At 40.8% G+C, this 57,671-nt stretch carries 54 protein-coding genes (1 of these 54 running past the window's edge); 38 read left to right on the top strand and 16 right to left on the bottom strand.

The features are described 5' to 3' along the window. Positions 1–1,268, bottom strand: the 5' portion of a protein-coding gene (locus tag Aso01_RS13270; RefSeq protein WP_039909935.1) for an aspartate ammonia-lyase. It extends 151 nt beyond the left edge of the window; 1,268 of the gene's 1,419 nt are visible here — the first part of the coding sequence; its start codon is at positions 1,266–1,268; its stop codon lies beyond the left edge, outside the window. 135 nt (positions 1,269–1,403) lie between these two features. On the opposite strand from Aso01_RS13270, the gene Aso01_RS13265 reads away from it, so the two are divergent. The 18 genes from Aso01_RS13265 (at position 1,404) to Aso01_RS13180 (ending at position 19,910) form a co-directional block, all read left to right on the top strand. Beyond that, positions 1,404–2,303, top strand: a complete 900-nt coding sequence (locus tag Aso01_RS13265) for a LysR substrate-binding domain-containing protein (RefSeq protein WP_004937705.1) — start codon at positions 1,404–1,406, stop codon at positions 2,301–2,303. A 350-nt stretch (positions 2,304–2,653) separates the two neighbouring features. After that, positions 2,654–3,790, top strand: a complete 1,137-nt coding sequence (locus Aso01_RS13260) for an amidase (protein WP_004937703.1) — start codon at positions 2,654–2,656, stop codon at positions 3,788–3,790. A gap of 2 nt (positions 3,791–3,792) precedes the next feature. Continuing rightward, the gene (locus tag Aso01_RS13255) at positions 3,793–4,962 is read left to right on the top strand and encodes an acyl-CoA dehydrogenase family protein (RefSeq protein ID WP_004937701.1); all 1,170 of its coding nucleotides are present in this window, start codon (positions 3,793–3,795) and stop codon (positions 4,960–4,962) included. A 19-nt stretch (positions 4,963–4,981) separates the two neighbouring features. Beyond that, a complete protein-coding gene (locus tag Aso01_RS13250) occupies positions 4,982–5,341 on the top strand; it encodes a hypothetical protein (protein ID WP_004937699.1) in 360 nt (119 codons plus the stop codon). A 14-nt stretch (positions 5,342–5,355) separates the two neighbouring features. After that, on the top strand, positions 5,356–5,898 hold the full coding sequence (locus tag Aso01_RS13245; protein WP_004937697.1) for a nuclear transport factor 2 family protein: 543 nt from the start codon (positions 5,356–5,358) through the stop codon (positions 5,896–5,898). 2 nt (positions 5,899–5,900) lie between these two features. After that, positions 5,901–7,178, top strand: a complete 1,278-nt coding sequence (locus Aso01_RS13240; RefSeq protein WP_004937695.1) for an aromatic ring-hydroxylating oxygenase subunit alpha — start codon at positions 5,901–5,903, stop codon at positions 7,176–7,178. 11 nt (positions 7,179–7,189) lie between these two features. Beyond that, positions 7,190–7,675, top strand: coding sequence for an aromatic-ring-hydroxylating dioxygenase subunit beta (locus Aso01_RS13235; RefSeq protein WP_004937693.1), 486 nt, complete (start codon positions 7,190–7,192; stop codon positions 7,673–7,675). A gap of 11 nt (positions 7,676–7,686) precedes the next feature. Then, positions 7,687–8,424, top strand: a complete 738-nt coding sequence (locus Aso01_RS13230) for an SDR family NAD(P)-dependent oxidoreductase (RefSeq protein WP_004937691.1) — start codon at positions 7,687–7,689, stop codon at positions 8,422–8,424. Positions 8,425–8,460: 36 nt separating this feature from the next. Further along, positions 8,461–9,417: a PDR/VanB family oxidoreductase gene (locus Aso01_RS13225; RefSeq protein WP_004937689.1), complete on the top strand. Its 957-nt coding sequence runs from the start codon at positions 8,461–8,463 to the stop codon at positions 9,415–9,417. A 44-nt stretch (positions 9,418–9,461) separates the two neighbouring features. Continuing rightward, entirely contained in the window at positions 9,462–10,418 is a 957-nt protein-coding gene (locus tag Aso01_RS13220) for a p-hydroxyphenylacetate 3-hydroxylase reductase component (protein ID WP_004937688.1), read from the top strand. Positions 10,419–10,932: 514 nt separating this feature from the next. After that, positions 10,933–12,156: an OprD family outer membrane porin gene (locus tag Aso01_RS13215; protein ID WP_004937685.1), complete on the top strand. Its 1,224-nt coding sequence runs from the start codon at positions 10,933–10,935 to the stop codon at positions 12,154–12,156. A gap of 445 nt (positions 12,157–12,601) precedes the next feature. Continuing rightward, on the top strand, positions 12,602–13,747 hold the full coding sequence (locus tag Aso01_RS13210) for an ABC transporter substrate-binding protein (protein ID WP_004937684.1): 1,146 nt from the start codon (positions 12,602–12,604) through the stop codon (positions 13,745–13,747). A 97-nt stretch (positions 13,748–13,844) separates the two neighbouring features. Then, positions 13,845–14,882 carry a branched-chain amino acid ABC transporter permease gene (locus Aso01_RS13205; protein WP_004937682.1) on the top strand — a complete coding sequence of 346 codons (1,038 nt, stop codon included), beginning with the start codon at positions 13,845–13,847 and terminating at the stop codon, positions 14,880–14,882. Then, positions 14,879–16,681: a branched-chain amino acid ABC transporter ATP-binding protein/permease gene (locus Aso01_RS13200; RefSeq protein ID WP_004937680.1), complete on the top strand. Its 1,803-nt coding sequence runs from the start codon at positions 14,879–14,881 to the stop codon at positions 16,679–16,681. Before Aso01_RS13205 ends, Aso01_RS13200 begins: the two co-directional genes overlap by 4 nt. Further along, positions 16,678–17,451, top strand: coding sequence for an ABC transporter ATP-binding protein (locus tag Aso01_RS13195; protein WP_004937677.1), 774 nt, complete (start codon positions 16,678–16,680; stop codon positions 17,449–17,451). Before Aso01_RS13200 ends, Aso01_RS13195 begins: the two co-directional genes overlap by 4 nt. A gap of 13 nt (positions 17,452–17,464) precedes the next feature. Beyond that, a complete protein-coding gene (locus Aso01_RS13190) occupies positions 17,465–18,457 on the top strand; it encodes a ketopantoate reductase family protein (RefSeq protein ID WP_004937675.1) in 993 nt (330 codons plus the stop codon). 14 nt (positions 18,458–18,471) lie between these two features. Then, on the top strand, positions 18,472–19,221 hold the full coding sequence (locus Aso01_RS13185; protein ID WP_004937673.1) for a class II aldolase/adducin family protein: 750 nt from the start codon (positions 18,472–18,474) through the stop codon (positions 19,219–19,221). Between the two features lie 227 nt (positions 19,222–19,448). Next, positions 19,449–19,910 carry a MarR family winged helix-turn-helix transcriptional regulator gene (locus Aso01_RS13180; RefSeq protein WP_004937671.1) on the top strand — a complete coding sequence of 154 codons (462 nt, stop codon included), beginning with the start codon at positions 19,449–19,451 and terminating at the stop codon, positions 19,908–19,910. A 46-nt stretch (positions 19,911–19,956) separates the two neighbouring features. Here Aso01_RS13180 and Aso01_RS13175 read toward each other — a convergent pair whose 3' ends face one another. The 4 genes from Aso01_RS13175 to Aso01_RS13160 all read right to left on the bottom strand — a co-directional run bounded on the left by Aso01_RS13175 (position 19,957) and on the right by Aso01_RS13160 (position 23,381). Beyond that, a complete protein-coding gene (locus Aso01_RS13175; RefSeq protein ID WP_119690511.1) occupies positions 19,957–20,175 on the bottom strand; it encodes a helix-turn-helix domain-containing protein in 219 nt (72 codons plus the stop codon). 177 nt (positions 20,176–20,352) lie between these two features. After that, positions 20,353–21,357: a cytochrome d ubiquinol oxidase subunit II gene (gene cydB / locus Aso01_RS13170; protein WP_004937666.1), complete on the bottom strand. Its 1,005-nt coding sequence runs from the start codon at positions 21,355–21,357 to the stop codon at positions 20,353–20,355. Further along, positions 21,354–22,787 (bottom strand): cytochrome ubiquinol oxidase subunit I, encoded by a 1,434-nt coding sequence (locus Aso01_RS13165; RefSeq protein WP_004937663.1) that lies wholly within the window; start codon positions 22,785–22,787, stop codon positions 21,354–21,356. Before Aso01_RS13165 ends, cydB begins: the two co-directional genes overlap by 4 nt. 141 nt (positions 22,788–22,928) lie before the next feature. Continuing rightward, positions 22,929–23,381, bottom strand: a complete 453-nt coding sequence (locus Aso01_RS13160) for a DUF2946 domain-containing protein (protein ID WP_004937661.1) — start codon at positions 23,379–23,381, stop codon at positions 22,929–22,931. A 201-nt stretch (positions 23,382–23,582) separates the two neighbouring features. Between Aso01_RS13160 and Aso01_RS13155 the strand changes: the two genes are divergently transcribed. The 3 genes from Aso01_RS13155 to Aso01_RS13145 all read left to right on the top strand — a co-directional run bounded on the left by Aso01_RS13155 (position 23,583) and on the right by Aso01_RS13145 (position 26,832). Then, a complete protein-coding gene (locus Aso01_RS13155; RefSeq protein WP_228127979.1) occupies positions 23,583–23,990 on the top strand; it encodes a DUF2946 domain-containing protein in 408 nt (135 codons plus the stop codon). A 73-nt stretch (positions 23,991–24,063) separates the two neighbouring features. After that, positions 24,064–26,331 carry a TonB-dependent receptor gene (locus Aso01_RS13150; RefSeq protein ID WP_004937658.1) on the top strand — a complete coding sequence of 756 codons (2,268 nt, stop codon included), beginning with the start codon at positions 24,064–24,066 and terminating at the stop codon, positions 26,329–26,331. A gap of 54 nt (positions 26,332–26,385) precedes the next feature. After that, positions 26,386–26,832, top strand: coding sequence for a copper resistance protein NlpE N-terminal domain-containing protein (locus Aso01_RS13145; protein WP_004937656.1), 447 nt, complete (start codon positions 26,386–26,388; stop codon positions 26,830–26,832). A gap of 49 nt (positions 26,833–26,881) precedes the next feature. Here Aso01_RS13145 and Aso01_RS13140 read toward each other — a convergent pair whose 3' ends face one another. The 3 genes from Aso01_RS13140 to Aso01_RS13130 form a co-directional block, all read right to left on the bottom strand. Next, a complete protein-coding gene (locus tag Aso01_RS13140; RefSeq protein WP_004937653.1) occupies positions 26,882–27,787 on the bottom strand; it encodes a DMT family transporter in 906 nt (301 codons plus the stop codon). A 127-nt stretch (positions 27,788–27,914) separates the two neighbouring features. Further along, on the bottom strand, positions 27,915–29,462 hold the full coding sequence (gene garD / locus Aso01_RS13135; protein WP_004937651.1) for a galactarate dehydratase: 1,548 nt from the start codon (positions 29,460–29,462) through the stop codon (positions 27,915–27,917). Between the two features lie 68 nt (positions 29,463–29,530). Next, positions 29,531–30,895, bottom strand: a complete 1,365-nt coding sequence (locus tag Aso01_RS13130) for an MFS transporter (protein ID WP_004937647.1) — start codon at positions 30,893–30,895, stop codon at positions 29,531–29,533. A gap of 271 nt (positions 30,896–31,166) precedes the next feature. Between Aso01_RS13130 and gudD the strand changes: the two genes are divergently transcribed. From gudD to Aso01_RS13110, 4 genes are all read left to right on the top strand, one after another. Then, a complete protein-coding gene (gene gudD / locus Aso01_RS13125; protein ID WP_004937644.1) occupies positions 31,167–32,504 on the top strand; it encodes a glucarate dehydratase in 1,338 nt (445 codons plus the stop codon). A gap of 151 nt (positions 32,505–32,655) precedes the next feature. After that, positions 32,656–33,567, top strand: coding sequence for a 5-dehydro-4-deoxyglucarate dehydratase (gene kdgD, locus Aso01_RS13120; protein WP_004937641.1), 912 nt, complete (start codon positions 32,656–32,658; stop codon positions 33,565–33,567). Between the two features lie 26 nt (positions 33,568–33,593). Beyond that, positions 33,594–35,180, top strand: a complete 1,587-nt coding sequence (locus Aso01_RS13115; protein ID WP_039910057.1) for an aldehyde dehydrogenase (NADP(+)) — start codon at positions 33,594–33,596, stop codon at positions 35,178–35,180. A gap of 165 nt (positions 35,181–35,345) precedes the next feature. Next, entirely contained in the window at positions 35,346–36,059 is a 714-nt protein-coding gene (locus tag Aso01_RS13110; RefSeq protein WP_004937633.1) for a FadR/GntR family transcriptional regulator, read from the top strand. A 47-nt stretch (positions 36,060–36,106) separates the two neighbouring features. Here Aso01_RS13110 and Aso01_RS13105 read toward each other — a convergent pair whose 3' ends face one another. Beyond that, a complete protein-coding gene (locus Aso01_RS13105; protein ID WP_004937629.1) occupies positions 36,107–37,063 on the bottom strand; it encodes an NAD(P)-dependent oxidoreductase in 957 nt (318 codons plus the stop codon). Positions 37,064–37,421: 358 nt separating this feature from the next. Here Aso01_RS13105 and Aso01_RS13100 point away from each other — a divergent pair, with 358 nt between their 5' ends. Next, a complete protein-coding gene (locus Aso01_RS13100) occupies positions 37,422–37,712 on the top strand; it encodes a hypothetical protein (protein ID WP_228127978.1) in 291 nt (96 codons plus the stop codon). A 91-nt stretch (positions 37,713–37,803) separates the two neighbouring features. Here the strand turns inward: Aso01_RS13100 and epsC are convergent, their stop codons facing one another. Then, positions 37,804–38,712, bottom strand: coding sequence for a serine O-acetyltransferase EpsC (epsC, locus tag Aso01_RS13095; RefSeq protein ID WP_004937623.1), 909 nt, complete (start codon positions 38,710–38,712; stop codon positions 37,804–37,806). A gap of 219 nt (positions 38,713–38,931) precedes the next feature. Between epsC and Aso01_RS13090 the strand changes: the two genes are divergently transcribed. From Aso01_RS13090 to Aso01_RS13045, 10 genes are all read left to right on the top strand, one after another. Continuing rightward, on the top strand, positions 38,932–41,106 hold the full coding sequence (locus Aso01_RS13090; protein WP_004937618.1) for a TonB-dependent siderophore receptor: 2,175 nt from the start codon (positions 38,932–38,934) through the stop codon (positions 41,104–41,106). Positions 41,107–41,536: 430 nt separating this feature from the next. Further along, the gene (gene urtA, locus Aso01_RS13085; protein WP_004937615.1) at positions 41,537–42,826 is read left to right on the top strand and encodes an urea ABC transporter substrate-binding protein; all 1,290 of its coding nucleotides are present in this window, start codon (positions 41,537–41,539) and stop codon (positions 42,824–42,826) included. Between the two features lie 81 nt (positions 42,827–42,907). Next, positions 42,908–44,551: an urea ABC transporter permease subunit UrtB gene (urtB, locus tag Aso01_RS13080; protein WP_004937611.1), complete on the top strand. Its 1,644-nt coding sequence runs from the start codon at positions 42,908–42,910 to the stop codon at positions 44,549–44,551. A 7-nt stretch (positions 44,552–44,558) separates the two neighbouring features. Continuing rightward, entirely contained in the window at positions 44,559–45,629 is a 1,071-nt protein-coding gene (gene urtC, locus Aso01_RS13075) for an urea ABC transporter permease subunit UrtC (RefSeq protein WP_004937608.1), read from the top strand. Then, positions 45,630–46,457 carry an urea ABC transporter ATP-binding protein UrtD gene (urtD, locus tag Aso01_RS13070; RefSeq protein WP_004937605.1) on the top strand — a complete coding sequence of 276 codons (828 nt, stop codon included), beginning with the start codon at positions 45,630–45,632 and terminating at the stop codon, positions 46,455–46,457. 9 nt (positions 46,458–46,466) lie between these two features. After that, positions 46,467–47,165, top strand: a complete 699-nt coding sequence (gene urtE / locus Aso01_RS13065) for an urea ABC transporter ATP-binding subunit UrtE (protein ID WP_004937603.1) — start codon at positions 46,467–46,469, stop codon at positions 47,163–47,165. A 225-nt stretch (positions 47,166–47,390) separates the two neighbouring features. Next, positions 47,391–47,612: a hypothetical protein gene (locus Aso01_RS13060; RefSeq protein WP_004937601.1), complete on the top strand. Its 222-nt coding sequence runs from the start codon at positions 47,391–47,393 to the stop codon at positions 47,610–47,612. Positions 47,613–47,721: 109 nt separating this feature from the next. Continuing rightward, complete coding sequence (locus tag Aso01_RS13055; protein ID WP_004937599.1) at positions 47,722–47,925, top strand: hypothetical protein; 204 nt, start codon at positions 47,722–47,724, stop codon at positions 47,923–47,925. 64 nt (positions 47,926–47,989) lie between these two features. After that, on the top strand, positions 47,990–48,196 hold the full coding sequence (locus Aso01_RS13050) for a hypothetical protein (RefSeq protein ID WP_004937598.1): 207 nt from the start codon (positions 47,990–47,992) through the stop codon (positions 48,194–48,196). A 564-nt stretch (positions 48,197–48,760) separates the two neighbouring features. Next, the gene (locus Aso01_RS13045; RefSeq protein ID WP_004937595.1) at positions 48,761–49,921 is read left to right on the top strand and encodes an MFS transporter; all 1,161 of its coding nucleotides are present in this window, start codon (positions 48,761–48,763) and stop codon (positions 49,919–49,921) included. A 19-nt stretch (positions 49,922–49,940) separates the two neighbouring features. Here Aso01_RS13045 and Aso01_RS13040 read toward each other — a convergent pair whose 3' ends face one another. From Aso01_RS13040 to Aso01_RS13015, 6 genes are all read right to left on the bottom strand, one after another. Continuing rightward, complete coding sequence (locus Aso01_RS13040) at positions 49,941–51,191, bottom strand: mechanosensitive ion channel family protein (protein ID WP_025094608.1); 1,251 nt, start codon at positions 51,189–51,191, stop codon at positions 49,941–49,943. A gap of 138 nt (positions 51,192–51,329) precedes the next feature. Continuing rightward, positions 51,330–51,866: a DUF2058 domain-containing protein gene (locus tag Aso01_RS13035; protein ID WP_004937591.1), complete on the bottom strand. Its 537-nt coding sequence runs from the start codon at positions 51,864–51,866 to the stop codon at positions 51,330–51,332. Between the two features lie 16 nt (positions 51,867–51,882). Further along, positions 51,883–52,557: a YoaK family protein gene (locus Aso01_RS13030; RefSeq protein WP_039909931.1), complete on the bottom strand. Its 675-nt coding sequence runs from the start codon at positions 52,555–52,557 to the stop codon at positions 51,883–51,885. Between the two features lie 36 nt (positions 52,558–52,593). Further along, complete coding sequence (gene sstT, locus Aso01_RS13025) at positions 52,594–53,793, bottom strand: serine/threonine transporter SstT (RefSeq protein ID WP_004937588.1); 1,200 nt, start codon at positions 53,791–53,793, stop codon at positions 52,594–52,596. Positions 53,794–53,939: 146 nt separating this feature from the next. Further along, positions 53,940–54,248, bottom strand: coding sequence for an ArsR/SmtB family transcription factor (locus Aso01_RS13020; protein ID WP_004937585.1), 309 nt, complete (start codon positions 54,246–54,248; stop codon positions 53,940–53,942). 333 nt (positions 54,249–54,581) lie between these two features. Next, positions 54,582–55,148 (bottom strand): TetR/AcrR family transcriptional regulator, encoded by a 567-nt coding sequence (locus tag Aso01_RS13015; protein WP_004937582.1) that lies wholly within the window; start codon positions 55,146–55,148, stop codon positions 54,582–54,584. Between the two features lie 335 nt (positions 55,149–55,483). Here Aso01_RS13015 and Aso01_RS13010 point away from each other — a divergent pair, with 335 nt between their 5' ends. Both Aso01_RS13010 and Aso01_RS13005 read left to right on the top strand, forming a co-directional pair. Continuing rightward, entirely contained in the window at positions 55,484–56,317 is an 834-nt protein-coding gene (locus tag Aso01_RS13010) for a hypothetical protein (RefSeq protein WP_004937576.1), read from the top strand. 127 nt (positions 56,318–56,444) lie between these two features. Then, positions 56,445–57,671, top strand: a 1,227-nt coding sequence (locus tag Aso01_RS13005; protein WP_042065511.1) for a phage late control D family protein, incomplete at its 3' end; no start/stop codon positions are given.

Below are 57,671 nucleotides of genomic sequence, written 5' to 3'. Positions count from 1 at the left end.
TAACCCAAGTACGGGTTCAATGCAGTCACAATCCCGATAGAGTTATCTACCAAAGCTTTACAGTGTTCTTGATTCGCTGTTACGGTATCTACACATTTGGTTTGGAACATCACCAACGCATTTGATAGCAACTCAATTGATTCAAATAACTTGTATGCAATCAATGGTTCAAAAGCATTTAATTGCAATTGACCTGCTTCTGCAGCCAAAGTTACAGCCAAGTCGTTTGCGATTACTTGGAAGCATACAAGGTTAAGTGCTTCAGGAATCACTGGGTTTACTTTACCTGGCATAATTGAACTGCCTGGCTGGCGTGGTTCAAGATTGATTTCGTTGATACCAGTGCGTGGGCCACTTGAAAGTAAACGTAAGTCGTTTGCAATCTTAGACAATTTAGTCGCAGTACGTTTAAGCAAACCAGAAAGTAAAACGAAGTCGCCCATATCGGAGGTTGCTTCAATTAAATCTGGAGCAGATTTAATGTTTTTCTGGCTAATCCGAGCAAGTGCTTCAATTGCTAGCTCTGTATATTTTTGCTCAGTATTGATACCTGTACCAATCGCGGTACCACCTAAATTCATGTAATTTAAAGTGCTAGGTGCAATTTCTTTGAGCTTAACCAAATCTTTTTCAAGCGTTGTCGCAAATCCGTTAAACTCTTGACCAAGCGTCATTGGCACAGCGTCTTGTAATTGAGTACGGCCCATTTTCAAGATATGTGAAAATTCGTCGCCTTTTTGACGCAAGCTTGCAATCAGGTTTGCAAACGGGGTGTACATTTCATCTAAACTGAACAATAGACCTAAGCGAATTGCAGTTGGATAAACATCGTTGGTCGATTGCGACATATTGACGTCGTTATTTGGGTGCAGGTGTTTATATTCACCTTTTTTGTAACCCAAATGCTCAAGACCAATGTTTGCAATCACTTCGTTGGCGTTCATGTTGGTTGAAGTACCTGCACCACCTTGAATAAGGTCGATAGGGAACTGTTCATGGTAAGCACCATGAATCAACTGATCGCAGCTGTATTTGATGGCGTTTAGTTTTTGATCGCTCAATTTGCCCAATGTGTGGTTTGCTTCGGCACAGGCATGCTTGACCATAGCCAAAGATTTGATCAAATTCGGGTATTGGTTAATTTTATTTGAGCTTAAATTGAAGTTTTCAATTGCTCGTAGTGTCTGGATTCCGAAATAAAACTGGTTTGGTACTTCACGCAGACCAAGTAAATCCTTTTCTGTACGAGTTTGAATTTCAGCGTTCATTCTAGTATCGCTATCTAAACAAGATAATTCATCATAGATTTGGGTATGCATAATTTCTAATGCATAGATTAATTTTAGTATGCAATTTTTGCATAGCATGATTATAATGCGCCAAACATCATATGACATGAAGCAATGAGTCTTGAAATTCGCTGGATTGAAGATCTACTCACACTGGAACAAGAACGTTCATTTTCAAAAGCAGCAGAACGTCGGTTTGTCAGTCAGTCTGCATTTACCCGACGTATCCAACAACTCGAACAAGCATTAGGTTATGCAATTCTTGAGCGCAATTCGAGATACATGGAATTTACAGATGCTGGACAGATTTTGCTGGCAACGGCCAAAAGCATCGAACAGCAACTTAATGCAACCTTGGCTTTGCTCAATAACTTAAATCGAAGCAATGAAGTGACGATTAAGTTTGCGGTGGTGCATTCATTAAGTTCTACTTTCTTTTCAAAGTTTTTAAGATTATTTCCAGATTATATTAAAGATTTTAAAATTGAATTGGTGGCTGCAAATGTGGGGGAAGGATTTAAACTATTAAAAGAAGGTGCTTGTGATTTTTTAATTTGCTATTCAGATGAAACTAAGCTTAAAGCTATTAATAGTGATGTACTTACCCATTTAAAACTTGGTGATACAGAAATTGTTCCTGTGACATTGATTGATGAAGATGGTAATGCAAAATATGATATAAATCATAGATTTCCGCTTCTTTCGTATAGTAAAAACGCATATTTAAGAAATCTGGTTGATCAGGTAATTTCAAACAAACTTGAATATCGAATTTTATATGAAACCGATCATGCAAATAATTTAAAGGATTTTGTTTTACAGGGCGCAGGAATTGCATGGTTACCTAAAATTACCATTGAAGAAGATTTACTTAAGAAGAAATTGAAAATTATTAATGCACGTGAATATATTATCAAACAGCAAATTTTTATTTTTAAAAATAAAATTAGAAAAGATGATTATTTAAAAATCTTCTGGGATTCACTCCGAAATATCGAGTTCAATGCTGACTGATTTCGCTTTTGACCCTGATCAAAAAGCCCAAGGATGCTTGATTGCAAACTTGGGCTTTTTTTTGGTCTCAATTACAAGCATCTTTGAACAAAAATAGTGCAATCTAAAATAAATAAAAAATTTAATTGAAATAAATAGCTTTTTTTATGATTGTTTAAAAAGTGTTTGGGATTATATTTTTTGTTTAAATATTTGTTTTTATTTATTTTAAACAGATATGTATCAAATTAGTGCAACGAGAAAAACAAAATAAAGCACTAAAATATATTTAAAAAATTAGTTGACATTTCAATTAAAATGATCAAATTTAATAAGCATAACTGTATAGCATGTGACCAGTTGAGGGCGACATGGATCATATTTTTTCAAAAAAAATAAGCGTAGGAAATGGCATTCACACTGTAGCCATAAAAGACACCATTCATATTCAAGGATTTCAAACTTGTGCGGGAAGTGCAGCATTGTCGAACACACAAGAAGAACAGCATCATGCTGATATCATTGAGTATTTGGTTAAAAATAATTGTAGCGTTGTAGGCAAGACCAATCTTCATGAACTGGCTTTTGGTATTACAGGGATTAATCATTTTACCGGTACTTCCATTAATCCAAAGTATCCAACGCTGATTCCTGGCGGATCGTCAAGTGGTTCAGCCGCCGCTGTAGCAGCAGGTTTGGTTGATTTTTCAATTGGTACCGATACGGGTGGGTCAATTCGTATGCCAGCAACTTGCTGTGGTGTCTTTGGTCTGAAACCAACTTATGGGCGTGTGAGTCGAAATGGAGTTCTACCAGAGTATAGCTCGCTAGATTGTGTCGGGCCGTTTGCAGCTACGATTGATCTTTTAACACATGCCATGACGTGCATCGATCCAAGCTTTGTAGCTGCGGATGTACCAAAAGCGTCGCCTAAGTTTGCACTGTTGGACGTTCAGGCGGATGAACTGATCTGGAACAGTATTCATTCATATTTAAAAGTATGTGGCCTAGAAAATTTACCGAAGTTATCAGTTGCACATTTTGATGAAGCATACGATGCAGGAATGCAAATCATTAATTATGAAAACTATCAGGCATTTCATCATTTGATCGATACAGATCTGTTAGGGACAGATGTTGCATCTCGATTAAAAAATGCAGCAAAAACAAACTCAACAGATGTCATGCAGGCCAATCAAATTCGTGAACAATTTAGGCATGCACTCGATGTCATTTTAGAGCAATACGATGCCGTATTATTGCCTACTTTACCTCAGTTACCTCCAAAACTTGAAGATGCTGAAAACACAGCGGCATTTTTAAATCTTACTGCATTGGTACGTCCTTTTAACTTATCCGGCCACCCAGCTGTGTCTATTCCACTTGAAACGACCGCCGGGCAGCCAGTTGGATTGCAAATGATGACGCGTCATTTCAATGACCCACATTTATGTGCTTATGCCGCGTATCTGGTTCAAGCATATGCCTCTAATTCAAAGGAGATGTAGCAATGAATGGATTATCTCGAATGAGTTTAACCCACCAGATCAATCATGATGTTCAGCTCGATGATTTTTGCATCGAGATCAGGGAGCGTGCCTGTACTGGTGAATTCGATGAACAAGGCTATGTGTCGCTTGACGTAATTGAGAAGCTCAAGGCATTAGGAGTGTACCGTGCTTTGGTACCCAAACGTTTCGGTGGAGACGAGTGTTCGCCGCGAGAATTTTGTGAACTCATTGAGCGTATTGCTATGGCTGATGGCTCGGTGGGATGGGTAGCGAGTTTCGGAATGAGTCCTGCCTATTTGGCGGGATTGCCAGAGGCAACGCTACACGAAATTTACAAAGATGGGCCTGATGTTGTGTTTGCCGGCGGTATTTTCCCACCCCAAGCCGCTCAAATGACACAAGAGGGTATACGGGTGACTGGACGCTGGAAATTTTCAAGTGGATGCATGGGAGCCGATATAGTCGGTGTGGGTATTTCTCCACGCAGCAATGAGGGTGTGGCACAGTTGCCACGGATGGCGGTGATTCCGGCGAACCAAGTACAAATTGATATGACATGGGACACCGTAGGGCTTAAAGGTACCGGCAGTCATGACTTGATTGTAAATGATGTACTGGTGAAAGAAGACTGGACCTTTATTCGCGGTGCTGCTTCTACATTGCCTGAGCCTTTTTTTAAATATCCATCACTTTCTTTTGCCACACAGGTGCTTTCGGTGGTGGGAATTGGTATCGCAGCGGCAGCGCTAGACGAATTTAAACAATTAGCTCCCGGCAAAGCATCAATTACTGGGGGTGCCGAAATCGCACAGCGTCCCGTAACACAATATGAATTTGCTAAGGCCGATGCCGAATTTCAATCTGCGAAAGCATGGTTTTACCAAACAATGGATCGGGTCTGGAGTGAGATCATTACAGGGCAAACACCCACTCCAGAACATATTCGCGATATGCGTTTGGCTTGTACGCATGCCGTCCGTATTTCTGCAGAGGTGACACGCACTATGCAAATGTTGGCAGGTATGACTGCAATTTATACCCACAATCCGTTTAGCCGTTTTGTCAATGATGCCAACGTGGTCACTCAGCATGCCTTTATGGGAGATGCATCCTTACTCAATGCGGGTGCAATGAGTTTTGGTTTAGATCCAACCCCGGGTTATTTGTAATTTTTAGGAGCTTAAAACAATGGAAAAAAAATCATCGCTACGTGTTTTGTTTTGCATGGGGATCAACCAGAACTTCTTCGATGCAGAACCATCAGAAGCTAAAGCGGTATGGGCTGCATTTGGTGAAATGTGGCATGGAATTCATACGCTCTCAGGGGTAACGGTGTTGGGTAATCTTGATGATGACCAAAGTATGGTTGGGCCAAGTTCAGGTTGGCCATGGACAACCTATCTGCTGGCAGATGTACCAGATATTGAAACCGTTCATGCCGCATGTAATCTGTTTCGAACCACCATGGTGGGAGACGGCCCGTACAAACTGTGGAAATACTGCAAAGTTGAAGCGCGTGTAGGGCGTGAATTGATTATTCAGCACTGATCAGAGAGCACATCATGATTGAACATCACATTCTTGAGCGTCTTGATCAGCTAGAAGCCATCAATACAGTGCGCCATATCTTGCATCGTTATATGGAGCTTTGCGATGGTTTAGATGCAGATACAGATCTTCAATTATTAATGGCATTGTTTGATCAAGATGCGATCTGGGAAGGTATTGGTCAGCGTTATCAAAATACCTTTGGTCAGTATCGAGGAAGCGAAGCAATTGCAAATATGTTTGCAAAATACACTCAACACAACTCACATTTTTTGATGAATGCTCATTTTGTGAACTCGGAACAAATTGAGGTCGATCAAGATTGCGCCACAGGGCGCTGGATGATGTTACAAACATCGACTTTTCGAGATGGAAAAGCACATTTAAATGCCGCAAAGCTGACCGTTCAATTTAAACGTGACCCTGTGGGGTGCTGGAAAATCAGCCATTTTCAAACGCAAAATATTTTTAGCCGGCCAGTTGCGTATTGGGATAGTGAAGATCAACTACCTGTACCCGAAACGGCAAGCCAAACAATAGAGAGTTTAAAGGAATAAGTATGAACAGTTTAATTCCAATGCGACCGGATGAAACCGATTACGCCCATCTGGTTCAGACAGACCGCGCACATACCTCGTTATACACAGACGCAAAAATTTTTGACGATGAAATGCAAAAAATCTACTACAGCACATGGGTATGGGTGGCGCATGCCAGTGAAATTCCGGAAAGCGGGAGTTACAAAACCATTAATATCGGTCAACAACCCGTGGTGGTGGTACGCGATCGCAAAAAGAATGTTCATGTGTTGCTAAACCGTTGTCGTCATCGCGCAGCGACCGTATGTGAGCACAAAAAAGGCAAAACCAACAGTTTTGTTTGTCCTTATCACGGCTGGAGTTATGCACTCGATGGTTCGTTGCGTGGCGTACCATCACCTGAAAGCTACGGAGAGTGTCTGGATAAAAGTGAGCTGCCATTATTTCGTCTTCGGGTGGAAGAGTACAACGGCATGATTTTTGCCACCTTTAAAGATGATATTGAACCATTAAGTGACTTTTTAGGGCCTGCAAAAAAATGGATTGACCTGTTCATGAAACAAGGTGCAGGTTATCCAATTAAAGTGCTGGGTGAGCATCGCTTTCGTTTTCCAGGAAACTGGAAAATCCAGCTAGAAAACACCACAGATGCCTACCATTTTCCTTTGGTACACAAATCTTTCTTAAGTTCGGTCGATCAGCAAACCGAAGCGCTCTTTAATTTTGAAGATCAGCCGGGTTATGTCGAAGATCTAGGCAATGGCCATAGCGTAATGGTGATGATTCCAGAGCTGGTTGATCTGGATGAAGAACTGATGGAGCGACCAATTCAGGAGCGTTTTAAAGATTTAGCTCAGGCACTTCGCGATGAAGGCCATGCAGAGCTTGAAGTACGCCGTATTGTAAGAGCGGTAGGTGGTTCTGGGTTCAATTTAAATCTTTTTCCAAATATCGCTTGCTCCATGGCATTTTTCCGTGTCATGCAACCGATTTCTGTAGATGAAACCGAAATTCATCACGCCGTCATTACTATGGACGGTGGTCCGCAAATTGCCAATCAGTACCGTTTGCGCTTGCATGAACATTTTCAGGGGCCATTTGGCTTTGGTACACCAGACGACTCTGAGGCGTGGGAACGAGTTCAGCATGGCGCTAAAGCTGGTCAGGATCTATGGATTATGCTCAATCGTGGTTTACCAGAAGAAGTAGCCACTGAAGATGGTTTAAAAAGTGATGTCAGTGCAGAAACCGGCATGCGTGCTGCGTATCAGCAATGGAAAAAGATGATGACGGCGTAAAGGAGAGCAGCATGAATATAAATTTAAATGTACTGAATGAAGTGACCGCTTTTATCTGGGCAGAAGCCGATATGCTCGATCACGCCGAATACCGTGACTGGTTATCGCTTTGGGAAGAAAAAGGAACCTATATTATTCCTATCGATCCGAAACTCACCGACTACGAAAATCATCTGAACTATGCTTATGACGATCATCATATGCGTAAGCTCCGGGTTGAACGGCTTGAAAATGGCGAAGCGATTTCGACGTCTCCGAAAGCCAATACCGTGCGCAGTATTTCACGGGTGCGAGTGATTGAAGATAAAGACAATCAAATTGTATTACGCTGCGCACAAAACCTGCGTGAATTTCGTAAAGAAGCTTTAAAGCACTACACCGCCGATATTACCTATCACTTGGTACGCCAAAACGAAGGCCATCTTAAAATTCAGCGAAAGATCGTCAATCTGGTCAACTCAACCGATACGCTCTCAGGTATTAGTTACATCTTGTAGGAGATCTGGGTATGCAGCAAGTTGTATTGGTGACCGGAGCATCCTCAGGGCTTGGTTATGTAATTGCAGAGCATTTTGCGCAGTTGGGGCATCAGGTCATTTTATCTGCCAGTACGTTGAAAAAAGCACAGCAGGCCGTAAGTTTAAGCGCTTATGCTCAAAATCTGTATCCGCTCAAGCTAGATATTTCAAAAGAGCAAGATTTTAAAGCGGCTATTACATGGATTGATCAACAATTTAATGGCTTAGATGTACTGATCAACAATGCCACCATGACCAAGGCAACGCCTGTGCTTGAAATCACCGCAGATGATTTTGATCAGATTACACAAGTCAATCAACGAGGAACCTTTCAGGCATGTCAGTTGATTGGCAAGTATATGGCCAATAAAGGCTTTGGTCGAATCGTTAATATTGCGTCTCTTGCAGGTCAAAATGGAGGAACCGCAACAGGTGCTCACTATGCCGCATCTAAAGGCGCAATTGTGACTTTAAGCAAGATTTTTGCCAAAGAGTTTGCAGCCTCGGGTGTGACGGTAAACGCGATTGCACCCGGCCCGTTAGAGTCCCCAATGGTTCATAGCGTGGTTCCAACAGCGAAAATAAATCAATTTATCGACAATATTCCAGTCAAGGCTTTAGGCAATATGGAGTTTATTGCTCAAACATGCGCGCTTTTGGCCAGTCCAAATGCTGGTTTTGTAACGGGTGCCACATGGGACATTAATGGTGGCTTGTTCATGCGCTAAACCGCATAAAACATCAACATAATCAGTGAGGCAGCAATGACTGAACTTTATGATGTAATTGTAAAAAATCGTCAGATTCAAGGTGAAAATGTAGTCGTGCTTGAACTTGAATCAGGACGAAAGGGTATTTGCTTACCTTGTGTAGAGGCGGGTGCGCATGTCGATTTACATCTGCCAAATGGTCTGATTCGTCAGTATTCTTTATGTCAAAACCCACAGCAAGAAGGGATTTTTCGAATAGGTATATTAAATGATCCCGACTCACGTGGTGGATCGCGTTCAGCATATCATGAGATTCAAACTGGCATGCAGTTAAAGGTCAGTCAACCTAAAAATTTATTTCCATTGCACAAAGCACGCCACAGCATCTTGGTTGGGGGTGGAATCGGTATTACGCCGTTAATTGCGATGGCGTATGCGTTACACCAAGAAAATGCATCATTTGAGCTGCATTACTGTGCTAAAAGTGAACACAGTAGCGCATTTGTGGATGAGCTTAAACACGGACCACTGGCCAGCTACACCACCTTTCATTTTAAAGATCAGGGTGCAAATCACCGGGAATTTTTTGAACAATTTATGCAGCATCTTCTGGAAGATACACATATTTATACCTGTGGCCCAAATGGATTCATGGACTGGGTAATTAATTTAGCCAAAGCTCATAAGCTTCCAGATCAGCAGGTTCACAAAGAATATTTTCAGGTTGAAGCTGATCTGAGCGGCGATGCTTTTGATGTGGTCGCCAAGCGCTCCGGTAAAACCATTCGCGTGCATGCAGAAGAAACCATTTTGTCTGCCTTGGCGCGTGAAGGAATTTGTATTGAAATGTCTTGTGAACAAGGTGTATGCGGAACGTGTATGTGTGATGTGCTTGAGGGTGAGCCAGATCATCGGGATGTATATTTTACCGATGAAGAAAAAGCCGATAACGAGCAGATTCTGGTGTGTTGCTCGCGCGCCAAATCGGCCCGACTGGTCTTGGATATCTAGATCAGATGAGATTTAAAAAATAAAAAACAATCAAGGAGTGCTTGATGAACACACATCATACATTAAAAGAGATTCAGATCGATCCGTTACAATTCAGACGTGCGCTTGGCAACTTTGCAACAGGCGTGACCATTATGACGGCGCAAAATGAGCAAGGTGAGAAAGTAGGGGTCACTGCAAACAGTTTTAATTCGGTATCCTTGGATCCACCGCTCATTTTATGGAGTATCGATAAAAAGTCATCAAGCTTTACTGTATTTGAGCAGTCCTCTCATTTTGCCGTGAATATTCTGTCTGGCTCGCAAATTGAACTTTCAAATAAGTTTTCGCGTCGTAATATCGATAAATTTGCGGAAACAAACTATAAACTCGGTCAGGGTTTAGCACCTATTTTGGAACAGTGCTCAGCCGTTTTTGAGTGTGAGCGCCATGCAATTATTGAAGGTGGTGATCACTGGATTATTGTTGGAAAAGTTGTCAACTTTCAAGATGAAGGGCGCAGTCCATTGCTTTATCATCAAGGTGCATACTCTAGTGTGATACCACATCCGAGTTTGCAACTTAAAGAGAGTATCTCGACAACCGATCTAAATGCTGCCCAGCAAGGACAACTCTATAGTAATGCCTGTTATTTGATGAGTCGTGCTTTTAAAAGTTATCAAGCCGATTATCTACCAAAACAACTAGCATCTGGTTATAGAACCAGTGAAGCCCGTTTATTGTTGGTTTTGGCAAGTGGCACTGCTGCTAGTAAGCATGATTTACCCCGCGATATTGCAATGCCTATGCAGGAAGTTGAACAAGCTATCGCTATTTTAGCGGCTGATGGATTAATTAAAAATAATTCTGATTTTTTAGAGTTAACTGAAAAAGGTAAACAAACAGCACACTATTTGTTTAAAATTGCCGATACCCATCAAGAAGAAATTTTTAAAAAATATAGCCAGCAAGATCGTGAGATATTTATGAATATATTGCGAGATTTAGCAGGAATTCACTGAAGTATCATTTTTGGCATTCTTATTTAAATATTGAATGCCAAACTTTAAAATTTTATTAAAGCAACTATATAGATTGATTGAATCAATTCTATATTTTTTTTGTCTGTAATCTTTTAAAAATTTATAAAATCTAACTTTTTTATAATGTAATTTAAATTAATAAGATTAAAAATTAAAATTATTTAAAAAATCAATTATCAAAATAGTGCATTACTAATAAATTAATAACTTGTTTGAAACAAGAAATGTCTAAAACATGATTTATTAGTCGTAAATTAGTTGAAAATTCAGTTTTTTTACAGGTTTTAAATGATCATTTCTTTTTTGGTCGCTGAAAGTGAATCAAGATGGTGAAAATGTTGAATTTAAAAAAATTTAAGTTAAATTTTGGACTTTAATGGTGCATCTCAAAAATTGACTTTTCAATCAATAAAAAGGATATTTTTTATACAAAAATAGTTCCTTTTTATTGGGGTGTTAAGTGAATCAGTATTTTAATTTTAGATGTGTGAGCATGTTTTTTATAAGTACATGCTCTTTAAGTGTTGCCTATGCAGATTTTTTTAAAGATCAAAAACTTTCAGTTGATCTGCGTAACTTTTATATAGAGCGTGAGTTTAAGGATGTCGAAACTGAAAATATTGGTAGTTGGTCACAAGCATTTATGGGGCGTTATGAGTCTGGTTATACAAATACACCAATTCAATTGGGCGTCGATGCAAGTGCACAATACGCACTACGTTTGAATAACCATAATGTATCACGTGCCGATACAATCATTCCTTATGATCTGGATACAGGTCGACAAAATCGAGATTATGCAAAGTTTGGCGCAACGCTTAAACTGAAATACAATAAAACTGAACTAAAAATAGGCGAATTACTTCTAAAGAACCCTATTGTGTATATCGATGATTCAAGACAGCTCTTAACTACATATTCAGGTGCAATGCTCGAAAGTTCAGAACTTGAAAAGCTTAAAATTACAGCTGGCCGTGTTACTCGAATTAATGCCAGAAATGATGATCATTTTCGCAAGTTGAGCTTGTTTAGACCGAATGCACCGCGTTACGAGAGTGATGGATTAAATCTTATTGGTTTAGATTATATGTTCAATACACATTGGACTGCATCGTATTGGTGGGGACAACTTGAAGATATCTACCGTCAACAATATCTAAACTTTGCCTATTCTACTCACGTTGGTTCAACCAAGATTAAGGTGGATGCTCGTTACTTTCATAACACTGAAGATGGTCAAGCCCTATATGGAACAATAGATAATCAGGCTTATGGAGTAATGACAACGCTTCAGGATGGAAATCATACGCTAATGAGCGGCGTCCGTAAAAATGACGGTGCTTCAACATTTCCAACGCTAGCAGGCTATGTACCTCAGCCATATCTACACGCATGGTCAAATCTAGGCTTTGTCAAACCCAATGAACTCACGTGGCATGTCTTATATCGTTATGACTTTGCAGGGCTTGGCATGCCGGGTTTAAAAAGTACATTGCGCTATTTACACGGTAGCGGTATTACTCGAGAAGGTTTCAAAGATAACAAGGAGACAGAAAAAAGTATTTCACTAAAATATATTGTACCCACTGGGCAATTTAAGGGGATTGGGCTGGAGGTGATGCATATTCGCACAGATTTAAAATACGGTACGGCATACTCAAGAGGTACCGACTATAACGAAACACGCTTCATCGCAACTTATAGTTATCAATTTTAAATCAGCAACTACATGTCAGGTTACATTTAAGCAGCAACGCAAATGACGAATTTATCATTTGCGTTTTTTTATGATGATAAATTAATCATTATTGGTTGATTCTTTCAAACAAATGAATACTTAATCAGAAGAGGAGATTTTAATTTTTCTTGCTAAAGAACAACAAGATGATGCGGTTTTTTGATGAAAAAATAGTCATTAAAATGGTGCTTTTTACAATAAAAGTGTAATAATTTAGTGCATAAAAATAGTTGAAAAATATACTTTATTGGTATGCTGTTTTTGAAAATTTATGATATTTTAAGTATATGATAAATATTAAATAATAAATTTAATTTTTTGGTTAAAAGTGGCATGAAAGCTGCTTAATTAATAAATGTAATATCTTAGATATTTCAATTAATTTTTAATATCTAGGGTCAAACTGATGAGGAGAAGGTTTGAAATGAAGTTAACCAAAATTATGAGCTTCACGGCAGTCATAAGTGCAGCTATACCAATGGTACATGCCGACATAACCGTAGGTGTTGTGACATCATCAAGTGGGCCCGTTGCCATGGTGGGTATTCCACAGCGTAATACGATTGCACTGTTACCCAAAAAAATTGGTACGGAAAATGTTCGCTATATCTCACTCGATGATGGCAGTGATCCCACAGCGACTGTCAAGGCAATGAATAAACTGATTAAGGAGAATAATGTCGATGCCATTATTGGGCCGTCAGGTTCTCCAAATGCAATGGCAGCTTTGGGAATTATTGCCAAAGCAGGGGTTCCACTTTTGGCACCTGTGGGTACATCAGGTGTTGTGGTTCCAATGGATGCACAGCGTAAATGGGTGTTTAAAACCACGCAAAATGATGATTTGATTGCACAAGCTTTGGTGCAAGATATGGTCAAACGAAAAATTAAAACCCTTGGATTTATTGGCACAGCCGACCCATACGGTGAAAACTGGAGCCGTGTGATAAGTACATTGGCAGCCAAAAATGGCATTAGTGTGACAGTAAAAGAATCTTTTCAGCGTCAGGATACATCACTCACCGGACAAGCACTTAAACTTGTTGCGAAAAAGCCTCAAGCCATTTTAATCGCTGCGCCAGGAAGTTCGGCAGTTACGCCACAAGTGGCGTTATATGATCGAGGGTACCGCGGGCAAGTGTATCAGACACATGGTGCAGCTTTAGATCAGTTTTTAAAGCTTGGGGGCAAGAAGGTAGAAAATACCATTCTAGCAGCAAGTCTGATGCTGGTGATTAATGAAGTACCAAATAATCATCCATCTAAACAAATTGCACAGAAATATATTAACGATTACAAAGCATTATATGGCGTAGTTCCAGCCACCTTTGGTGCAAATGTTTATGATGCTGGACTATTACTCAATAAAGCCGTACCGATTGCACTTAAGCAAGCGAAGCCAGGAACAGCACAATTTCGTCAAGCCTTAAGAACTGCATTGGAACAAACCAAGGAATTGCCTGCCACGCAAGGGGTCTACACTATGACAGCTATGGATCATAGTGGTTTTGATCAACGCGGACGCGTAATGATTACGGTGAAAAACGGTCAATGGAAACTACTTAAATAGTAATCCTATTCAGAAAAAATCAAAAAATTGCTATGTCAGGAAAGTCATCAATTTTCCTGTGAGGTGATCACGACCTACATAGTAAGGATAGACCATTATGGATATGAATATTGCTTTGATTTTAGGGCAAGATGGCATTACCAGTGGGGCAATTTATGCCTTATTGGCGTTATGTATTCTGCTTGTATTTACCGTGACACGCATCTTGCTCATTCCTTTGGGCGAATTCACTGTCTATGGTGCGCTGACCTTAGCTGCCATTCAGGCAGGAACACCCAGTGTGGTGGTCTGGTTACTGGTGGCTTTTTACTTCACCAATATTATTTTAGACCTGTACGCATATTTTAAACATCAAACCAAATTTAACATTCAGGCAGCGATTGTGTGGGCGATCTATATCGCAGCATTGGTTATTGCGATGTATACCTTACCGCTGATGAATATGCCGCTCGGCTTACAAATAATTTTTGCATTAGCCGTGATCACACCGCTAGGTCCGCAAATGTATCGAACTTTTTTTCAGCCATTGGTAGCAGCAAAGCCCTTGGTGCTATTGATTGTTTCAATTGCGGTACATGTGGCAATGGTCGGTGTTGGGTTACTTATTTTTGGGCCAGATGGCGCACAAACCAAACCCTTTAGTGAAGCAATTTTTGAAGTGGGTGCTTTAGCAGTAAATAGTCAGACCCTGTTTATTGTAGCAGCTTTCCTCATCATGATTGTTGCACTGTGGTATTTCTTCGAAAAAACATTATATGGCAAAGCTTTACATGCAACTGCTGTCAACCGAATGGGGGCACAATTAATGGGAATTTCTCCTGTTTTTGCGGGAAAACTGACCTTTAGTCTGGCTGCATTTATTGGTGCACTTTCGGGTATTTTGATTGCACCCATCACGACCTTATATTACGACTCTGGTTTCGTAATCAGCTTAAAAGGCTTTGTAGGCGCAATTATTGGTGGTTTGGTGAGCTTTCCAGTGGCCGCACTTGGTGCAGTCGCAGTGGGGATTATTGAAGCTTTTGCTATGTTTTGGGCCAGTGACTATAAGGAAATTATTGTCTTTACCCTGATTATTCCATTTTTGTTATGGAAATCATTAACTTCTCGTCAAATAGAGGAGGAAAGCGAATGAAATCAAATGCTATCTTGGCGGTTGTAGTGTTGCTGGTTGCACTAAGTCCACTGCTGTTACCCACTTATCAAGTGACGCTACTTAACTATATTGGTATGAATGCTTTGGTGGTGCTGGGGTTGGTTTTACTCACAGGTGTGGGCGGAATGACCAGCTTTGGGCAGGCTGCATTGGTCGGAATCGGGGCTTATACCACAGCTTATCTGAGCGTAACCGAACAATTGCCAACATTTCTGGCATGGACAGGCGGTGGGCCATGGGTGGGATTATTCCTTGGATTGATCATCACCATCTTTTCTGCACTATTAGTTGGCGGGCTCACGCTTAAACTTTCGGGTCATTATTTGCCACTGGGTACAATTGCTTGGGGTATTTCGCTGTACTACTTCTTTTCAACTATTCCAACATTGGGCGGGCATTCAGGCATTGCCAATATTCCTAGTATTGAAATTGCTGGATATGCCTTAGATACCAACAACAAGATGTTTTATCTGATCTGGCTCATCTTATTGATTGCCATGATTCTGACTCGAAATTTGCTTAACTCCCGAGAAGGTCGTGCGATCCGTGCGTTAAAAGGTGGACAAATCATGGCGGAGTCGATGGGAGTCAATACTTTTCGCTCGAAAATGATCGTATTTGTAACGTCATCGGTATTTGCATCGATCGCAGGCTGGCTTTACGCGCACAACCAATCCTTTATTAATCCGACGCCATTTGGTCTTCAGATGGGGATTGATTACCTCTTTATGGCGTTACTTGGTGGGGTAGGCAGTATTTGGGGCGCAGTGGTGGGTGCGGGTATTTTCACTATGATGCGTCAATGGTTGCAGGATGTGTTACCCATGATATTTGGTGGTGAAGGTAATTATGAAACCATTGTGTTTGGCCTCATGATTGTGGTGCTAATGCAAAAATCACCGGCGGGATTGTGGTCACTACTTCTGAAACTTTTACCTACCCGTTATCAGTTAAAAGGTTCACATTTGTCGTTAACTCCAACATCTCATACCTTGGCAAAACCGACACTGCCTGCGCATGGTACCGAAATCTTGCAGGCTTTAGATGTCACAAAGGCATTTGGTGGATTGATTGCCAATAACCAAATGAATCTGAATATTCGTGCGGGAGAGATTTTGGCCTTGATTGGACCAAATGGTGCTGGAAAAAGCACTATGTTTAATCAGTTGTCAGGTGTCGATACGCCGACCAGTGGCGATGTAATATTTCTTGGACAGCGTATCAATGGAATTCCATCTCGTGAAATTGCCAAATTAGGTTTAAGCCGAACTTTTCAGCACGTAAAGATTTTGCCAGAAATGACAGTGCTCGAAAATGTAGTGATTGGTGCGCATTTACGTGGGCAACGAGGTGTTTTTGCTTCCATGTTTCGTCTAGATCGTGAAGAAGAAAATATTTTGTTAAATGAAGCTAAGCAACAGCTTGAGCGAGTAGGTTTGGGAGAATACCTATATACCGAAGCGGGTGCATTGGCTTTGGGGCAACAACGTATTTTAGAAATTGCACGTGCCTTGTGCGCTCATCCGTGTTTATTGCTTCTCGATGAGCCAGCAGCAGGCTTACGTTTGAAAGAAAAACAGGCATTAGCCGAGCTTCTCATTAAGCTTAAATCGGAAGGTATGGCGATTTTACTGGTTGAGCATGATATGGATTTTGTGATGAATCTGGTCGATCGAGTGGTGGTGATGGAGTTTGGACAGAAAATTGCCGAGGGCTTACCTCACGATATTCAAAATGATCAAGCGGTGCTTGAGGCTTATTTGGGAGGTGCTGCATGAAAGACATCCACAACAATACATCCGGCAACGCTTTACTGGAAGTGAAAAATTTAAGTGTCGCTTATGGTAAGGTCGATGCACTGACCAATTTTAATATGCGGGTGAATCAGGGGCAGATTGTTTCAGTGGTTGGCCCAAACGGCGCCGGAAAAACTACGTTGCTATCTGCGATTATGGGGGTTCTGGGCTCGAAAGGAGATATTGAGTTCGATGGTGAAATAGGACAATGCCCTGAAATTGAACGCATGGTGGTGCGTGGGTTAGGGTTGGTACCTGAAAAACGTGAGTTATTTGCGTCGATGTCGATTGAAGATAATTTAATGCTTGGTGGTTTCCAGCGTTATAAACACGGAGACCGGACACTCAAACAGACTTTAGATGAAGTCTATGGGTTATTTCCACGCTTACATGAGCGCCGTAAACAAGAGGCTGGTACGCTTTCTGGTGGAGAGCGCCAAATGCTGGCAGTGGGCCGAGCACTCATGGCAAAACCTAAACTATTGATGCTAGATGAACCAAGTTTAGGGCTAGCACCGCTGATTACCCGTGAAATTTTTAAGATCATTGATCAACTCCGGACTCAAGGGGTTTCGATTTTACTGGTTGAACAAAATGCACGCGCAGCACTTAAGCTCGCCGACTACGCCTATGTGCTTGAAATGGGCGAGTTAGCTATAGAAGGTCGGGGTTCAGATCTGGTCGAAGATCCTAGAATTATAGAAAGTTATCTTGGAATCAACAGTAAACACCAAGATGTATTGGCTATTTAAAAAGAGGGCACGTATGAATCAGTCAGCTAAAATTACCATTCTGGGTGCTGGTGCAATCGGATGTACCATGGCAGCCAGATTAAAACTTGCAGGATGCACATCGGTTTCGATAATTGCACGAGGAGAAAATTATCAGGTACTGTCTGAGCAGGGAATTTATCTGCAAGATCTCACTGGTGAACACCACATTATTCCTGATCGTGTGGTGAGTCATGCATCTGCGCTTGAACCACAAGACGTGATTTTTATTGCCACCAAATCCGATGCCTTAATTCATGTGTATGAAGATATTCAGTCTATTTTGCATGAACAAACTTTGGTGATTCCGCTCATCAATGGAATTCCATTTTGGTATTTCTATCAAAACACGACACAAGACCAAATCAAGCCAATTAAATGCCTCGATGCCGATCAACGCCTAATACAGCATTTTCCATTATCTCATTTGATCGGTGCTGTAGTATTTATTACAGCCACCTTAAAAAGTCATGGTCGGGTTGAATCAAAAAATCCGTATCTGCTTATTTTGGGTGAGCCTTCTCATCAAGTCACACCTCGTATTACCGCGTTGCAGAATATTTTTACAGACAGTGGCATTGAGGTGCGTATTTCAGAAACCATTCGCGATCAAATCTGGACCAAAGTCATCGCCAACTTAAGTTCAAATCCAATGTCTGTGATTACCGGTGCAACGCTTAAAGATATTTACTCACATCCTTACCTACAGAGCATCACCCGAGAAATCACGCGTGAAGTCCGTCAGGTGGCAGCAAGCTATGGCGCACGCGTCTCGATCGACCCAGATACCTTTTTAAAGCTGGGCTCTGAAATGGGCGATACCCGTACATCCATGTGGTATGACTATCAAAAAAAACAGCCACTCGAACTAAAAGGCATAGCAGATGCCGTGATTGAGTTAGCAGAACACTACGATTGTCCAATGCCAATGACCCGACATATTTGCGATCTGACCCAATATCTCAGTGAACAGTCTCGAAAAATTTAAAACAGGATATCAGAATGAACAGTGCAATTGCCCCACCACAGTGCTCACAAGAAGAATGGGCGCTTCGAACCAAACTGACACAGTGCTACCATTTGGTTGATCATTTTGGCTGGACAGAAACGATTTTCAACCACATTTCTGCGCGATTACCTGGCAAGGAACACCACTATTTGGTGAATCCGTTTGGTTTAAATTACACTGAAATCACGCCTGAAAACCTACTTAAAGTAGATTTGGATGGAAACAAAGTTGAACCATCTGAGTATGATGCCAATCCGGCTGGTTTTGCGTTACACAGTGCAGTGCATGGTGCAAGAGATGATATCCGCTGTGTCATTCATACTCATACCACACCCATCAGCGCCGTGGTGCAAAAAAAGCACGGCTTCAAACATGATAGTTTCTATGGCGCACAGCTCTATGGTCGAGTTGGATATCATACTTTTGAGGGAATCACGCTGTTTGAAGATGAAAAATCACGCATGATTGAAAGCTTGGCAGACCATCATATTTTAGTTCTGCGTAATCACGGCATTGCTGTGGGCGAGAGCAGTATCGAAAAAGCCTTCTTTTTACTTTGGACCGTACAGCGTGCTGCCGAAGTACAGTGTCAGGCAGATGCGATGGCAGGAGAAGACATGCCTTTAAATCATGATGTTAAACAAAAATGTACAGATCTGACGGCCATGCTGATTCGGGAAAGTGGATTTGCCAACAAATTTTTTGATGCGATGGTTCGAAAAATGAATGCAAGTCGTCATTAGGCTAGAACATTGAAACAGGACTGCTCATCTAGAGTGGTCCATTTACAAAAACTTTATACATTTTGATTTAAAAAAATTATGACACTTATTAACTATATCGGATTGCTTTTATATAATTAAAAACATGATTTTAATAAAAAATTTACTTTAAAAATAAAATAATTTGAATGCTTAAGCTAAAATATATGCTAATTTAAATCCATTCACTTTTAAGAAGCTTGACTTATATGACCAATAAATATGCCAAATATTTTCCTGTTCATGATGAATTTGATTTAGAAGAGTTTCCGTACTATCTTATTTCACAAGTTCACGCGCTTTATATCAATAAGATCGACAATTCATTAAAAAAATATGGTTTAGACAATTCACGCCGTAGAATCTTGCTTGCTGCTTCAACGCGTCCCGATGCCAGTATTTCGGAACTGGCGGATATGGCACTTATCAAAATTCCAACGGCAACCAAAATTATTTATCGTTTAAAAGATGAAGGCTATGTAGAAACGTCTTTATGCAAACTTGATAATCGGGTTACCCGAGTGACGTTGACCGAGTCGGGGCATGAAATGGTGATTAAAATAAATGAAATTACCTCATTGCTCTTTAATGACAGTTTTTCAGGATTAAAACCTTCAGACATTAAGCGGCTGAACGAGTCTTTAAGAGCGATCAAAAAAAATTTGATCTAGACGAAGTAACGAGGCCATGTCATCAACATGACCTAGATTAAATAGGTTAGGCCAAATTTTTAAGCACAAAATGTGGAGATTTAATCAGCAAGCGAATTAATGCTTTGGCTGAACTAGAGGGATGTCTTACCCCGCGTTCCCAGCTTTCAAGCGTTCTGACTGAAATACCCAGCATCGTGGCCAGTTGGGTCTGAGAAATATTCATTTTCTTACGAACCTGAATAATTTCCTGCCCCAAAAAGTGGTTATCCATGTGCAGCAACATCGACTGTGTCTGTTGCGATCCATATTGCATAGTATTCACGTTAAGCATCCTTTCTTATTAATAGGCGAGCTGTAATAAGAGTCGAAAGGCCATTGCAATCAGCAATAACCCAAAGAATCCGCCCAGCCATAAAACCACGAACCATTGAAATTTCGATAATTTCATACTTATTCGCTCCTAGTGATACCCTTCATCACCTACGCGTACTTTGTCTCGAAAAACCCAGTACGCCATGATGGTGTAGGTGATAATGATCGGAATCAAAATCAGTGCACCAATTAAGGCAAACAATTGACTATTTGCCGGAGCAGCAGCGTCCCAAATGGTCACTGATGGTGGAATTATATACGGAAAAATACTGATTAAAAATCCGCTATAGGCCAAGAACAGCAGAGCCAGAATATATAAAAAGGGAGCCGATTCCTGTTTCTTGGCACATGCACGAAGTGCAAGCACACTACATATCAAGACCAAAATAGGAACAGGACTAAAATACAAGAGTTGAGGTAAGCTAAACCATCGCGCTGCGATTTGTGGCTGAGACAAAGGTGTATACAAACTCACACACGCAAAAATAAACAGCAATCCGAGTATGAGCTTTGGCATAATCTTAAACATATCTTCTTGTAAACGATGATCAGTTTTCATGATCAACCAGCCACACCCAAGCGCGGCGTAAAGGACAACCACGCCCACACCTGTGAAAAGAGAAAAAGGTGTTAACCAGTCCAGACCGCCACCTGCAAAACGACCATCTACAACATGTATGCCTTGGATATAAGCGCCCAGCAATACGCCTTGTAAAAAGCTCGAAAGAACAGAGCCACCAATAAATGCTTTGTCCCACAGATGTTTGGTACGATTGGCCTTGAAGCGAAACTCGAATGCTACGCCACGAAAGATCAGCGCAACCACCATCAGCAAAATAGGTAAGTAAAGCGCAGATAAAACAGCAGAATAAACAATTGGAAACGCTGCAAACAAGCCTGCACCGCCAAGCACCATCCAGGTTTCATTACCATCCCAAACAGGTGCCACGGTATTCATCATCACGTCGCGTTCTTGCTGATCTTGAATAAATGGAAATAAAATTCCGATTCCCAAGTCGAACCCGTCTAGCACCACATAGATAAACACGCCAACAGCAATAATCACGACCCAGATTAAAGATAAATCAATCATGATGTTGCTCCTTTGTCTTGATCATCCAGCTCTTCATCAGCCGCACTTAACGGTCGCATTGGGGTTTTGAACCGACCAACGCCGCCTGCTTCTTGTGGCGTGCTATGAATAAATTGTGGCCCTTTATTAATCAGTTTCAGCATGTAATAAATACCGATTCCAAAGACAACAAAGTACACCAGTACAAAAATGATCAAGGTGAGACCGACTTGTTCGGCAGAGACAGGAGAGATTGCATCTTTAGTGCGCATCACGCCATAGACGACCCAAGGCTGACGACCAACTTCGGTGGTAAACCAGCCTGCAAGCAAGGCAATAAATCCAGATGGCCCCATCACCAAAGCAAAACGCTGAAACCATTTGTTTTCATAAAGCCGGTCTGAACGTCTGAGCCATAGACCTGCCAACGCCAACAGTATCATCAACATGCCAAGCCCGACCATAATTCGAAAGCTCCAAAACACGATGGTGGAGTTTGGGCGATCTTCCGGAGCAAAGTCTTTAAGGCCTTTAACTGTTCCGTCCATCGAGTGCGTTAAAATTAAACTACCCAAATGCGGAATCGCGATCGCATATTTGGTTCGCTCTTCTTGCATATCTGGAATCCCGAACAGATACAACGGCATGGCATGGTCGTGATTGGTTTCCCAATGACCTTCCATTGCAGCGAGTTTTGCAGGTTGATGCTCTAAAGTATTGAGACCATGTGCATCACCTACAAATACTTGTAATGGTGCCAAAACCAAAATGAGCCAGAGTGCCATGGAAAATGACTTTTTGACCAATGCATCACGACGCCCCTTGAGCAAATGCCATGCTGCGGTTGCTGCCACCAAAAGTGATGACACCATAAATGCGGCAATCGCCATGTGAGCCAGTCGGTAAGGGAAAGATGGATTGAAGATAATCGCAACCCAATCTTGTGGCACGATAATGCCATTTTCAATGCTATAGCCTTGTGGTGTTTGCATCCAGCTGTTGGACGATAAAATCCAGAACATGGAAATACAGGTGCCAATCGCCACCATTAAGGTTGCGAAGAAGTGTGCATTTTTGCCCACACGGCCCCAGCCAAACAGCATAATCCCTAAAAAGCCGGCTTCAAGGAAAAATGCACTTAATACTTCATAGCTAAGTAATGGGCCTGTGACACCTCCGGCAAAGCGAGAAAACTCGCTCCAGTTGGTTCCAAACTGATAGCTCATCACAACGCCAGAGACGACACCCATACCAAAAGCGACAGCAAAAATCTTAACCCAAAACTTAAATAAGTCTTGATAAACCGGGTTTTGAGTACGCAACCAGCGCCATTCAAGCACAGCAAGAAAACTTGCTAAACCAATTGAAATTGCTGGAAATATAATGTGAAAAGATACTGTGAACGCAAATTGAATCCGCGCTAATTCTAATGCGGTTAATCCTAATGTCATGAGAGCACCTCATACAACGGATGATGTTGCTCGTGCAATTTTGCAGGCGAGTTTATATCTAACCAGTATAGGCTATTTTTTAAGCAAAACATAATGATTCGTCTCTACAACTCATTCAATTTAAAAATTAAGATAAAAAATTTAAATGGCGAGAGAGAGCGGTGGAGCGCGTCCTTGAGGAATAAGAAAGAGCTGCTGAAGTACAAAGAAAACGTGAAAAAAAGTACGTTTAAAGGCGAGATATCGAACCTGAATACGAACCAAGACTTCACTTAAATCTACATCAAGAAGAGGCACAACATGACCATAGACCACGCAATACTGACATTGATGATTCATGTCGTGATGATGATGTGATGTATCAGTTTTTATTTTCTGTTCAGCTAAATGATGCGCTGTAGCATGATGCGAATGCATGTGATTGGACATTTCAGAGTGTGCAACTGATGTGGTCGCAAAATCACCAATCTGTAGTGCTTGGGCAACAGTTTCACAGACCGGAGAAACTTGGTATTTCTCTGGTAATAGTGGCTGTAAAAACACAGCGATTTGTAAGAAGACTGCAAAAAAACCGAGCAGCCGACCATAACTCATCAACACCCAAGTGATCTCTTTTGGAAATCATTAATTCTAGAATAACAAAAAGTATCGAACTTTCAAAGTTTTAACACTCAAAATTAAATCAACAATTTAATTTTAAAATAAAAATGCAAAAAATTGAATGAATTGTAGAGATTGTGTTAATGTTGCGATGCGCTAAATCGTGTGTAGATTAGTTTATTGAGATTTTTTATTTTGGCCGCGTTTGCTGCTATGTTGATGCAAATTTCGGTTTTCTTGCAGCCCTTGCTTCCTGAAAAATATCAAGTTTCTCGGGTATGTATGACGCTTTCAATATTGAAAAGCGAACATGATACGTCTCATAAAATGATCGGTCATTCGGATCATCAAGCGCCTTTTATTACTCGTTTAATTAACAAACAACATAGTCCTGTTCATGATTCACACATGCTAGATCACAGTTGTGTGTTTTGTACAGTGCATGGTTTTCTTGTTGTACATCTTGATGCTGATATCAAAGAAGTCTTTGAGCGTGTTCGGCTTCAATTATTGCAATACCAAGCTGCCTTTAAGCATGTTTATTTTCAACTTAAACGTCTCTTTTTAAGTCCTCAGGGGCGAGCTCCTCCAGTTTTTTCGTAGTCCATTCGATAAAAGTGAACAAAGCTTTTTACAAAAGTTTTGTTGGGAATAGTTATGCTTAAAAGGAATAGCCATGGGGCAGTTCAATCAATATCCTTGTATAAAAGGACGAACAATTACATCTTTTGAAACTCAGCGTTGCTTTGGATCTTTGACATTTCAGATTCAACCAATTGTAATCGGACTTGCGCTTGGTACAGCCGGTATTCAGTACACCAAAGCTGAAGACCAATACCCAAATGCAATACTTCCCAAAATTACAACCACGGCACAAGATACACAAGAAAGTGATCCGCTTTTGTTGAATCAAGTCAACTCAACTGCAAGCCGATTAAAACTTTCGGCCAGAGAAACCCCGGCATCTGTGCAAACCATCACTCAAAAGCAATTACAAGAAAATGGTGTGCGTACCGTTAAAGAAGCTTTTGGTTCAATTACAGGCGCAACCGTTGGGAATGTACCAGGCAATCCTGCTGTTTTAACGCTGCGTGGTTTTTCTGGCAATACTAATACCGTGTTACAAGATGGCGTGCGTTTAGGTGCATCTACATTTACTACTCGTGATTTAGATGTATGGAAATATGAAAAAGTCGAAGTATTAAAAGGGCCAGCTTCGGTACTCTATGGTGAAGGTGCTCTTGGCGGTACAGTAAATTTGGTTACACGTAAGCCAACATTAGAACGCACTTCGGTTGAGGGTCTGTTGAGTTCTGGCAGTTTTAGTACAGCACGAGCAGCGTTAGATGCAAACGCTCCAATCAGTGCAGATGTGGCGATACGAGGCGGCGTTAGTTATTTGACCTCAGGGAGTCTCAACGATATAGATCGTAATCAGAGCCGTAAAATAGGACTTTATAGCGGCCTGTTGTATCAGCCTAATGATACGCTATCGATGCTGATTGCCATCAATTATGATGATGATAAAGACAATTCAAGCTATCAAGGATCACCTGTACTTTCTACATCTGCTGCTAGGCAACCCAGCCAGATTTTAGATAATCCATACGGTGTTGTGATTGATAAGGCTACTCGCTATAAAAACTACAACCCCGAAGGTGCGCATTTAAGTGCAGGAACTACCAATATTTCGTGGCAGACGGATTATGTGCTCAATCCTGAATGGTCAATCAGTAATATTGCAACTTTTTATCATGCTGATCGTGAGTTTTTTTTGGCACCAGAGCAAACCTACACACGCTCAGGACTTTTCAATCGCACAGTACAGCGTTGGGATCACGATCATACAGTGTGGAGTAATCGGTTAAGTGCAAGTTATGATTCGTTGGTTGCGAATCGATTTCGTCAAAGATTTAGTTTGGGTACAGAATATAGTCATACTCATTTTGAAAGTGCACGACCTAGTGGAAATTTGTCTGCTGTTGATCCTTTTGATCCGGTTGTGGGATCGATGCCCGGAGCTGATTGGTCGGGTTGGACCAGCAACTTTGACTTTACGACAAGAATCAATAATTGGGCTTTATTTGCAGAGAATGCCATTAATCTTAATCCAAAGTGGTTAGTCGTTGGCGGTGTGCGTTATGAAACACTCGATGTAGATAGAGAAAGTAAAAATCAGATTACATCAACATCGCAATTCTTCTCACCTTCGTTTCGACCATTTTCGTGGCGTTTAGGTAGTGTATATGACATCAATGATCATGTGCAGGTGTATGGCCAATACAGTACCGCTGTTACACCTGTTTCGTCTTTATTGGTTATTTCTACAGCCAATGGAGAGTTCAATCTATCTAAAGGGAAGTCGGCAGAAATCGGGTTTAAAAGCAGCAGTTTTGACCAAAAGCTCGCACTGATTGGTTCGATATATCATATTGAACTCGATGATATTCTCACTCGAGATCCTAATAATGTGAATCTGACAGTTCAAGGCGGAAAGCAAAAATCTAAAGGCGCCGAAATCACAGCCTCTTACGCGATTACTCCTCAACTTCGAAGCAACTTGGGTGCATCGTGGGTGGATGCTCAATACAAAAAACTGATCGAGTCTGGTGGTGCAGATCGTTCTGGAAATCGTCCAATCAATGTGCCAGATCGAGTCATCAATGCTTCTATGCTCTATACCTTCAAAAGCCAGCCCATTACGCTAGGTGGATTTGTGAAGCATGCCAGTGGCTTTTATACCGATACAGCGAATACCTATTTCGTAAAAGGACATACGACTTATGACGCATCATTATCTTATGCACTTAAAAATATCACTTTGACCTTATGGGGACGCAATCTGACTAACGAGTTTTATGGTGAATATTCAGGATACTCCTCAACACAGATTTATATTGGTGCACCTCGCAGTGTCGAGCTAGCAATGACATTTAAATATTGATCAATTGACAAGCTCGGGCGGCATTTGCCGTCTGTGAAGATGAGATAATTTTATATGAAAAACATAATATTGGTTTCGGTCATTTTTGCGAGTATTGGTCTGGGGTGTGCTCAGTCAAAATCGGATGTTACTTCGGCACACGAAAAGCAACAAGTGGATACCAATTTACAGAAATGGGTGGGTAAGTATCAAGGTTCACTGCCATGTGCTGCTTGTGTATCGCGATGTGAAGGATGTGAAGGTGTAGGTTATGATTTAGAATTATTTCAAGATCAGTCCTTTACCTTGTTGTATCGATCTAATCAGGATAATAGTGTCTTAGAAAGCCACCGTGGTCGTTTTGAGTTTTTAGATGATGGAAAACTTCAAATTGAGCTCCATCCTCTGAAAGCCAGAAATATTTTGGTCTACACTGATGATGGTATTGAAATTTTGGATAGCGTTACAATGCAGCCTTATATTGATCATGAAGACTTTATGCTGCAAAAGATGAGCTCCTAAATCTGGAGCTCATCTTGATGTGTTGATAAAATATTCTAGATTCATACATTCAACGATTGACTCTGAATAACCGCATCACTTTTTGTTGTGCAAATGGGTTGCACATCAAGATTGCAATCAAAATAATGGCAATCCCGATCAGTGTAAACAGGTCGGGAAGCTCTCGCCAAAAAACATAGCCCCATACACCTGCAAACACAATCGCGATATAGTTCATCGGGCCGATTTTACCAGCCGGTGCTAAGCTGTAGGCATAAGACATAAATAATTGACTAATATTAGCCAGTAGCCCAGCTGTAATAAGTAAAGCCAGTTCGTGTAGGGTGAACATTCGCCAGTGCCAAAACATCGGGATTGATGAAATCAGCGTACCAAACATACAGAAATAAAATACGATGCGTTCTGGAGATTCGGTGCTGGTCAGCGCACGGACAGTCACAAAAGCCATCGCAGATAAAAAGCAGGCCCCAAGGCCGATAAAAGAAATCAGATTAAATAAGCCCTGATCAGGTTTAGCAACAAACATGACACCCACTAAACCCAATACGGCAGCAAAAATCATAGATTTGGTGATTTGTTCTTTGAGAAATAACCACGCAATCAGTGGAATGAAAATAGGTGAAGAGTAACTAAACACCATCGCATTGGAGAGCTTTAGATTGGCAATCGCATAAAAGAAACCATACATCGCGGCCAATCCCACCACACTTCGCCACGTATGCATCCATAATTTTTGCGTTCGAATGAGTCCAAATCCATTTTTAATTAACATGGGAATAAAAATGAATAGACCCACCGCGTTTCGAAAAAATACGATCGTTGCGTTGTCGACACTTTGTGATGCAAATCGGATACACACTCCCATAATCGAAAAAAGTAAGGCGGATGTCATTAGACACAGCAGCGCCTTTCCGATATTGTCAGACGACGAAGCAGGAGTGGAGAGATTTTGCATAAGATCAAAGTGGCAACAAGTTTCAGTGTTTAGTTTAGCAGCGATCTAGAAAATGAGTGAAATGTATCGCAATCAAATATTGAAATAAAAAAGATGAATACACAGAATTCATCTTTTTTTATATGCCTTAGGTAACTGGTGCAGGATTAAACACGGCCAGCGAATTGTGAATTCCCCATTTATCCGACCATGTTTGCTGTTCGCCACTCGCGACTTTCAAAATCAGTTCAAATAGTTCCCAACCCACTTCTTCAATGGTTTTTTTACCAATCGCAATATCGCCCGCACTAATATCGATGAGATCATACCAGCGATTGGCAATGGTATTGCGGCTGGCCATCTTGATGACAGGCACCGCTGCCAATCCATAAGGTGTCCCGCGGCCTGTAGTAAACACTTGTACTGTAATACCCGAAGCCATTTGTTGTGTGCCGCAAATAAAGTCACTCGATGGTGTAGCGGCAAAGATCAGCCCTTTTTTAGTGGGTTTTTGACCCGGTGACAACACCTCAACAATCGCAGAGCGGCCTGACTTGGCAATTGATCCCATGGCTTTTTCAACAATATTATTTAAACCGCCTTTCTTGTTGCCGGGTGTGGTATTGGCACTTCGATCAACTTTGCCTGCGGCCAAATAATCATCGTACCACTGCATTTCACGAATTAAATCTTTCGCGACTTGTTCGTTTTCTGCGCGTGGAGTAAGTAAATGGATACCATCACGAACTTCGGTCACTTCTGAAAACATGACTGTACCGCCGCAGCGGATAATCAAATCTGAAGCAAAACCAACAGCCGGATTAGAGGTCACGCCAGAAAAGGCATCGCTACCACCGCACTGCATACCGACAACTAAATGTGATGCCGAAACAACTTCACGCTGGCGCTGGTTGAGCTTTTCTAAATGAATCTTTGCAACCGCCAAAATATGATCGACCATACTTTGAAAGCCGTGATGCTGTTCATCTTGAAGCTGGATGATGTCTTCATTTTCAAGCGGAATACGTTTATTTTCTGTTGGGAGTGAAAGTAAGCGTTCGGGTTGCATTTTTTCACAGCCTAAACTCACGACCATGACTTCTCCACCAAAATTAGGATTCAATGCCAGATTATGAATAGTACGGATTGGTACAATCGCGGCAGGTGCATCAATAGCAACACCACAGCCATACAAATGATTTAAACCAACTACGCCGTCTACATTTGGATATTCTGCCAATAGCTCACGTTCTATAATTTTCACCACATGATCGACAATTCCTTCTACGCAATTCACGCTGGTGGTAATTGCCAAAAGGTTTTTTGTACCGACTGAACCATCTTTATTTATGTAACCTTTAAAGGTATAGCCAGTCAAAGGTTCCATTTGAGGTGCCGGACGGGTGGCTAACTCAAGCTCACTTAAATCAGGGGGCGTTGGCATGCGCGTGACCGCTTCATTCACCCATGCTCCCGCGTTTAAATCGCAATTAACATAACCAATGACTTCACCATAGCGAATGATGGATGCGCCGTTTTTTAAGTCTTCAAGCAGTACTTTATGGCCTTGTGGAATATATTCGATCAAACATAGATCATATGCCTCAATCACAGTTCCTTGTGCAAGGCCGCCATCGTTGACCACAATGGCAACATTGTCCAGCGGATTAATTTTGATCAGTAATGGCTTTTGCATGAGTCTTCCTTGTTAATTTAATTAAGGCCGTATGCCAAATATATTTGGCATCGGCTAATCGAGATTACTTATATGGATGTTTTCAGTTGAAAGCGTTGAATCTTCCCAACCACAAATAAATAGCAGAACATGGCAATCACAGCGTGAACGCCAACAAAAATCAGAGCACCATTAAAAGAACCTGTCGCTGCTAAGATGTAGCCGATTGCAATCGGAATGATGATGCCAGCAGTATTTCCAAAAGTATTGAATAAGCCACCTGATAATCCAATCATCTCTTTAGGTGCAACATCCGACATGACAGCCCAGCCAAGTGCGCCAAAGCCTTTGCCAAAAAATGCCAGTGACATGAAAAATACAATCGCCGTTTGAGACTCTACAAAATTACACACCACAATACTGGTAGACAGTAACATACCGAGCACAATAGGGAACTTACGTGCAAAAGTGAGTGATTTATTCATACGGATGAGTTTGTCGGAAATAATGCCACCTAAAATTCCTCCAATAAAACCACAGAGCGCTGGCAAAACAGCCGCAAAACCTGCTTGTAAAATTGTCATGTGACGTTCTTTGACCAAATACACAGGAAACCAGGTTAAAAAGAAATAGGTGAGGCAGGTAATACAATACTGTGCAATAAAAATACCCAGTAACATCCGAGATGCCAGTAGTTTACGGATATTAGACCAGCTCATTTTATTGTTTTCATCGACCTTTTTAAGCTGATTTTCGCCCATATTGGTGATGGCACCATGATCTTGAAGATATTTAAACTCAGCAGAATTTAAACGAGGATGCTTTTCTGGGCTATAAATAACCTTTAGCCAAATAAATGCAATCACAATCCCGATTCCACCCATGATCCAGAAAACAGATTGCCAGTGAATGTGCGTAACTAACCAGCCCATAAACGGTGCAAAGATCACGGTGGCAAAGTATTGAGCAGAGTTAAAAATAGCGGCCGCAGTACCGCGTTCTTTGGTTGGAAACCAAGCAGCGACAATTTGACTATTTCCAGGAAAGGCTGGGCTTTCAGACAAACCGACCATAAACCGCAAAATAAAAAGTGATGCAATAATTAAGGGAATGGAGCCAAAAATATCGACAAAGCCAAGCATGACTGTAAAGATCGACCAGAGTAAAATACTCCAGAAATATACTTTACGTGCTCCGAATTTATCGAGAAGCCATCCACCGGGGATTTGTCCGATGACATACGCCCAGCCAAATGCAGAAAATATGTAGCCCATAGTGACCGATGTAAGTCCCAATTCTTGGGACATTGGAGATGCAGCCATTGAAATGGTTGCTCTATCTCCGTAATTAAGTGCTGTGACTAAAAAAATCATGGCCAGAATGTAATAACGGGTTTTAGTGTGAGAAACCCGATTTTTACTGATCACGGCGATGTTTGTTTGCAAGTTATCCATATACAAACTCTTCTAATAATCAACCTGTTTGCTGGTCCATGAAACAGGTGACGTCATGTCATATTCGTGCATAGAATAAATCAAAAAATATTTCGATATTCTATAGTCCAGTTCTAAACTTGATAATTTAGATATAAGACATCATACGACTATTTATTTTAATTTGACAAGCTATCTAAGAAAATTATTTTTGAGTACGTGAATTGACAAGTTGTCTGATGTCTTATAGCGTTTAAAAAAGAAAAAGTAACCCTAGCCAAGGAGTATCAAGATGGCGACTTCAACACCTATAGTAAAATCGGTTCGTGCAATTCCGGTAGCAGGGCATGACAGCATGTTACTTAATTTAAGTGGCGCACATGGCCCGTATTTCACGCGTAATCTATTGGTTATAGAGGATAACTCAGGAAATATCGGTGTTGGCGAAATTCCGGGTGGTGAAAAAATCTTAAATACCTTAAATGATGCGAAAGCGTTAATTGAAGGTCAGCCTATCGGTGAATACAAAAATCTGCTAAAAAAAATTCAAGAGACTTTTGCCGACCGTGATCGTGGTGGGCGTGGGAACCAGACTTTTGATTTGCGTACAACCATTCATGTTGTCACGGCTTATGAATCCGCTTTACTCGATTTATTGGGCCAGCATTTAAATGTCAATGTCGCCAGTTTGTTAGGCGATGGGCAGCAACGTACTGAAGTTGAAGTATTGGGTTATTTATTTTTTATTGGTGACCGTCAACAAACTCAATTGGATTATCTCGGCTCAACTGCAAAGACTGAATTGGATTGGTATCAGGTTCGCCATGAAAAAGCGCTCACACCAAGTGCCATTCAACGATTGGCCGAAGCTTCTTATGACCGTTATGGCTTTAAAGATTTTAAATTAAAAGGTGGTGTCTTACACGCCGAACAAGAAGCAGAAGCGGTAACCGCAATTGCGCATCGCTTTCCTGAAGCACGTGTCACGCTTGATCCAAATGGTGCGTGGTTTTTAGATGAAGCGATTGCCGTGGGTAAACATTTAAAGCATGTGCTGGCTTATGCCGAAGATCCATGCGGGGCTGAACAAGGTTACTCAAGCCGTGAAATTATGGCGGAATTCAAACGTGCTACAGGCTTGCCTACCGCAACCAATATGATTGCAACTGACTGGCGGGAAATGTCGCATAGTATTCAGCTTCAGGCAGTGGATATCCCTTTAGCCGATCCACATTTCTGGACGCTAGAAGGATCTGTTCGCGTATCGCAGTTATGCAAGATGTATAACCTTACATGGGGATCACATTCAAATAATCACTTCGATATTTCGCTGGCGATGTTTACACATGTTGCTGCAGCCGCTGTGGGCAACGTTACAGCGATTGACACACACTGGATTTGGCAAGAAGGTATTGACCATCTTACCAAGTCACCACTTGAGATTAAGAACGGCAAAATTCAGGTTTCCACAGCTCCCGGACTTGGTGTAGAACTCGATTGGGATAATATCTACAAAGCACATGAGCTTTATAAAGCCAAAGGCTTAGGCGCTCGCAATGATGCTGAAGCCATGCAATATATGATCCCGAACTGGACATTCAATAATAAAAAGCCATGTTTGGTTCGTTAATTTAGAGTTTTTGAATGATTCAAAACGGCCGCTCACACGAGCGGCCGTTTTTATTGAATTAAATTTAGCAAAAAAAATAAAAAAGAATTGAAACTGAAAAAAGATATGATGTAAGATGTCTGACAACATAGGTTCAAAAGGATATGCGTTAATGGATGCTCTTGAGTTAAAAAAAATTGTTTCTGACGGTTTATTGTCTTTTCCAGTTACTGACTTTGACCAGCATGGGGAATTTAATGCGGCGTCTTATCAAAAACGTCTTGAATGGTTAGCGCCTTATGGTGCAAGTGCTTTATTTGCAGCGGGTGGTACGGGTGAATATTTTTCATTAACCGGTTCTGAATATTCGGATGTTATTAAAACGGCAGTCGATGCGTGCAAGGGTAGTGTTCCAATCATTGCAGGTGCAGGTGGTCCAACACGTCAAGCAATTGCTCAAGCCCAAGAAGCAGAGCGTTTAGGTGCTCACGGTATTTTGCTGATGCCGCACTACTTAACCGAAGCAAGCCAAGAAGGTTTGATTGAACACGTGAAACAGATCTGCCAAGCAGTCGATTTTGGTGTGATTTTTTATAACCGCAGTGTTTCTAAACTCAATGTTGATTCTCTACATCAACTGGTTGAAGCCTGTCCAAATCTGATTGGCTTTAAAGACAGTTCGGGCCAAATCGATATGATGACGGAAGTGGTACAAACCTTTGGTGATCGTTTGTCATATTTGGGTGGCTTACCTACGGCGGAAGTTTTTGCAGCGCCTTACAAGGCATTAGGTTCACCTGTCTATTCATCGGCTGTATTTAACTTTATTCCAAAAACAGCGATGGAGTTTTACAACGCTTTACGTCGTGATGACTTTGAAACAACCCAACGTTTGATTCGTGACTTCTTTTTACCTCTGATCAAAATCCGCAACCGTAAGTCTGGTTATGCGGTAAGTATGATCAAAGCAGGGGCGAAAATTGTAGGGCATGATGCAGGGCCGGTTCGTCCGCCGCTCAGTGATATGACGCCTGCGGATTACGAAGATTTAGCAGAATTGATTGCGACACTTGGCCCGCAATAAGTTCAAAGTTTTAAGGAAATACTATGATGAGCAAGAATATCGGTAAACAGTTTATTCAGGGTCAACGTGTTGCAGAACACGCGGCAAGCTTAGAAAGTATCAATGCTACAGACTATCAGCCGACTGGCTATATATTTAGTCAAGCCAGTTTGAATGAGGTGGATCTTGCAGCAAAAGCCGCACATCAGGCATTTTTGACATACCAAAATACCAGTCACGAACAACGCGCATTATTTTTAGATGAAATTGCCATTCAGATTGAAGGGCTAGGTGCTGAGCTTCAAGAAGTGGCGGCCCTAGAAACAGGCTTACCACTTGCGCGCTTGCAAGGTGAAACTGCACGAGTAACAGGGCAACTTCGACTATTTGCTGAATTGCTGCGCCGTGGAGATGTACTGGGTGCTCGAATTGATACCGCGCTGCCAGATCGTAAACCTTTACCGCGTGTCGATTTAAGACAATATAAAGTTGGCGTGGGGCCGGTTGCAGTTTTTGGTGCCAGTAACTTTCCGCTTGCATTTTCTACCGCAGGTGGTGATACAGTCGCAGCGCTTGCCGCAGGCTGTAGCGTGGTATTTAAGGCACATTCAGGTCATATGGCAACAGCTGAACTGGTTGCTCAGGCGATCGAAAAAGCAATCGAGATTTGCAATATGCCGCGTGGCACATTCAATATGATCTTTGGAGCACGAGTAGGTGCTAATCTGGTCGAGCATCCTCTCATTCAAGCTGCCGGTTTCACGGGCTCACTCGAAGGCGGAATGGCATTGTTTCGCTTAGCACAAAACCGCACTCAGCCTATTCCATTTTTTGCAGAAATGTCGAGCGTTAATCCTGTAGTTGTGCTACCAGATGCGCTTAACGCACGTGCAGAGAAAATTGCACAAGATACAGTTGCTTCATTTAACATGGGATGTGGCCAGTTTTGTACAAAACCAGGTTTGATTATTGGGATTAAAAGTGTTGAGTTTGATCGATTTGTGGAGGCTTTGATTGACTCAACACGTAGTGCTGCTCCACAAGTGATGCTTAATCGGGGTACCTTAAAAAGTTATCATCAGGGCATTCAAAACCTAGTTGATGCATCAGGTTTTGAACACATCGCATCTGGTTTAGCGCCAGAAATGGCTTCACAGGCACAGGCGCATTTGTTCAAAGCAGATTCTTCTTTGCTGCTAAAAGGTCATGCATTGTTGCAACATGAAGTATTTGGTCCGATGTCGGTGGTTGTTTCGGTTGAAACCAAGGCTGAGCTCCTGCAAGGACTCAATGCTCTAGGTGGTCAGCTCACCGCAACTATTATTGGTGATGATAGCGATTTGGCAGAGGCTGCAGATCTATTACAAACACTCACCCGTAAAGCTGGCCGTGTATTATTTAATGGCTACCCAACAGGTGTAGAAGTTTGTGATGCCATGGTACATGGTGGTCCATTTCCGGCAACCAGTGATGCACGCGGCACCTCGGTAGGTACAGGTGCTATCGATCGCTTTTTGCGTCCGGTATGCTACCAAAATACTCCGCAGGCCTTGCTGCCTGATGCACTAAAAGATACTAATCCATTAAACATCCATCGGTTGATTAACGGTCAATTCACAAAAAATGCAATCTAATATGAGAAAGCGGTTCAGCTGTAGCTGAACTGCTCTTTTATAACACTGTTTTTAATTTTCAAAACTGCCCATAAGCTGAATTTTTTCAATGTGCTTATGACTAACTTGTCAGTTTATAGTAATATGAATAATCGAATTTTCTAATGTTTAATGAGTTCTTCAAATATGTCTAGCGCAATCAAACCTAGATCAGCAAAAAAACTAAGCCAGATTATTGTAGAACAACTTATTGCAAAAATTCAGTCTGGAGAATTTAAAGTTGGAGAAAAAATTCCTACTGAACTTGAGCTGATCGAGGCATTTGAAGTCAGTCGCTCCGTGATTCGAGAGACGATCACAGAACTTCGCTCGTTAGGATATGTCGAAACCCGTCATGGAATTGGCACATTTGTAAAAGAACAGATCGCAGAACAAAATTTTTTGTTGTCCAACGCTAGCCTAGAAACCATCAATGACATTGTGGCATTACTTGAGCTTCGAATTAGCTTAGAGTCGGAAGCGGTATTTTTGGCATCCGAGCGCCGTTCAGATATTCATATTGCCAAAATGAAAGCAGCGCTTGAAGATTTTGAATCTCATATTTCGTCAACAGCAAACGATGGAACGGTCAAGGCAGATTATGACTTTCATATTGCAATTGCAGAAGCATCAAGTAATCAATATTTTGTCGATTTTTTAAAGTATCTGGGTGAAAAAATCATTCCGCGTGCTCGACTCAATTCAATTGAAAAGAGCCCGGAAAATCGTGAGGACTATCTTAAGTCTGTACATCATGACCACGTGAATATTTACAATGCAATTGTGGATCAAGATGGATTACTTGCTCGTCAAATGATGCGTGCACATTTGTCTAAAAGTATTAAGAAATTCAAACAATAATCAAAATTAAGGTCGTGATTGAATTTGAACAATCCCGACCTCAAGGCTTAAACTAGATTTTGCTCAATACCTTGCATATTTTTATTAATATTGTCTTGAATGGTTAAAAATAACCGCTGCTGTGCTTCGTCGGTTCCCCAAGCAATATGTCCTGTAATCAATACATTGGCATGCTGCTTATGTAAATTTAATAGGGGATGATCGACTGGTGGTGGTTCTTGATCCAATACATCAGCTGCATAGCCCGCCAATTCTCCAGATTCAATCGCTGCAACAATGGCGTTGGCATCGACCAAACCACCACGTCCTACATTAATCAGTAAACTGTTGGGTTTCATCATCTTCAATACTGAGGCATCAATTAAATGACGAGTCTGTTGGTTGAGTTCGCAGTGTAGAGACACAATATCTGCAGTTTGAATGGCTGTTTCAAAAGGAACATAGCCTTCACGACACGTTGTTGCACCTTTACGCTCACTAAAGAGAACGTGCATTCCAAAAGCCTCAGCTTTTTGAGCAAGAGATAAACCAATTTCACCTTTGCCAATAATTGTGAGCGTTTTACCTTTAAGTTCGCGCATTGGGGCAGCCAAATGAAACGAACTATCTCCGATCGACCATTTGTCCTCTAATACACCTTGAAGCTGCTGGCCAAAATTTTTAATCAGATAAATCATAAAGGTAAATGCATGTTCTGCTACAGCATCGCCTGCATAGCCGCGAATATTACATACCTGAATACCATGTTGCCGCAATAAAGGCATGTTGACATGATTGAATCCGGTTGAACATAATGCCACCAGTTTTAAATTCGGGTTATTTTTTAAAATAGTTTCATTAATATCTAAATCACTGATAATGAGTACATCTTGATCGAATACTTGTGTCGCAAACTGCTCCTGAGTGAGCTGCTCAAACTCGGTATAATCCACTGGAAAATCGAACTCGAATGCTTGATCAAGTAACACGTATTTTTCTGTACAAGTAATTTTTAAAGATTTCATAAGATCATAACATTTAAAGATAAGACATCATACAACAAATTTTAGTCAAAGTAATTGTAAGAGGCAATTTCTCTATTCATTCATGCGATAACAAAGAGTAATTGATTCTTAGTGATTATTTCTGTTTATTTTAGTGAAAATAGAAGATGAGATAACTTAAGCTAGCCTAAATTTTTAACATAAATTGTGAAATTTAAATTAAATAAAAAAGATAATTAATTGGTTTAAATATTAAAAAATGTGATATATTTAACAAAATTGATTTCCATTGTGGAAACCCTGTAATGGTTTTGCATTCCCGGTTACAGGTTTTTTTATTTTGTAAAACTATGTCTAATAAAAAATGAAAGTGTATGAGATGATTTTTTCGATCAGTTCAGATGAGCAAGAACGAATACTGTATCACGTCAATAATGCTTCAACACGAACAGATTTTTTAGCTAGATTAAAATTGATATTCGAGCAAGAATGGATTTCTTCAAAAGTTGAAAGCAGTAGTTCAGATCAAATTGCCTTCGATGAGCAAATCTATTATGAAAGTTTACAGCAAATCGAAATGATGTCTGACGATTTTATTGCTCATGGCACTGCACGTTTAACAAAAAATATTTTTATGTCGGTTTTGGTACGCGACGTCATTAAAATATAGAGAATTTGATTATTAAATAAAAAAGATATAAATCCACTTCCTCAATATTTTAACGATACTCTGAAGTGGATTTATGATGAGGGTAATAACCTTAAGGTACTTTTTTACAAGATTCAGATGGCGATTGCAAAATTTGGCTTGCCGCAGGCACACTGTGCGTCAGCCATACATTTCCGCCAATCGTAGATCCTTTACCAATGATAATTCGGCCTAAAATCGTGGCACCTGCATAAATTACCACTTCATCTTCTACAATCGGATGACGCGCATAATCTTTTTTCAGGCCACCATCATCGGTAAGCTCAAATCGTTTTGCACCCAGTGTTACTGCCTGATAAATACGCACACGCTCACCAATAATACAGGTTTCTCCAATCACAACGCCGGTTCCATGATCGATAAAGAAACCTTTACCAATTTGGGCACCTGGATGAATATCGATACCTGTTGCAGAATGCGCCAGTTCAGAAATAATTCTAGACACCAGCGGCACATGCTTATATAGCTGATGTGAAAGACGATGATGGATAATCGCCAATAATCCCGGATAACAAATCAGTACCTCATCGACACTGTGAGCAGCCGGATCGCCCTCAAAAGCCGCGAGTACATCTTCATCAAGTAAACGGCGGATATCTGGCAGCGCATTGGCAAAATCTTGGACTATGGTTTTGGCATATGTATCGATGTCTTGATCGACAGTACTTGGGTGCAGCTTTGCCTCGTAATGCAAGGCCATGCGTACTTGTATAAAAAGTTCGTTTAATACGCGGTCAAGCGTATAAGCAATATAGTAATTTTCGGTTTCTTGGCGAAGTTCTGCAGGTCCAAGTCGCATCGGAAATAAAATGCCGCATAAGTCATTAACCACGACCCGAAGAACTTCCTTAGATGGCAGTTCGCGATCTCCCATCTCTTTGGTGCGATGTTGACTTTCACGCCAGTCGTGCCGTGCTTTTTGCAAGCCGTCTACAACGGAGTGGATATTCCATGAGGCCATTTTTTTAATCCTAATGATTTGCTACATGTGTAATAGAAACTGACTAAGTTATTGTTTAAATCAATTTTTGATTTTTTTCAAATTTTTAGCTTTTAATTGTGTATTTTACTCAACAAATAAAGCAAACAATGCGTTTGATCTGGATATGACTCCTATATACTCTGCATATATTTTTACTTACGCAAAGTTACATTGAGTTTTGAGTATTCAGGATCATTTATGATAAACGCCCAGATGTTTCCCACCACATTTCTTTTTCGTTGTTTAAAAATGATCTTAGGTACAGGTATTGGTACTTTAAGTACACTCAGTTTTGCAGAAACTCAATCTAAGCAGCTCGAAACCATTGTGTTGAGTGCCAATCAGCAAGATTCTGGTTATTTGCGTCAAAATGTTAATCTGGAAGGTTTTGGTACAACGCAGTTAAAAGATATTCCAGCCTCTGTATCTGTCGTGAGTTCAGCACGCTTAGAGGATCAGCAAGCCAAAGTACTGACCGATGTGATCAAGAATGATGCTGCTTTGGGAGATGGATATGCTGCAATCGGTTACTATCCGAATTTTGTCTCGCGTGGTTTTGCGCTGGCTTTAGGTTCAAGCTATCTGCTCAATGGCTATGTGGTTCGTGGTGAACAAAACATTGCACTTGAAAATAAGGATCGAGTAGAAATTCTAAAAGGCATTTCGGCCATTCAAAGTGGCATGTCGACACCCGGTGGCGTCGTCAATTATGTTACAAAGCGTCCAGAGGATATTCGTTCAGTTACTGTGGGTGCCAACAGTGAGGGAGGAACATCTATCGGGCTAGATGTCGGTGGCTTTTTAGGCAAAGCGCAAACCTTAGGTTATCGCGTAAATCTTGCCGAAGAACAGATTCATCCTTATGTCGAGCATGCTAACGGTCAACGTGTGTTCGGCTCACTCGCACTCGATTGGCAGATTGATGATCAATCACAGCTTCAGTTTGATATTGAATCACAACGCCAAAAACAACGTTCAGTTCCGGGATACCAATTACTCGACGGCTCAACAGTTCCGACTGATGTGGCTTGGAGCAGATTGCTGGGTTATCAAAGCTGGAGTAAGCCAGTCACCAACGTTGCGCTGAACACCAGCCTGACGTATCGCTATCAAATTAACTCAGACTGGGCTGCGAGCATCGGTGCGAGTTATAGCCATGTCAAAATTGACGATTATATTGCCTTTCCATATGGTTCCTATAAAGGTTTGAAACCGATTGAAAATACCTTTGATGCCGATGGAAACTACGATCTTTACGATTACCGTAGCCCAGACGATGTACGTATGACCACACAACTCAAATCGAGTTTAAAGGGCCAATTTGAAACGGGAACTGTACATCATCATTTGAATTTTGAACTGGCTGCTGTAGAAAAAAATCAAAAACGTTATGTTGGTATTAATACACACGTTGGAACAGGGAATATTTATCAGGACACCATCGATTTTGAGCCCGCTACATTTGATTTAGGAAATCGATATAAGCCACTCGAAAGTAAGCAGCTTTCTGTGGCATTTACAGATCGAATGGAGGTTGATCCACAATGGACAGTATTACTGGGTGGAAAATGGATCGATTTAAATGAAAAAGCGTATGACAGTGATGGTACGGAAAATCGTCATACAGACATTCAAAAATTTTTACCACAAATGGCATTAAGTTATCGACCACTTGAAAATACAATAGTTTATCTTTCTTATGCGAAAGGTTTAGCGGACGGTGGAACAGCACCATGGTATACAAGCAATGCCAATCAGGTCTTGGCACCTGTTCAGTCACGACAATATGAGCTGGGCTTCAAACAGCAGTACAACAACGCTTTGCTCAGCTTGGCACTTTTTGATTTAAAGCAGAATAATCAGTTTGTTGCACCTACTGATGAAGGCAATCTCACGTTTATCGAAAAAGGTGATCAGCGTTCTCAAGGAATCGAATTCGGATTGACGGGCAAGCTTTCATCACAAATTGAACTGAGCTCAAGTTTGGCATTGATGAAGTCTCGTTGGGAAGGAAGTGAAGTTGATGCTTACGAAGGGCATCAAATTCAAAATGTACCCAAACTGCGTTTTGCAACGCATGTGTCTTATGATGTCGCGCAAATAGACGGTCTACGACTCTTGGCGGGTATGCAATATAGCGCCAGTAAATATGCCAATAAGTCTGGAACTGTAAAAGTTGGCGGTTATAGTGTGTTTGATCTTGGTGCAGCTTATGCCTTTAAAGTCAGTGGTTATGACTCTACACTCAGACTGACCATTGAAAATCTGTTCAATAAGCAATACTGGCGTGATGTAGGTGGATTTATGGGCGATGACTATTTATTTTTAGGTGCACCACGAACGGCTCAAGTTTCACTTAATGTGAAATTTTAAATCAAGAGCACATCTTCATCATTTCGGTGCTTTTTTTATTCGGCATGTGTCATTTTGGGGTGGGTTTTTAAAAACAGGGTTGAGTTCAGTTGCAAGTGAACTCAACCGTTTTCTATTCTTGATCAGCCAAATGACGAAAATGGAAGATTTATACGTAAAATGACGTAGAGACAAATTTTGACAACACATTATAATCGAAGATTTGTATTTTATTTTTTTTATTTCTCTATTATTAAATTAATAAGAAGATAATTTATTTTAAAACTAATTATTATTATTTAAGATTATGATTTTAATTAAAATTATTTTAATTAAAGATTTAATTTTTAAAATATAAAGCTGAAAAAATTATTTTTGGCATGCTCTTTGAATGATATTTCATCGCAAAAAAATATTTTAATTTAAAGATGATCAAATTGGAGAAGAAGTCATGTTACAGCAAAGAATGGCGTCCATTTCATTGTGTATTGCAGCGGTAATGGGGGGATTATCACTCACAGGATGCTCAAAATCATCAGACAAAACGGCAGCCACCGAAACGTCGGCCACGTCTGCACCAGCCAGCAAAAGTTCAGACACCATTAAAGTCGGTATTTTACATTCCTTATCTGGCACTATGGCCATTTCAGAAACTTCGCTTAAAGACACGGCCTTGATGACCATCAATGAGATCAATGCGAAAGGTGGCGTATTAGGTAAAAAGCTTGAGCCAGTTGTGGTTGATCCTGCGTCTGACTGGCCACTTTTTGCAGAAAAAGCACGTCAGTTGATTACTCAAGACAAGGTAGCGGTCATTTTTGGATGCTGGACATCGGTTTCGCGCAAATCTGTTTTACCTGTAGTGGAGGAACTCAACGGTTTATTATTTTATCCTGTTCAATATGAAGGTCAGGAACAGTCTAAAAATATATTCTACACGGGCGCTGCACCGAACCAGCAAGCGATTCCTGCGGTGGAGTATTTAATGAGTGAAGAGGGTGGCAAGGCGCAGCGCTTTGTGTTGCTGGGTACAGATTATGTGTACCCACGTACGACCAATAAAATTCTTCGCGCATTTTTGAAATCGAAAGGCGTTGCAGATGCCGACATTATGGAAGAGTACACGCCGTTTGGTCATAACAACTATCAAATCATTGTGGGAAATATCAAAAAATTTGCTGCGGGTAAAAAGACTGCGGTGATTTCAACCATCAATGGTGACTCCAATGTGCCTTTTTATCGTGAGTTGGGTAACCAAGGCATCAAAGCATCCGATATTCCAGTGATGGCATTTTCTGTGGGTGAAGAAGAGTTACGCGGTATCGATACCAAACCGCTGGTGGGTCACTTAGCGGCTTGGAATTACTTCATGTCGGTTAAGAATCCAAAAAACATCGACTTTATCAATAAATTCAAACAGTACGCAGTGGAGTATAAACTGCCGAATGCCTCAAAAGTGGTCACCAATGACCCAATGGAAGCCACATATGTGGGGATTAATATGTGGAAACAGGCAGTCGAAAAAGCAGGCTCAACCGATGTGGATAAAGTCCGTACAGCCATGGCGGGCCAGACGTTTGCAGCACCGTCTGGATATACCTTAAAAATGGATGAAACCAATCATCATTTACAAAAGCCAGTCATGATTGGTCAAATTCGTGCTGATGGCCAATTTGATGTGGTCTATAAAACACCAACCACGATTCGTGCGGAGCCATGGAGCCCGTACATTCCAAAATAACAAATCAACGAGGGCCTGTACGCATTGATACAGGCCAACCTCAGTCAAGCTTAAAAAATATTCACATAGCAAGGGTTTACTATGTTTAACCATATTCGGCGCTGGGCAATGATGATGCTTTTCATACAGCTTTGTTGTGTGTCTGTGTGGGCAACTGAAAATAGCAGTCAGCCACAGACATCACTCTCCCACACGGCGGCTGTAGCGCACGATGATGCGATACAAACTTTTGTTCGGTCGGATTTTACAGCCCGTCGGACGATGCTTAATCAGTGGCCTGCCAGTCTAGAATCACTGGACAAACTTGTTGGTTATATCGACGACAATCAACTTTATACCGATAGTTCAGGTAATACCTATCTACTTAAAGATGAACAAACGCTCTTGAGCTATCCCGATGAAAAAGTCATCACCACATGGCCTTCAGATTTATCTCAAGTCACACTGGTGAATACTTTAAGAAAAGCACTGACGTTTGGGCAGGCCAAAGCCAAGCTTAATTCTGAAGATGCCACTCAACGCTTACGAGCAGTAGATATACTAGAAAACAATACTGCAGAGCTAGACAGTGGTTTTATCAAACAATTATATTTAAAAGAAAACAACAATAAGGTAAAAGCGCGACTTGCACAGCTTAAGGCACGTCTAGATTACAACAGCTCAGATGTATTCACTAAAATAGCAGCCATTAAAACCCTCTCAGCCTCCAACCGACCAGATGTTCTGGCTTTGGTCGAACATGAGCTGAGCCTTGCTCAAATTCATCCTGAACTCACAGCGGCATTACAAGATGCCAGAAATCAAATCAAAACTCGTTTACAGATCAGTGAATGGTCTGGTCATCTTTTTTCAGGTTTAAGTACGGCCAGCATTTTATTGCTTGCGGCGCTAGGTCTGGCCATTACTTATGGCTTACTTGGTGTGATCAATATGGCACATGGTGAGCTGATTATGATTGGTGCCTATACCACCTACGTGATCCAGAGTTTGTTTAAAGCGCATTTGGCTGCTTGGGTCGATTGGTACTTAATCGCTGCAATACCAGCGGCATTTTTGATCAGTGCATTAATTGGCATGCTGATTGAACGAACCATTATTCGGCCCTTATACGGAAGACAGCTTGAAACTTTGCTGGCTACATTTGGGGTAAGTCTAATTTTGATGCAACTGGTACGCATGGTATTTGGAGCACAAAATGTCGAAGTTTCCAATATTGCATGGTTAAGTGGCGGGATAGCACTCACGCCGAGTTTGATGTTGCCGTATAACCGAATGGCCATCATTGCCTTTACCGTTGTGATTTTATTGATTCTGCTTGTGCTACTCAACAAAACCCGTTTTGGATTGTTTGTACGCGCAGTGACTCAAAATCGTCAAATGGCACGTGCAGTCGGCATACGTTCTGCACGTATTGATATGCTTGCATTTGGCTTGGGCTCTGGGCTTGCAGGTTTGGCAGGCTGTGCCTTGGCGCAGGTTGGAAATGTGGGGCCAGATTTAGGACAAAATTACATTATCGATGCATTTTTGGTGGTGGTAGTGGGTGGTGTGGGGCAGGTTTGGGGCGCCGTACTGGCCGCGCTTGGATTAGGGGTAAGTGGCACGGTACTTGAAATTGGACTCGGTGCTGTACTTGCAAAAATTATTCTTTTGGTGCTTGTGATTTTGTTTATTCAAAAACGTCCACAAGGGTTATTTGCCATCAAAGGCCGGTTTGTGGAGTAAGACGCACATGAAATTCACTTTATTGTTTGCAGACAAACCGTTGAGCACCGCACTCATCGTACTTTGTTTTGTGGTACTTTTAGTTCTACCTTGGTTGCATCTGGCACCTGTTGATTCTGCTTTTTATTTGTCTGCGTACTGGGTCACACTGATTGGCAAAATTATGTGTTTGGCACTGGTGGCACTTGCACTCGACCTTGTTTGGGGCTATGCCGGAATTTTAAGTTTGGGGCATGGTCTTTACTTTGCACTGGGCGGTTATGCTTTTGGTATGTACCTTATGCGTGAGTCGGCTGGTGATGGATTGCCCGATTTCATGCGTTTTTTAAGCTGGAATGAATTGCCATGGTTTTGGTTGGGCACCGAGCATTTTATCTGGGCGCTGCTATTGGTGGTTTTAGTCCCTGGTGTGATTGCGTTTGTATTTGGATTTTTTGCATTTCGCTCAAAAATTAAAGGGGTATATTTTTCAATCATTACTCAGGCCATGACCTTTGCTGCAGCATTATTGTTTTTTCGAAATGAAACAGGCTTTGGCGGTAATAATGGCTTTACTGGATTCAAAACGATCTTAGGTTTCGACATTACTTCAGCACCTACACGCGCCAGTTTGTGTTGTATGACTGCACTGATACTCATGTTGTGTTTTATTGGCTTACGTAGCTTGATGAATCGTCCTTATGGGCGGGTATTAGGTGCAATTCGGGACAGCGAAAACCGCTTGCAATATTTAGGTTATCGTACGCTTTGGTACAAACTTTCGGCATGGGTGTTATCGGCCGTGATCGCTGGAATAGCAGGCGCGCTTTACGTCCCACAGGCTGGAATTATTAATCCGAGCGAAATGAACCCTGTCAACTCCATTGAAATGGCCGTTTGGGTGGCTGCAGGCGGGCGTGGAACGCTAATTGGACCAATATTGGGAGCAGGGCTGATTAATGCAGTTAAAACATACTTTACCGTGGCTGCTCCAGAGTATTGGTTACTTATTTTGGGTGGTTTATTTATTGTAGTGACCTTATTTCTGCCAAAAGGTGTGGTGGGGTTGTTTGACCGCTTTAAAAGGGAGAAAAATTAAATGAGCGAAGTGCAATTCGAAACACCACCGCATGGCGGACAATATGGCGAAGGATACGGCAGGACTAAGGTTCAGGGTGCAGATTTTAGTCATGGTATTGCGCTCTATCTTGAAAATGTCAGTGTCTGGTTTGATTCCTTTAGAGCCTTAAACGATCTGTCTTTATACATCAATGAAGGCGAGCTACGCTGCATTATTGGCCCAAATGGTGCGGGAAAAACAACACTGATGGATGTCATTACTGGCAAAACTCGTCCTACTCAAGGTACTGCATTTTTCGGTCAAAACTATAATTTAGCCAAAATGACCACGGAGCAAATTGCTGAGGCTGGAATCGGCCGTAAATTTCAAAAACCGACAGTATTTGAAAATTTTAGCGTGATGGAAAATTTACTGTTGGCAGCACCGAAAGATAAAACTGTAAAACGGAGTTTTTTCGCAAAATTGTCCTCTGAAACTCAAGTGGCTTTGGAGCAAACACTCGAACAAATTCGATTAAAGGACTTTCGCCATAAAACTGCGGGATTACTTTCACACGGTCAGAAGCAGTGGCTTGAAATTGGAATGCTGCTAATGCAGCAGCCAAAACTGATTTTATTAGATGAACCCGTTGCGGGTATGACCGATGCAGAAACTGAGCGTACTGCGGAGCTTTGTTTGGAGCTCAAAAAGCAACATACCTTGATTGTGGTGGAACATGATATGAGTTTTATCGATACGATCAGTGAAAAAGTGACCGTACTGGCTCAAGGCGCTATTTTAGCAGAAGGAACATTGGCAGAGGTACAAGCCAATGAAGACGTTATTGAAAAATATCTAGGTCGATAGGATAGACACATGCTCGATATTCAACAAATCAATCAGTTTTATGGTGGCAGCCATATTTTGCGCGATGTTTCATTGAGTGCAGCGTGTGGACAATGCAGTGTCGTGCTGGGGCGAAATGGAGTGGGCAAAACTACCTTGTTAAAATGTCTGATGGGATTACTGCCGATTAAATCTGGGCAGATTATTTTGGATGGTAAGGATATCTCAAAACTGTCGCCCGAACAGCGTGTACGAGCTGGCCTTGCATATGTTCCGCAAGGGCGAGATATATTTTCAACGCTTTCCGTTGAAGAAAATATCCTCATTGGAATGGCTAAATTTTCAGGTATTAAAACTAAAAAGGTGCCAAGCTCTTTATACGAGTTGTTTCCAGTTTTAGAGGAGATGAAACATCGCCGTGGTGGAGATCTCTCCGGTGGGCAACAGCAGCAACTGGCAATTGCAAGAGCATTGGCATCTGAACCTCGTATCTTGATTTTGGATGAGCCAACAGAGGGAATTCAGCCATCAATTATTAAAGACATCGCCAAAGTAATTCAACACCTGACACAAAAGGGTGATATGGGAATTATTCTGGTCGAGCAGTTTTATGATTTTGCTGAAGAGTTAGCCGATACGTATACCGTGATGGCACGTGGACACATTATTGCATCTGGACGTGGAGATGAAATGTCTGAAAAAGGAATTAAGGAGCTGGTCGCGATCTAGGTTTAAGAGTGGCTAGATAGTGTTACAGCACCTATTTTTCGCTTTTTAGCTACATAGACTGACACTTTATTAGCAGTTGCGTAACTTATGTTGATCTAAAATTACAGTTGTATATGAATGGGTTGTAGATTGACAGTCTCTTTGCAGTATTTCGGGTATAGCTCGAATTCTCTATGCTATAAAAAAGGCTCAAATGTTCTCAAACCTTATAAGGATCAAGACAAAATGAGTCTTTCTGAAAAAATAATAACTGTCAAAGATCAACATGGTAATGAGCGCGAAGTTGCTGCACTGTGCGCCTCAGCACGATCAGAGCCAGAATTAGACCATGGTTCTTCACATATGGTTCATGCTGTGAAATTGATCTTTATTGATGGACATCAAGTAGAAGTAGATGCTGAAGGCAAATTTTATCACCCCGATACACGTATTGAGTACTCGGTTTAGTTCATGAGTGTTCAAAGAAAAATCTGAGTAACCAACTGAACCGATATTTAATAGTGTTTCAGTGAGAGCATACTCATTATAACCAACAACATGATAAGGAAGACTTAATATGATCGATGAAGAAAAGCCTCTTGATTTTGATGATGACAGTGAACCTCACGATTTTGAAGATGAAGAGTACTTAGACGACAAAAAAGAAGATGAATTGTATAATACCATTACCAAAGATGGTTCAAGTGTCGATCCCGCAGATGATGGAGAACGTCACCAACGACCTGAAGACGGTGATCCTATTGAAATAGAAGACACTTAATATTATAAATAAAGCCCAATCAAAAATTGGGCTTTATTTATAATAGATTTGAACCCGATCAAATATGACGCGACTTCGTAAAAATATGAAAGTTGTTCCAGTACTACGACAATGGACGACCGAGCAAGACGGTTTCCTGATTGAACATGCAGATCTTGCAATATCGGAATTGATTCAACTACTGCCGTATACAGAAGAAGAAATCAAAGCCCGTAAAAAAGTATTGGGCTTACTAAAGCGTGAAAGACAATTCCGAAAGATCATGACCTAGTAAAAAAAGAATCTATCAATGTGATGAAATCAAGATTCTTAAATATAGGTATGTTTGCTTTGTTATCGCGTGTTAAAAAATTTGGTCATCTAAATCCAATCTGTACAATGTGAAAACTTTGATTACTGTAGAAGTGTTTTTTGGTTACTTAATGAACAATATAGAATTAGAACTCACATGGATATATACATAGGTTGTCGATAAATTAAAGATAAGCAAACGTATTGGCAGACTTAAACATGAAACTATTCGATATGTTCACCGGGAATTCAAAAGAAAAAAATAGATCAGGTTTTTCAAAAGTAGAATTTGATCAGATCGTTCGTAAAGCTGTTGTAAGCAGTTTTATAGTCAAAAAGAAGTAAGTTGATTAAAGCATCGTCATACTTTTTGATGAAATAAAAATCTGGGCTAGAAATACTCTAGCTCAGATTCATGATATTGATTTGAGTAGATACGAGAAACAATACCAGTAATGTTTCAAATGGATTTGATTTCAGTCAGTACAAATATATCAACTTTTGCTATGATTGATCTTGTAAAAACGCAAGATAAAGCAATCACATGCAAGCACTCACAATACAGACTAAACTTGGCGGATTTTACTTTTTCTATTACGCCATAGTGGGTACATTCATGCCGTATTGGAGCTTGTATCTTCAAGATCAGGGCTTCAATTATCAAGAAATTGGAATTCTATCTTCAATCGCGATCATCACACGTTTTTTTGCACCGTTCATTTGGGGATGGGTAGCAGATAAAACGGGCAAACGAATGTTATTGGTACGAATCGCAACTTGGATGGAAGCATGTATTTGGTTTACGATTTTTTTAATTTCAAAAAGTCTTCAATCGATTGCCTTACTCATGCTGATTTTCAGTTTTTTTCAAAATGCAATCTTGGCGCAGTTCGAAGGCGTTACTTTATTTTGGCTAGGAGACAAGCGCGCCGAACTATACGGTAAAATTCGAAAATGGGGATCTATCGGGTTCATTAGCAGCGTATTTGGTATAGGGGCATTATTAGAAATTATTCCCGTTTCAATGCTGCCAATTTTACTACTCTGTATTTCCTTTCTTGCGTTTATCTGGTCATTTCAAATTAAAGAACCAACAAAGGCACCAACAGCCCAGCGGCAACTAGAACCTTTATGGCCAATTTTAAAGCGACCTAGTGTCATGGCTTTTTTTGCTATCGAATTTATTATGCTGTTCTCACACGCGCCATTTTATAGTTTTTACAGTAATTTTTTAAAAGAAGCAGGGTATAGCACCACACAAATTGGTACTTTGTGGGCCATAGGCGTGTTATCAGAAATTATCATGTTTGCCTGTGCACACACATTATTGGCGCGTTATTCAATGCGCATTTTGGTATCGGTGTGTCTTGTTATGACCAGTATTCGATGGATACTTGCTGGATATATGGTCGAGCATTTTTGGGGGCAATTGCTCGCCCAGACGATGCATGCCTTTAGTTTTGGTTTATTTCATTTGCTGGCAATGCGGTTGGTTTTTAGTCATTTTACCGCAGGTCAGCAAGGTCGGGGGCAAGCACTGTATAGCACCATGTGGGGCTTGGGGGTGGCTTCTGGTAGTTTATTGGCAGGTCACTTTTGGCAGACGTTAACTGCGCCGGTGATTTTTTTATGTGCTGGTTTATTGGTTTTATTGGGGCTTGGTTTTGTAAAATGGTTGCCCACGCAAGGTGCACAACCATCTTAATTCATCGATTAAACAGCTATTACACCGCGTCGTTTACAGCGTGCGCAAGAGATTTCATATCGGTACCTGAAGGTGCCTGATAAATTTTCAAGCCAAATTCAGGTGTAATAGCCAGTAAGTGATCAAAAATATCAGATTGAATGGCCTCATAAGCATTCCATGCGGTTGTGTTGGTAAACGCATAAATCTCAAGTGGAATCCCTTCACTAGTCGGTTGAAGCTGACGCACGATTAAAGATTGATTCTGTGCAATTCCACTGTGTTGCTTCAGATAAAATTCAATATATGCGCGAAACGTACCTAAGTTCGTTAAACGCCGCTGGTTATACACTGATTGATTACTCAGTTGCTCATTAAATGATGTAATTTCAGATTTTTTTAGATCAAGATATTGATTCAGTAAAATAAAGCTTTTGAGTTTGTCTTGTTCTTTTTCCGACATAAAGTGAATACTGCTTTGATCGATAAATAAAGAGCGTTTAATGCGACGACAGCCAGATTCACTCATACCGCGCCAGTTTTTAAAGGTATCTGTGATGAGCTTATTGGTAGGAATTGTTGTAAAGGTCTTATCGAAGTTTTGTACGGTCACCGTATGTAATGACATATCAATGACATCGCCATCCGCATTGAGTGAAGGCATCTCAATCCAGTCACCAATACGTACCATGTCATAAGATGAGATTTGTACACTCGCGACCAATGACAAAATCGTATTTTGAAAAACCAACATGAGCACCGTTGCCATGGCACCAAAGCCGGCCAATAAGGTGAACACATCTTTTTTTAAGAAAGTTCCCAAAACCATTAAAGCACAGACAATGAAGATCATGAGTTTGATCAGCTGCAAATAGCCTTTAATGGGTTTATTTTTAGAATTAGGATTACGCTGATAAGCCAGATTGAAAATATTTAAAAATTCACTAATCGCAAGCGCAATGGTTAAAAAGATAAATGCCTGTGCGCCCATTTGTACCAAAGTAATCATTTTACTGGACAAGTGAGGAACACTACTGATCCCGTTCATAATCACGATAGCGGGAACAATATTTGAAATGCGTCTAATCACGCTATGCTGGGCAAAAAGGGACTGGTTAATAAACTTTAGCTTACTAATTGCTTTTCGAACGCCGCGAACCACAATTTGTTTTGCTATAAAGTTTGCCAAAACGGCAAAAAAAATCAGGATAGCAATCGAACACAGCATCTCAAGCCATGGATATTGGCCGATCCAGTTTTGTATTTCTCTTATATATTGTAAAAAATTCAAACCTCTACACCCATGCTTAGTGAAAGAGTATAGTGTAAAGGCTTGATATTTAAGATGTTCGTATTGCTACTTTTTTTGTACGTTTTATTAATAAAACCATACATGCCCAATACATGCGGTTAAATTTACTTCAATTTCTTACCACATCAAATCATCAGGAATCACATAATCCGCATATGGATCTTCTTCATCTGTAGCCTGATCATTTTTCTGTGAATGATTTACCAAGATAAAGCCTTCCAGTTTCTGATCAATTTTATCTGCCAATGGTTTTGGTAAGTATGCATAACTGTCTTGATCTTTTGCAATGACCAATGAACCAGAAACTAATGCATTATAAACTTGCTGTGAAACATACACTTTTTTAATCTTGTTCTGATCAATAAACTGATAAGCCACATCTCCTGATGTATCTTTGATTTTATGTTGTTTGATCATTTGTACAATCGAAGCAAGCAACGCTTTTTGTTCAAGTACCTTCTGTTTCTCTTGATTTAAACTCTGGTCTTTTTGTAATTTTTCAAGCTGAGCTCGTTCAATATTGGCTTTCAGTTCTGCTTCATTACTTTGACCAGTTCGATGCTCATGCTTTGCCTGCTTGGTGAGTTTGTTCGCTTTTTTGTTATCGACCAAACCTGCTTTTAAAAGCTGAGCTTGAAGCGCATTTTTTACCATAATGACAATCCAAAATTTAACTGTGTCGTTTTAAATGTTCATAGCTCAAAAACCAATAAACTGCGCTGAGCAATACCGTAAGTAGTGCTGGTAGCAAGAAGGTATTCATGAGCCAATGCGAATAGGCTATTGTAGCAATGACGCCACCAAGAAAAAATCCGAGTACGATTAAAAGATGCAAGATTACACGACGTCTATCTGCGGGTAGGCCTTTTGCTTTGTAGCCCAGTGATAAACCTAGATCAGTGAGTACTCCAGACAGATGTGTAGTGCGTATAATGGCCCCTTTATAATGACTCATCATGGCGTTTTGAACACCCATAGCTATCGACGACCAGAGCAGACCAAGATGAGGATTGTATCTGACCGTCAGCCAAGTTAATACCAACAATAAGGCCACTAAATTTAAAGTTAAACCATAACGACGATGAAATGATAATGGGGTATTACCTAGAATAAAACCACTACAAAACGAACCCATCAGAAAGCTAATAACGATCAAAAACAAATACAGCATGGTATGTGGCTGCCATTTTACGAGATCAATCGCAAGCATGCTGATATTGCCTGTCATATGTGAGACAGATTGATGAATGACTGTGATAAGTGCCAATACGTTAATTGTGCCGGCATTAAGTGCCAGCACAAAAACAATACATTGAATCCAGTTCGGTAAACTTTGAAGTGGCATAAAAAACATCAAATACAAATCAACAATTTGAATGTATTATGATTTTGAAGCCTGATCAACTGCAATAACAAACAACACATCTGTAGATGAATTTAGGGCCGTTTCAGTTGAATCTTGAAGTACGCTAATAACCATACCGATTGCAACGACTTGCATTGCAATATCTGAAGATATACCAAATAAGCTACATGCGACTGGTACTAACAGTAGGGAACCACCTGCCACACCCGACGCACCACATGCTGAAACACTCGCTACAACGCATAAAATCATCATGGTCCAAATATCAACATGAATACCTAAAGTATTCACTGTTGCAAGTGTGAGTACCGTAATGGTAATTGCTGCACCACACATGTTAATTGTAGAACCAAGAGGAATAACGACGTTGGTCGTCGACTCATCGACACCACAGCGTCGTGCAAGATCCAAATTGACCGGAATATTTGCGGCTGAGCTTCTTGTGAAAAAAGCAGTAATTCCACTTTCGCGTAAGCATTTAAAGACCAATGGATACGGATTGCGCTTGGTGACACATGCCACAAGGAAAGGATTCACTACCAGTGCGACAAAGAACATCGCTCCGAGTAAAACAGCCAATAAATGCGAGTAGCTTTTTAGTGTTTCCATACCTGAGTTGGCAAAAGTCACTGCAACAAGACCAAAAATACCCAGTGGTGCAAAGCTAATGACCAAATGAATCACTTTACCAATCGCGTCGGCAGAATCTTGTAAAAATGTTTTGGTGGTTTGACTACTATGACGAAACGCTGTACCCAAAATAATTGCCCAAGCTAAAATACCAATAAAGTTAGCTTCACTCAAAGCAACTACTGGGTTAGCAACAAAGCTAAGCATTAGGTTTTTTAAGACATCTGATAAACTACCCGGTGGCTGAAATGCTTGATCACCATGTGAAGCTAGCACCAAAGTAGTCGGGAAAAGCAAATCGGCAATCACTGCTGAAAAAGCAGCCAACAACATACTTATCACATAAAGTGCAATAATTGGTTTGATGTTCTTAGCACTCTGCCCAGTCTCGAAATTGGTAATTGAAGAAATTACTAAAATAAATACCAAGATAGGTGCTACAGCTTTCAAAGCCTTGATGAAAATTTCACCAAATATGCTCAAATAAGGCGTAACGTCTGGAAATAGAAACGCAACAAGGAATCCCAAGATTATGGCAATAAAAATCTTGGTCACAAGACTCAAGCGAAAAAATTTAGAAAACATAAAGCGCAGCCTACAAGCTTTATCGGCCAGAAGAAAATAAGGCTGCTATTTTATACATAACTAAAAAAAATCCTAAATGTTTTTTAAAAAAATGATGGGTTTTCAGGCGTTATGATATTTTTTAAGCGATTTAAAAGAAAAAATACTTATTTAGGACAGTAAAGTTGATACAACGTAGATAGTAAATTGATCATTTTTTCATCCTTAATTGAATAAAAAATTTGTTTACCATCGCGTCTAGTGTTCACCGTACCGCTCTTACGCAGCATCATTAATTGCTGCGAAAGCGTAGGCTGTAAAATATTGGTGCATTCTTCAATTTGAGACACGTTGAGTTCTGAATTTGCCAAATGGCATAAAATCAGGAGCCGATCTGTATTTGCAAGAGACTTCAAAATTGTCACGACATCATCGGCAGCATCTCGCATGGTTTCAATTTGGAGTCTTTGGTTCATTCAATCACCCACATTTTTTCTGAGAAACATTATAAATGAAAGCAAAGTATGATAGATATATTTCTGGTTAAATAGCGTGTAAGAATTGATAATATGAATAAATCTTATAAAAAACTGAATTTTATTCATCAAAACAATGAGTAAAATTCAACATCCAGACTTATTTTTACGTTACAATACAAAAAACAGACAAGTCTGTATAAAAGAATAATAATAAGTGTAAATTTAAATTTACACAAATCGGTTGGCTGCTAATGATTATTTTGGTGGTTAATTGGGAAACTTCAGACGCAGGCGTGAGATATAAAAAGAATAATACTCACGCTAAATTTTTTAAGCGCAGGTTTGCTCAAATTTAATCAATCGCTGTACGCGTGACCAGTATTCCTCAATTTTAACCGAATTGCGCTCAATTAAGGCTTGCATGGTCATGCCATCTAAAATATTGATGAGTAGATTCGCGAGTTGTCCTGGGTTTTGTATGTCCAGCTCAGTGAGTAGGGTCGTGATGAGTTCAGTCAGCCATTCTTTGTACTCAGTTGCAGGTTTGATCGTAGAAGGATAGATCTTAAAAATCTCCTCCACAGCTTTTTGAAACATACAGCCATTAAAATCTTCGGTTTCGAACCATGCCGAATACCAGAGATAGATTGCTCTGATTTTACTTAGAGGATCGTTATCATCACAACCATTGATCGTTGCATTCAGAGAAGCTTGCAAATTTTGATTACGTTGATTCAAACATTCTTCAATTAACTTTGCCTTAGAAGGAAAGTATTTGTAGAAAGTCATTTTTGCAACACCAGACTCAAGAATGATCCGATCAATCCCGACTGAGTTATAGCTATGGGAATTAAAAAGACGCAAGGCGGTATTAATAATGTCATCTTTTTTCGACATGTTTAGAGGTTCCTGCCAAAGACATGTATGTACTCAAAAAATGCAATTTCGAGGTTTTTTTCATGGGAAATGAAATGATGAAAAATCCGTTTAAGTCTACACTTGAAAGAGCATAGTAAAATCTGAATAAAGTCTAACAGAATCAAATAGTATTTATAAGTAGGACTTTTGGCAAAGTTTAATAAGATTTTGTACTGATCGAAGAACAATTGATCTGTAAAATTAATATAAAGTTTCATAAATAAACTTTGAATAAATGTTATATTTATGTAGATTAATGTTTCAAAATATCTTTAACACACAGGTGTTTCTGTGTACAGAATAGACAGTTGACGATGAACAAGTTCTCATTCACCCAATCAGAAAATGCACGCACTGAAGCATTAAATTTCGTCAAAAACTCCCTAACATTAGATCAATGGAACCTTCATCAAGCACAGATTCAATTGCTTAAACAAAGCGTTGAACAGCATGCATTATTCCAACATCCCATATTAAATCAGCTGCAAAGTTCTACGCTTAGCCTTCATCATTTAAAAACAATTCATTTAAACTACTTTGTTGCAATCGTAAAAATATTTACAGATGCGCTGAGTATGCTCATTTTTGATGCGCATACTTTGGAAAAAAACCAAAATATTAAAACTGATATGCGAGTGAAAGCAAAAGTTTATGCTCGTTATTTATTGTCCTTAAACCTGATTGATGAATTAGGATTTAATACACTAGATTTGGCATTGAGTTCGCCTAGCAAAGCACACCTTACCTATTTTTTACAGCTTCTAGAAGCATTGTCTTTAGATATAAATGACCTTACGCAGACTGTTTCACAGGCACATCGAGTAAGCGATTATATCTCGTCACATTTTCATGATTATCAAGCCTTATTACTAATCTTAGCGATTACCGAACAGCAGGTCATTGTTTATAGTGAAGCGCTTTCTATTAATGTGGCGAAATTTGATCCGAAATTTTCATCTGGTTACTATGAGTGTCATGGGGTAGTGGGCTGTGGTCATAGTCTTGCAAATGACGATAATCATGAAGATGATATTTGGATGTTATTAACACAAGCGCTAGATACATCACGCACGGATGGACTAAGCGCTATAACCCATGAATTTCTGGATATCTGGCATGATTTCTGGGAAAGCATGTATGTCGCTTGATTCTGGGTTTTAAAGTTTAGAATAAACCGAATATTGAGTGAATTAAATAGATATACAAATCTGTATAGAAAATCACATTAAATCTGCGTAAAATTCAACATAAGTATGAGTTTTACTGATAATAACAATGTCGATTAATTTATTTGGCGTATTAGAACGCTTGGGATTAGGCGCACAGCAACGCGCCTTGCATGTGACCTTCTCAGATCCCGCCCTGAACAGTCAGGTGTATTTACAACGTATACAGGGACAGCAGCAGATCAATCAGGGCAGTACTGCCGAGCTGCTGTGCTTCAGCACGCACGCACAGATTTCCCTCAAACAATTTATCGGCTGTCAGGTTGCCGTCGATCAGGTGCACCGATACCGGCCAGCTGTATCGCACCAGTGGATCATCACCGCTGCCAAACAAGCACAAAGCGATGGTGCACTGACCAGTTATACCCTGACCCTGCAAGACCCGACCGCACTGTGGCACAAACGCCGCAACAGCCGCGTGTTTATGAACAAAAGCGTGCGCGAGATCAGTGAGCTGCTGTTTAGAGAATGGCAAACGAAAAGCCCGCTGTTTGCCGCCAGCCTGACGCTCGATACCTCAGGCTTAAACCGAGACTATGACATCCGGCCATTTAGCATGCAGGCCAACGAAACCGACTACGACTACCTGACCCGACTGTGGCGTAGCGAAGGCATCAACTGGCTGATCGATGAAGCAGCCCTGACCGTCCCGACGATGAATACGCCGATACAGGCGCAAGTACTGCGTCTGATTGACGACAACCAGCATTACACTGCCTTAAGCAGACAAGTCATACATTACCAACGCAGCAGTGCCACCGAACCCTACGATACCCTGACACAGGTACAAGCCGAGCGGTCCCTGCAACCCACATCGGTCTATACCCAGCGCTGGCAAGCCGATGCCTTACAACAAGAAGAAGGCAGTGGCAGTGTGCAAAGCACCCAGCAACACAGTCAGCAACACGACAATGCCAGCCTGAATCTGGAAGATGCCTGGCACATCACACCGGCATGGATTGCTGATCTAGAACAACAAGATCAGGCCACCGCATCCGGCAACCCTCAGCTGGAACAGCTCAACCAGCAGATCAATGCCTATCACCACCTACAGAGCAAACAATTCAGCGCCCGTGGAAGCGTACGCGATGCACAGGTCGGCTACTGGTTTCAGCTCGAAGGCCATCCCGAACTGATCCAGCACAGCGCAGACGAGCGCCAGATGATCATTGTGGGCAAACACTACAGCAATCAAAACAACCTGCCCAAAGAACTACAACAACAGCTCAACTACAACGTACCCGAACAACGCCACCACAGCGAACTGACCTTGGTT

The organism is Acinetobacter soli (assembly GCF_000760595.1).
Classification (GTDB): Bacteria; Pseudomonadota; Gammaproteobacteria; order Pseudomonadales; family Moraxellaceae; genus Acinetobacter; species Acinetobacter soli.
This window is presented reverse-complemented; position numbering and strand designations above follow the sequence as displayed.

Excerpts from the sequence above, each read along its gene's own strand:
- Aso01_RS13050 (WP_004937598.1), top strand. The coding sequence starts at position 47,990 with ATGACGCGACTTCGTAAAAATATGAAAGTTGTTCCAGTACTACGACAA.
- Aso01_RS13035 (WP_004937591.1), bottom strand. The coding sequence starts at position 51,866 with ATGGTAAAAAATGCGCTTCAAGCTCAGCTTTTAAAAGCAGGTTTGGTC.
- Aso01_RS13130 (WP_004937647.1), bottom strand. The coding sequence starts at position 30,895 with ATGGATAACTTGCAAACAAACATCGCCGTGATCAGTAAAAATCGGGTT.
- Aso01_RS13235 (WP_004937693.1), top strand. The coding sequence starts at position 7,190 with ATGAATATAAATTTAAATGTACTGAATGAAGTGACCGCTTTTATCTGG.
- Aso01_RS13115 (WP_039910057.1), top strand. The coding sequence starts at position 33,594 with ATGAGCAAGAATATCGGTAAACAGTTTATTCAGGGTCAACGTGTTGCA.
- cydB (WP_004937666.1), bottom strand. The coding sequence starts at position 21,357 with ATGATTGATTTATCTTTAATCTGGGTCGTGATTATTGCTGTTGGCGTG.
- Aso01_RS13165 (WP_004937663.1), bottom strand. The coding sequence starts at position 22,787 with ATGACATTAGGATTAACCGCATTAGAATTAGCGCGGATTCAATTTGCG.
- Aso01_RS13260 (WP_004937703.1), top strand. The coding sequence starts at position 2,654 with ATGGATCATATTTTTTCAAAAAAAATAAGCGTAGGAAATGGCATTCAC.
- epsC (WP_004937623.1), bottom strand. The coding sequence starts at position 38,712 with ATGGCCTCATGGAATATCCACTCCGTTGTAGACGGCTTGCAAAAAGCA.
- Aso01_RS13160 (WP_004937661.1), bottom strand. The coding sequence starts at position 23,381 with ATGAGTTATGGTCGGCTGCTCGGTTTTTTTGCAGTCTTCTTACAAATC.
- Aso01_RS13145 (WP_004937656.1), top strand. The coding sequence starts at position 26,386 with ATGAAAAACATAATATTGGTTTCGGTCATTTTTGCGAGTATTGGTCTG.
- Aso01_RS13225 (WP_004937689.1), top strand. The coding sequence starts at position 8,461 with ATGACTGAACTTTATGATGTAATTGTAAAAAATCGTCAGATTCAAGGT.
- Aso01_RS13190 (WP_004937675.1), top strand. The coding sequence starts at position 17,465 with ATGAATCAGTCAGCTAAAATTACCATTCTGGGTGCTGGTGCAATCGGA.
- urtC (WP_004937608.1), top strand. The coding sequence starts at position 44,559 with ATGAAATTCACTTTATTGTTTGCAGACAAACCGTTGAGCACCGCACTC.
- urtE (WP_004937603.1), top strand. The coding sequence starts at position 46,467 with ATGCTCGATATTCAACAAATCAATCAGTTTTATGGTGGCAGCCATATT.
- Aso01_RS13195 (WP_004937677.1), top strand. The coding sequence starts at position 16,678 with ATGAAAGACATCCACAACAATACATCCGGCAACGCTTTACTGGAAGTG.
- kdgD (WP_004937641.1), top strand. The coding sequence starts at position 32,656 with ATGGATGCTCTTGAGTTAAAAAAAATTGTTTCTGACGGTTTATTGTCT.
- Aso01_RS13030 (WP_039909931.1), bottom strand. The coding sequence starts at position 52,557 with ATGCCACTTCAAAGTTTACCGAACTGGATTCAATGTATTGTTTTTGTG.
- Aso01_RS13055 (WP_004937599.1), top strand. The coding sequence starts at position 47,722 with ATGATCGATGAAGAAAAGCCTCTTGATTTTGATGATGACAGTGAACCT.
- Aso01_RS13210 (WP_004937684.1), top strand. The coding sequence starts at position 12,602 with ATGAAGTTAACCAAAATTATGAGCTTCACGGCAGTCATAAGTGCAGCT.
- Aso01_RS13230 (WP_004937691.1), top strand. The coding sequence starts at position 7,687 with ATGCAGCAAGTTGTATTGGTGACCGGAGCATCCTCAGGGCTTGGTTAT.
- Aso01_RS13105 (WP_004937629.1), bottom strand. The coding sequence starts at position 37,063 with ATGAAATCTTTAAAAATTACTTGTACAGAAAAATACGTGTTACTTGAT.
- Aso01_RS13265 (WP_004937705.1), top strand. The coding sequence starts at position 1,404 with ATGAGTCTTGAAATTCGCTGGATTGAAGATCTACTCACACTGGAACAA.
- Aso01_RS13185 (WP_004937673.1), top strand. The coding sequence starts at position 18,472 with ATGAACAGTGCAATTGCCCCACCACAGTGCTCACAAGAAGAATGGGCG.
- Aso01_RS13110 (WP_004937633.1), top strand. The coding sequence starts at position 35,346 with ATGTCTAGCGCAATCAAACCTAGATCAGCAAAAAAACTAAGCCAGATT.
- Aso01_RS13220 (WP_004937688.1), top strand. The coding sequence starts at position 9,462 with ATGAACACACATCATACATTAAAAGAGATTCAGATCGATCCGTTACAA.
- Aso01_RS13140 (WP_004937653.1), bottom strand. The coding sequence starts at position 27,787 with ATGCAAAATCTCTCCACTCCTGCTTCGTCGTCTGACAATATCGGAAAG.
- Aso01_RS13150 (WP_004937658.1), top strand. The coding sequence starts at position 24,064 with ATGGGGCAGTTCAATCAATATCCTTGTATAAAAGGACGAACAATTACA.
- Aso01_RS13100 (WP_228127978.1), top strand. The coding sequence starts at position 37,422 with ATGATTTTTTCGATCAGTTCAGATGAGCAAGAACGAATACTGTATCAC.
- Aso01_RS13200 (WP_004937680.1), top strand. The coding sequence starts at position 14,879 with ATGAAATCAAATGCTATCTTGGCGGTTGTAGTGTTGCTGGTTGCACTA.
- Aso01_RS13250 (WP_004937699.1), top strand. The coding sequence starts at position 4,982 with ATGGAAAAAAAATCATCGCTACGTGTTTTGTTTTGCATGGGGATCAAC.
- Aso01_RS13175 (WP_119690511.1), bottom strand. The coding sequence starts at position 20,175 with ATGTTGCTGCACATGGATAACCACTTTTTGGGGCAGGAAATTATTCAG.
- Aso01_RS13215 (WP_004937685.1), top strand. The coding sequence starts at position 10,933 with ATGTTTTTTATAAGTACATGCTCTTTAAGTGTTGCCTATGCAGATTTT.
- Aso01_RS13180 (WP_004937671.1), top strand. The coding sequence starts at position 19,449 with ATGACCAATAAATATGCCAAATATTTTCCTGTTCATGATGAATTTGAT.
- Aso01_RS13045 (WP_004937595.1), top strand. The coding sequence starts at position 48,761 with ATGCAAGCACTCACAATACAGACTAAACTTGGCGGATTTTACTTTTTC.
- garD (WP_004937651.1), bottom strand. The coding sequence starts at position 29,462 with ATGCAAAAGCCATTACTGATCAAAATTAATCCGCTGGACAATGTTGCC.
- Aso01_RS13015 (WP_004937582.1), bottom strand. The coding sequence starts at position 55,148 with ATGTCGAAAAAAGATGACATTATTAATACCGCCTTGCGTCTTTTTAAT.
- Aso01_RS13090 (WP_004937618.1), top strand. The coding sequence starts at position 38,932 with ATGATAAACGCCCAGATGTTTCCCACCACATTTCTTTTTCGTTGTTTA.
- urtA (WP_004937615.1), top strand. The coding sequence starts at position 41,537 with ATGTTACAGCAAAGAATGGCGTCCATTTCATTGTGTATTGCAGCGGTA.
- Aso01_RS13020 (WP_004937585.1), bottom strand. The coding sequence starts at position 54,248 with ATGAACCAAAGACTCCAAATTGAAACCATGCGAGATGCTGCCGATGAT.
- sstT (WP_004937588.1), bottom strand. The coding sequence starts at position 53,793 with ATGTTTTCTAAATTTTTTCGCTTGAGTCTTGTGACCAAGATTTTTATT.
- Aso01_RS13245 (WP_004937697.1), top strand. The coding sequence starts at position 5,356 with ATGATTGAACATCACATTCTTGAGCGTCTTGATCAGCTAGAAGCCATC.
- gudD (WP_004937644.1), top strand. The coding sequence starts at position 31,167 with ATGGCGACTTCAACACCTATAGTAAAATCGGTTCGTGCAATTCCGGTA.
- Aso01_RS13060 (WP_004937601.1), top strand. The coding sequence starts at position 47,391 with ATGAGTCTTTCTGAAAAAATAATAACTGTCAAAGATCAACATGGTAAT.
- urtD (WP_004937605.1), top strand. The coding sequence starts at position 45,630 with ATGAGCGAAGTGCAATTCGAAACACCACCGCATGGCGGACAATATGGC.
- Aso01_RS13240 (WP_004937695.1), top strand. The coding sequence starts at position 5,901 with ATGAACAGTTTAATTCCAATGCGACCGGATGAAACCGATTACGCCCAT.
- Aso01_RS13010 (WP_004937576.1), top strand. The coding sequence starts at position 55,484 with ATGAACAAGTTCTCATTCACCCAATCAGAAAATGCACGCACTGAAGCA.
- urtB (WP_004937611.1), top strand. The coding sequence starts at position 42,908 with ATGTTTAACCATATTCGGCGCTGGGCAATGATGATGCTTTTCATACAG.
- Aso01_RS13205 (WP_004937682.1), top strand. The coding sequence starts at position 13,845 with ATGGATATGAATATTGCTTTGATTTTAGGGCAAGATGGCATTACCAGT.
- Aso01_RS13255 (WP_004937701.1), top strand. The coding sequence starts at position 3,793 with ATGAATGGATTATCTCGAATGAGTTTAACCCACCAGATCAATCATGAT.